This window comes from Pseudomonas sp. BN505 (genome assembly GCF_029873175.1).
Classification (GTDB): Bacteria; Pseudomonadota; Gammaproteobacteria; order Pseudomonadales; family Pseudomonadaceae; genus Aquipseudomonas; species Aquipseudomonas putida.
The window spans coordinates 171,920-228,166 of record NZ_SSOI01000027.1 but is presented as its reverse complement, the minus strand read 5'-3'; the positions used below and the strand labels follow the sequence as shown (position 1 = coordinate 228,166).

The 56,247-nt window shown below is 61.0% G+C and carries 55 protein-coding genes and 1 pseudogene (2 of these 56 only partly in view); 17 read left to right on the top strand and 39 right to left on the bottom strand.

Translation table 11 applies throughout. The features are described 5' to 3' along the window. The 3 genes from E8E78_RS06985 to E8E78_RS06975 all read right to left on the bottom strand — a co-directional run. Positions 1-242, bottom strand: the 5' portion of a protein-coding gene (locus E8E78_RS06985) for a hypothetical protein (protein ID WP_016500653.1). 76 nt of this gene lie to the left of the window's left edge; 242 of the gene's 318 nt are visible here — the first part of the coding sequence; its start codon is at positions 240-242; its stop codon lies beyond the left edge, outside the window. Between the two features lie 203 nt (positions 243-445). Continuing rightward, entirely contained in the window at positions 446-1,411 is a 966-nt protein-coding gene (gene speB / locus E8E78_RS06980) for an agmatinase (RefSeq protein ID WP_049273566.1), read from the bottom strand. A 25-nt stretch (positions 1,412-1,436) separates the two neighbouring features. Further along, positions 1,437-2,516, bottom strand: coding sequence for a polyamine ABC transporter substrate-binding protein (locus E8E78_RS06975; protein WP_016500655.1), 1,080 nt, complete (start codon positions 2,514-2,516; stop codon positions 1,437-1,439). 102 nt (positions 2,517-2,618) lie between these two features. Here E8E78_RS06975 and E8E78_RS06970 point away from each other — a divergent pair, with 102 nt between their 5' ends. Beyond that, on the top strand, positions 2,619-3,509 hold the full coding sequence (locus E8E78_RS06970; protein WP_059396110.1) for a LysR family transcriptional regulator: 891 nt from the start codon (positions 2,619-2,621) through the stop codon (positions 3,507-3,509). Positions 3,510-3,547: 38 nt separating this feature from the next. Here E8E78_RS06970 and E8E78_RS06965 read toward each other — a convergent pair whose 3' ends face one another. Continuing rightward, positions 3,548-5,974: a TonB-dependent receptor gene (locus E8E78_RS06965; RefSeq protein ID WP_114942167.1), complete on the bottom strand. Its 2,427-nt coding sequence runs from the start codon at positions 5,972-5,974 to the stop codon at positions 3,548-3,550. A gap of 176 nt (positions 5,975-6,150) precedes the next feature. After that, complete coding sequence (locus E8E78_RS06960; protein WP_114942168.1) at positions 6,151-7,275, bottom strand: sigma-70 family RNA polymerase sigma factor; 1,125 nt, start codon at positions 7,273-7,275, stop codon at positions 6,151-6,153. 135 nt (positions 7,276-7,410) lie between these two features. On the opposite strand from E8E78_RS06960, the gene E8E78_RS06955 reads away from it, so the two are divergent. After that, positions 7,411-7,893, top strand: a complete 483-nt coding sequence (locus E8E78_RS06955) for an LEA type 2 family protein (protein ID WP_016500659.1) — start codon at positions 7,411-7,413, stop codon at positions 7,891-7,893. Positions 7,894-7,910: 17 nt separating this feature from the next. On the opposite strand, the gene E8E78_RS06950 is transcribed toward E8E78_RS06955, so the two are convergent. Next, a complete protein-coding gene (locus tag E8E78_RS06950) occupies positions 7,911-8,174 on the bottom strand; it encodes a hypothetical protein (RefSeq protein ID WP_016500660.1) in 264 nt (87 codons plus the stop codon). Between the two features lie 129 nt (positions 8,175-8,303). Here E8E78_RS06950 and E8E78_RS06945 point away from each other — a divergent pair, with 129 nt between their 5' ends. Then, positions 8,304-8,624, top strand: coding sequence for a DUF883 family protein (locus tag E8E78_RS06945; RefSeq protein ID WP_280312815.1), 321 nt, complete (start codon positions 8,304-8,306; stop codon positions 8,622-8,624). Between the two features lie 22 nt (positions 8,625-8,646). On the opposite strand, the gene miaE is transcribed toward E8E78_RS06945, so the two are convergent. Then, positions 8,647-9,264, bottom strand: a complete 618-nt coding sequence (gene miaE / locus E8E78_RS06940; protein ID WP_016500662.1) for a tRNA isopentenyl-2-thiomethyl-A-37 hydroxylase MiaE — start codon at positions 9,262-9,264, stop codon at positions 8,647-8,649. Positions 9,265-9,421: 157 nt separating this feature from the next. Between miaE and E8E78_RS06935 the strand changes: the two genes are divergently transcribed. After that, complete coding sequence (locus tag E8E78_RS06935) at positions 9,422-10,285, top strand: universal stress protein (RefSeq protein ID WP_280312817.1); 864 nt, start codon at positions 9,422-9,424, stop codon at positions 10,283-10,285. 47 nt (positions 10,286-10,332) lie between these two features. On the opposite strand, the gene E8E78_RS06930 is transcribed toward E8E78_RS06935, so the two are convergent. The 6 genes from E8E78_RS06930 to E8E78_RS06905 form a co-directional block, all read right to left on the bottom strand. After that, positions 10,333-10,536 (bottom strand): formate dehydrogenase subunit delta, encoded by a 204-nt coding sequence (locus tag E8E78_RS06930; protein ID WP_049273551.1) that lies wholly within the window; start codon positions 10,534-10,536, stop codon positions 10,333-10,335. Further along, positions 10,533-13,415, bottom strand: coding sequence for a formate dehydrogenase subunit alpha (fdhF, locus tag E8E78_RS06925; protein ID WP_059396107.1), 2,883 nt, complete (start codon positions 13,413-13,415; stop codon positions 10,533-10,535). Before fdhF ends, E8E78_RS06930 begins: the two co-directional genes overlap by 4 nt. Then, positions 13,412-14,971 carry a formate dehydrogenase beta subunit gene (locus E8E78_RS06920; RefSeq protein WP_059396106.1) on the bottom strand — a complete coding sequence of 520 codons (1,560 nt, stop codon included), beginning with the start codon at positions 14,969-14,971 and terminating at the stop codon, positions 13,412-13,414. Before E8E78_RS06920 ends, fdhF begins: the two co-directional genes overlap by 4 nt. After that, complete coding sequence (locus E8E78_RS06915) at positions 14,965-15,447, bottom strand: formate dehydrogenase subunit gamma (RefSeq protein WP_016500667.1); 483 nt, start codon at positions 15,445-15,447, stop codon at positions 14,965-14,967. The genes E8E78_RS06920 and E8E78_RS06915 overlap by 7 nt, the downstream gene beginning before the upstream one ends. A gap of 378 nt (positions 15,448-15,825) precedes the next feature. After that, positions 15,826-16,920, bottom strand: a complete 1,095-nt coding sequence (gene sfnG / locus E8E78_RS06910) for a dimethylsulfone monooxygenase SfnG (RefSeq protein WP_049273546.1) — start codon at positions 16,918-16,920, stop codon at positions 15,826-15,828. Between the two features lie 138 nt (positions 16,921-17,058). Further along, positions 17,059-17,292, bottom strand: coding sequence for a hypothetical protein (locus E8E78_RS06905; RefSeq protein ID WP_131812287.1), 234 nt, complete (start codon positions 17,290-17,292; stop codon positions 17,059-17,061). Positions 17,293-17,473: 181 nt separating this feature from the next. Here E8E78_RS06905 and E8E78_RS06900 point away from each other — a divergent pair, with 181 nt between their 5' ends. After that, complete coding sequence (locus tag E8E78_RS06900; protein ID WP_230676159.1) at positions 17,474-19,534, top strand: TonB-dependent siderophore receptor; 2,061 nt, start codon at positions 17,474-17,476, stop codon at positions 19,532-19,534. A 102-nt stretch (positions 19,535-19,636) separates the two neighbouring features. Next, positions 19,637-20,197 carry a nucleotidyltransferase family protein gene (locus E8E78_RS06895; protein WP_049273544.1) on the top strand — a complete coding sequence of 187 codons (561 nt, stop codon included), beginning with the start codon at positions 19,637-19,639 and terminating at the stop codon, positions 20,195-20,197. Positions 20,198-20,211: 14 nt separating this feature from the next. On the opposite strand, the gene E8E78_RS06890 is transcribed toward E8E78_RS06895, so the two are convergent. The 6 genes from E8E78_RS06890 to E8E78_RS06865 form a co-directional block, all read right to left on the bottom strand. Further along, a complete protein-coding gene (locus tag E8E78_RS06890) occupies positions 20,212-20,769 on the bottom strand; it encodes a GNAT family N-acetyltransferase (RefSeq protein ID WP_049273542.1) in 558 nt (185 codons plus the stop codon). 107 nt (positions 20,770-20,876) lie between these two features. Beyond that, positions 20,877-21,431, bottom strand: coding sequence for an XRE family transcriptional regulator (locus tag E8E78_RS06885; RefSeq protein ID WP_016485777.1), 555 nt, complete (start codon positions 21,429-21,431; stop codon positions 20,877-20,879). A gap of 313 nt (positions 21,432-21,744) precedes the next feature. Further along, the gene (locus E8E78_RS06880) at positions 21,745-23,103 is read right to left on the bottom strand and encodes an aspartate aminotransferase family protein (protein WP_016500675.1); all 1,359 of its coding nucleotides are present in this window, start codon (positions 23,101-23,103) and stop codon (positions 21,745-21,747) included. A 69-nt stretch (positions 23,104-23,172) separates the two neighbouring features. Beyond that, positions 23,173-23,946, bottom strand: a complete 774-nt coding sequence (locus E8E78_RS06875; RefSeq protein WP_049273541.1) for a gamma-glutamyl-gamma-aminobutyrate hydrolase family protein — start codon at positions 23,944-23,946, stop codon at positions 23,173-23,175. A 75-nt stretch (positions 23,947-24,021) separates the two neighbouring features. Next, the gene (locus E8E78_RS06870) at positions 24,022-25,368 is read right to left on the bottom strand and encodes a glutamine synthetase family protein (protein ID WP_059396103.1); all 1,347 of its coding nucleotides are present in this window, start codon (positions 25,366-25,368) and stop codon (positions 24,022-24,024) included. A 27-nt stretch (positions 25,369-25,395) separates the two neighbouring features. Then, positions 25,396-25,950 (bottom strand): XRE family transcriptional regulator, encoded by a 555-nt coding sequence (locus E8E78_RS06865; RefSeq protein WP_280312826.1) that lies wholly within the window; start codon positions 25,948-25,950, stop codon positions 25,396-25,398. A gap of 213 nt (positions 25,951-26,163) precedes the next feature. Between E8E78_RS06865 and E8E78_RS06860 the strand changes: the two genes are divergently transcribed. Together E8E78_RS06860 and E8E78_RS06855 are read left to right on the top strand one after the other, a co-directional pair. Then, positions 26,164-27,057 carry a LysR substrate-binding domain-containing protein gene (locus E8E78_RS06860; protein ID WP_041167801.1) on the top strand — a complete coding sequence of 298 codons (894 nt, stop codon included), beginning with the start codon at positions 26,164-26,166 and terminating at the stop codon, positions 27,055-27,057. Positions 27,058-27,154: 97 nt separating this feature from the next. Beyond that, positions 27,155-27,859: an SDR family oxidoreductase gene (locus tag E8E78_RS06855; protein WP_059396102.1), complete on the top strand. Its 705-nt coding sequence runs from the start codon at positions 27,155-27,157 to the stop codon at positions 27,857-27,859. A gap of 59 nt (positions 27,860-27,918) precedes the next feature. On the opposite strand, the gene E8E78_RS06850 is transcribed toward E8E78_RS06855, so the two are convergent. The 6 genes from E8E78_RS06850 to E8E78_RS06825 form a co-directional block, all read right to left on the bottom strand. Continuing rightward, positions 27,919-28,233, bottom strand: coding sequence for a DUF2388 domain-containing protein (locus E8E78_RS06850; RefSeq protein WP_059396101.1), 315 nt, complete (start codon positions 28,231-28,233; stop codon positions 27,919-27,921). Between the two features lie 323 nt (positions 28,234-28,556). Next, positions 28,557-29,108, bottom strand: a complete 552-nt coding sequence (locus tag E8E78_RS06845) for a DUF1090 family protein (RefSeq protein WP_162465312.1) — start codon at positions 29,106-29,108, stop codon at positions 28,557-28,559. Positions 29,109-29,306: 198 nt separating this feature from the next. Next, positions 29,307-29,606: a hypothetical protein gene (locus tag E8E78_RS06840; protein WP_229609247.1), complete on the bottom strand. Its 300-nt coding sequence runs from the start codon at positions 29,604-29,606 to the stop codon at positions 29,307-29,309. Between the two features lie 158 nt (positions 29,607-29,764). After that, positions 29,765-30,595, bottom strand: a complete 831-nt coding sequence (locus E8E78_RS06835; protein WP_280312830.1) for a DNA-binding protein — start codon at positions 30,593-30,595, stop codon at positions 29,765-29,767. Positions 30,596-30,786: 191 nt separating this feature from the next. Continuing rightward, positions 30,787-31,503: a murein L,D-transpeptidase catalytic domain family protein gene (locus E8E78_RS06830; protein ID WP_049273531.1), complete on the bottom strand. Its 717-nt coding sequence runs from the start codon at positions 31,501-31,503 to the stop codon at positions 30,787-30,789. A gap of 85 nt (positions 31,504-31,588) precedes the next feature. After that, positions 31,589-32,623: a L,D-transpeptidase gene (locus E8E78_RS06825; RefSeq protein ID WP_059396097.1), complete on the bottom strand. Its 1,035-nt coding sequence runs from the start codon at positions 32,621-32,623 to the stop codon at positions 31,589-31,591. A gap of 296 nt (positions 32,624-32,919) precedes the next feature. Between E8E78_RS06825 and E8E78_RS06820 the strand changes: the two genes are divergently transcribed. Beyond that, positions 32,920-34,440, top strand: coding sequence for an NCS1 family nucleobase:cation symporter-1 (locus E8E78_RS06820; protein ID WP_059396096.1), 1,521 nt, complete (start codon positions 32,920-32,922; stop codon positions 34,438-34,440). Between the two features lie 692 nt (positions 34,441-35,132). On the opposite strand, the pseudogene E8E78_RS06815 reads toward E8E78_RS06820, so the two are convergent. From E8E78_RS06815 to cynR, 8 genes and pseudogenes are all read right to left on the bottom strand, one after another. Beyond that, positions 35,133-36,263: pseudogene (locus E8E78_RS06815) on the bottom strand (PepSY domain-containing protein); the annotation flags it as partial. A gap of 76 nt (positions 36,264-36,339) precedes the next feature. Further along, positions 36,340-38,817 carry a TonB-dependent siderophore receptor gene (locus tag E8E78_RS06810; protein ID WP_280312833.1) on the bottom strand — a complete coding sequence of 826 codons (2,478 nt, stop codon included), beginning with the start codon at positions 38,815-38,817 and terminating at the stop codon, positions 36,340-36,342. Positions 38,818-38,901: 84 nt separating this feature from the next. Continuing rightward, the gene (locus tag E8E78_RS06805) at positions 38,902-39,843 is read right to left on the bottom strand and encodes a FecR domain-containing protein (protein ID WP_059396094.1); all 942 of its coding nucleotides are present in this window, start codon (positions 39,841-39,843) and stop codon (positions 38,902-38,904) included. Continuing rightward, positions 39,840-40,367: a sigma-70 family RNA polymerase sigma factor gene (locus E8E78_RS06800; RefSeq protein ID WP_049273524.1), complete on the bottom strand. Its 528-nt coding sequence runs from the start codon at positions 40,365-40,367 to the stop codon at positions 39,840-39,842. The genes E8E78_RS06805 and E8E78_RS06800 overlap by 4 nt, the downstream gene beginning before the upstream one ends. A 277-nt stretch (positions 40,368-40,644) precedes the next feature. After that, entirely contained in the window at positions 40,645-43,071 is a 2,427-nt protein-coding gene (locus E8E78_RS06795) for a TonB-dependent siderophore receptor (protein ID WP_053092273.1), read from the bottom strand. 146 nt (positions 43,072-43,217) lie between these two features. Beyond that, a complete protein-coding gene (locus E8E78_RS06790; RefSeq protein ID WP_232861351.1) occupies positions 43,218-44,243 on the bottom strand; it encodes a FecR family protein in 1,026 nt (341 codons plus the stop codon). Then, a complete protein-coding gene (locus E8E78_RS06785) occupies positions 44,240-44,758 on the bottom strand; it encodes a sigma-70 family RNA polymerase sigma factor (RefSeq protein WP_049273522.1) in 519 nt (172 codons plus the stop codon). Before E8E78_RS06785 ends, E8E78_RS06790 begins: the two co-directional genes overlap by 4 nt. A 221-nt stretch (positions 44,759-44,979) precedes the next feature. Beyond that, positions 44,980-45,891 carry a transcriptional regulator CynR gene (cynR, locus tag E8E78_RS06780; RefSeq protein WP_049273520.1) on the bottom strand — a complete coding sequence of 304 codons (912 nt, stop codon included), beginning with the start codon at positions 45,889-45,891 and terminating at the stop codon, positions 44,980-44,982. Between the two features lie 112 nt (positions 45,892-46,003). On the opposite strand from cynR, the gene E8E78_RS06775 reads away from it, so the two are divergent. The 4 genes from E8E78_RS06775 (at position 46,004) to E8E78_RS06760 (ending at position 48,755) form a co-directional block, all read left to right on the top strand. Next, on the top strand, positions 46,004-46,663 hold the full coding sequence (locus tag E8E78_RS06775) for a carbonic anhydrase (RefSeq protein ID WP_016500698.1): 660 nt from the start codon (positions 46,004-46,006) through the stop codon (positions 46,661-46,663). A 26-nt stretch (positions 46,664-46,689) separates the two neighbouring features. Further along, a complete protein-coding gene (cynS, locus tag E8E78_RS06770) occupies positions 46,690-47,160 on the top strand; it encodes a cyanase (RefSeq protein ID WP_049273519.1) in 471 nt (156 codons plus the stop codon). 66 nt (positions 47,161-47,226) lie between these two features. Beyond that, on the top strand, positions 47,227-47,484 hold the full coding sequence (locus E8E78_RS06765) for a DUF2790 domain-containing protein (RefSeq protein WP_049273517.1): 258 nt from the start codon (positions 47,227-47,229) through the stop codon (positions 47,482-47,484). Between the two features lie 47 nt (positions 47,485-47,531). Further along, positions 47,532-48,755, top strand: a complete 1,224-nt coding sequence (locus E8E78_RS06760; protein ID WP_049273515.1) for an amidohydrolase family protein — start codon at positions 47,532-47,534, stop codon at positions 48,753-48,755. A gap of 28 nt (positions 48,756-48,783) precedes the next feature. On the opposite strand, the gene E8E78_RS06755 is transcribed toward E8E78_RS06760, so the two are convergent. From E8E78_RS06755 to E8E78_RS06735, 5 genes are all read right to left on the bottom strand, one after another. Continuing rightward, positions 48,784-50,037 (bottom strand): NADH:flavin oxidoreductase/NADH oxidase family protein, encoded by a 1,254-nt coding sequence (locus E8E78_RS06755; protein ID WP_049273514.1) that lies wholly within the window; start codon positions 50,035-50,037, stop codon positions 48,784-48,786. A gap of 155 nt (positions 50,038-50,192) precedes the next feature. Further along, positions 50,193-50,654: a MerR family transcriptional regulator gene (locus E8E78_RS06750; RefSeq protein ID WP_049273512.1), complete on the bottom strand. Its 462-nt coding sequence runs from the start codon at positions 50,652-50,654 to the stop codon at positions 50,193-50,195. Positions 50,655-50,749: 95 nt separating this feature from the next. After that, entirely contained in the window at positions 50,750-51,457 is a 708-nt protein-coding gene (locus E8E78_RS06745; protein ID WP_049273510.1) for an anti-sigma factor, read from the bottom strand. Then, positions 51,454-52,002: a sigma-70 family RNA polymerase sigma factor gene (locus tag E8E78_RS06740; RefSeq protein WP_080889229.1), complete on the bottom strand. Its 549-nt coding sequence runs from the start codon at positions 52,000-52,002 to the stop codon at positions 51,454-51,456. Before E8E78_RS06740 ends, E8E78_RS06745 begins: the two co-directional genes overlap by 4 nt. Before the next feature lie 108 nt (positions 52,003-52,110). Next, positions 52,111-52,638, bottom strand: coding sequence for a DUF3455 domain-containing protein (locus E8E78_RS06735; RefSeq protein ID WP_049273506.1), 528 nt, complete (start codon positions 52,636-52,638; stop codon positions 52,111-52,113). Between the two features lie 216 nt (positions 52,639-52,854). Here E8E78_RS06735 and E8E78_RS06730 point away from each other — a divergent pair, with 216 nt between their 5' ends. Beyond that, positions 52,855-53,271 carry a GFA family protein gene (locus tag E8E78_RS06730; protein WP_080889228.1) on the top strand — a complete coding sequence of 139 codons (417 nt, stop codon included), beginning with the start codon at positions 52,855-52,857 and terminating at the stop codon, positions 53,269-53,271. Between the two features lie 129 nt (positions 53,272-53,400). Beyond that, on the top strand, positions 53,401-54,270 hold the full coding sequence (locus E8E78_RS06725) for an AraC family transcriptional regulator (RefSeq protein ID WP_061203824.1): 870 nt from the start codon (positions 53,401-53,403) through the stop codon (positions 54,268-54,270). On the opposite strand, the gene E8E78_RS06720 is transcribed toward E8E78_RS06725, so the two are convergent. Then, entirely contained in the window at positions 54,252-55,208 is a 957-nt protein-coding gene (locus E8E78_RS06720) for a LysR substrate-binding domain-containing protein (protein ID WP_049273502.1), read from the bottom strand. The two genes, E8E78_RS06725 and E8E78_RS06720, sit on opposite strands and share 19 nt — an antisense overlap. Before the next feature lie 48 nt (positions 55,209-55,256). Here E8E78_RS06720 and E8E78_RS06715 point away from each other — a divergent pair, with 48 nt between their 5' ends. Together E8E78_RS06715 and E8E78_RS06710 are read left to right on the top strand one after the other, a co-directional pair. Next, positions 55,257-56,063 (top strand): NAD(P)H-dependent oxidoreductase, encoded by an 807-nt coding sequence (locus E8E78_RS06715; protein WP_049273499.1) that lies wholly within the window; start codon positions 55,257-55,259, stop codon positions 56,061-56,063. Beyond that, positions 56,060-56,247, top strand: partial view of a DUF1330 domain-containing protein gene (locus E8E78_RS06710; protein ID WP_049273498.1) — the 5' portion only. Its footprint extends 103 nt past the window's final position; the window shows 188 of its 291 coding nt (coding positions 1-188); its start codon is at positions 56,060-56,062; its stop codon lies off the right edge, out of view. The genes E8E78_RS06715 and E8E78_RS06710 overlap by 4 nt, the downstream gene beginning before the upstream one ends.

The following is a 56,247-nucleotide window of genomic DNA, read 5'->3' as shown; positions in this document are numbered from 1 at the left end:
TCGCCGTTGCCAATGCCTCGGTTGTCCAGGCTGGGCGTGCGCTGGTACGGGTCGGTGGACGGGCCGCGCACGGGAGGTGTGGCCGGCATACTGCCCTGGCGGCTGTTGGGGTTGGCGCGCTGGATCGGGCTGTTGTAGGGGTTGTTGTTGCCGGCCGCAAGCTGCAAAGGCTGCTGCGGGGCCGCGTGCGCGGGCAGGCACAAAGCCAGGCCGAGGGCCAGGATAGGCAATGTCGGGGTCATGCTTCACCTCCTGTACGAAAATGCCGCGCCTGGTGGATTTGATAGCCTAAGGCGCGAGGGGTTCGAGACAAAAGTGTGAATTTGGGCGGAGATGATTCCTGATGTTTCAGTATGTGCTCGCGGGGCTGCTTTGCTGTCCATTGCGACGCAAGGCCCTGCAGGAGCAGCCTTGTGCTGCGAATGGGCCGCAAAGCGGCCCCGGATCACTGGCCCTTGTCTACCTTGTGCCGCGCCGCATACAGGCACAACATCTCCATCGCCAAAGTCGCCCCCGCCAGCGCAGTGATATCGGCGTGGTCATAAGCCGGCGCCACCTCCACCAGGTCCATGCCCACCAGGTTGATACCGCGCAGCCCGCCCAGAATCTCCAGCGCCTGCACCGTGCTCAACCCACCACACACCGGCGTACCGGTGCCAGGCGCATAGGCCGGGTCGAGGCAGTCGATGTCGAAGGTCAGGTACACCGGCCGGTCACCTACACGCTGGCGAATTGCCGCAATCACCGCCTCGGTGCCCTGACGGTGCACCAGGCGGGCGTCGAGGATGGCGAAGCCCTGGCTGTCGTCATTGGTGGTGCGCAGGCCGATCTGCACCGAACAGGCAGGGTCAACCAGGCCCTCACGGGCGGCATGCCAGAACATGGTGCCATGGTCGATACGCTTGCCCTCCTCGTCCGGCCAGGTGTCGCTGTGGGCATCGAAGTGGATCAGCGCCAGCGGGCCATGGCGGCGGGCGTGGGCCTTGAGTAGCGGGTAGCTGATGAAGTGGTCGCCACCGAGGGTAAGCATGGCGCAGCCCGCTTCCAGAATATGGGTGGCATGGGCCTCGATGCTGTCCGGCACCGACTGCGGTGTGCCACTGTCGAAGGCGCAGTCGCCATAGTCGATCACGGCCAGGTGGTCGAACGGGTCGAACGCCCACGGCCAGTGCCGGGCCCAGGCCTGCTGCACCGAGGCGGCGCGGATCGCCCGCGGACCGAAACGCGCACCTGGGCGGTTGCTGGTGGCAGTGTCGAACGGCACTCCGCTGACCACCACATCCACACCACGCAAATCGCGGCTGTAGCGTCGGCGGGAGAAACTGGTAATGCCGGCGTAGGTACTTTCTGCGGCAGTGCCATACAGGCTGTCGCGGGTCATCGCCTGGTCGTTGCTTGCGGCTTGCTCCACGGTCGGGCTCCTTGGTTGTTATCAGTCACTGGCGGCTGCGGAAGGCCGTCCATAGGCGGTTGCGCTGGCGCAGGTCGGCCAGGGCCATGCTGCGGTCGGCGAACAGGCGCTGGCGCACTTCGGCAGGCGGGTAGATGTCCGGGTCATTGCGCACCGCCTCGTCCACCAACGGCGTGGCAGCCTGGTTGGCGTTGGCAAAGAACAGTGTGTTGGTCAGCGCAGCGACCGACTCGGGCTTGAGCATGAATGCGATAAACGCCCGCGCGGCCTCGGGGTGCGGCGCGTCCTTGGGGATGACCAGGTTGTCCTGCCACACCAGCGTGCCTTCACGCGGAATGCGGTAGATCAGCTCGAACGGCTTGCCGGCGCGGCGGGCCTGGTCGGCCGCCATCGCGGCATCGCCGTTGTAGGTCAGCGCCAGGCACACGCTACCGTTGGCCAGGTCGCTGATCTGCCGGCCATTGGCGACGTAGCTGATCGAGGGTTGCAGCTGGCTCAGCAGCTGCTGCGCGGCGGCCAAGTCATCCTTGTCCTGGCTGTAAGGGTCCTTGCCGAGGTAGTTCAGGGCCACGCCAATCACTTCCTGCGGCGAATCGGGCATGGCGATGCCACAGTCCTTCAACCGGCTGGCGTATTCGGGCTTGAACAGCAGGTCGAGGCTGTCCAGCGGCACGTCGCCCAGGCGCTGGCGCACCGCCTCCACATTCACCCCAAGGCCCAGCGTACCCCAGGTGTACGGCACGGCATGGCGGTTGCCGGGGTCGGCCTCGGCGAGCTTGGCCAGCAGGTCCTTGTCGAGGTTGCTGTAGCCGGGCATGGCCTGGGGGTCGAGCGCTTGCAGGGCATTGGCCTTCAGCGCCCGGGCCAGCACGGTCGAGGATGGCACCACCACATCGTAACCACTGCCACCGGTGAGTAACTTGGTCTCCAGCACTTCGGTGGTGTCAAAGGTGTCATACCGCACCTTGTAGCCGGTTTCCTGTTCGAAACGCTGGAGGGTTTGCGGGGCGACGTAGTCGGCCCAGCTGTAGAGGTTGACGACCTTTTCTTCGGCCTGCAGCGGCAGGGCCAGAACCAGGGACAAAAGGCACAACGATCGACGCATGACGGACACCTCGGCAAATGGGTGGATGCCGCGAGCATGCCAGCCGGGTTACATTGCAGGAATGGCAAGTTTGCAAAGCTGACATTCATCAGGAGCAATGTAATGCTCGGACAAGTGCACGATCCCGACCTGCACCTGCTGCGGCTGTTCGTCACTGTAGTCGAGGCCGGGGGCTTCAGCGCCGCGCAAGGCGTGCTGGGCCTGAGCCAGCCCACCATCAGCCAGCGCATGGCGCAGCTGGAAACACGCCTTGGCTACCGCCTGTGCAGCCGAGGCAAGGGTGGCTTTCATCTGACGGAGAAAGGCGCGTTGCTGTTGGATGCAGCGCGCGGGCTGTTGCTGAACATCGAGCAGTTTCGCCAGCAGGCCACCGGCGTTGCCGGGCGGTTGCTGGGGACCGTGCGCATCGGCATGGCAGAAAACCAGGACAAAACCGTGAGCCTGAAACTGGCGGCGGCCATCGCCGCATTCCGCACACGAGAGGAATCAGTGCAGCTGGAGCTGATCAGTGCACCGCCGGCGGAGCTGGAGCGGTTGTTGCTGGAGCAGCGGCTGGATTACGCCATCAGCTACTTCTCCGGCAACCAGGCGGCCTTTGATTACCAGCCATTGTTTGAGGAACCGCAACGGCTGTATTGCGGCAAGGGGCATGTGCTGTTCGGCGAATCGGGTGTTGAGCTTGAGCGGTTGCTGGAGATGGACCAGGTGCGCCATCCATACCGGTTTCTCAAAGGCGGTGAGCCGTTCCAGAGCAGGCACAGCATGGCTGTGGCGGAGCAGATCGAGAGCGTGCTGACGTTCATTCTGTCAGGGCGGCATATTGGCTACCTGCCCTGCCATTGCGCCCACGCCTGGGAGGCGGAGGGGTTGTTGTGGGCGCTGAACCCAGGGCTGGATTTTGTGGTGCCTTTTACCCTGGCCAGGCATCGGGCGCAGGTGACGGGTGAAGCGCAACAGGCGTTTGCCGAGGATTTGCTCGCAGCGTTCGCCTGATGCGCTCCTACAAGGGCCGGGCACGCCTTGGAGAAGGGTTAGTAAGCCATGCTCCAGGTCAGGGTGTAGGTACGCCCGCGCCCTTGGTAGTCATACAGGTACGCCGGGCCGTAGGTCGGCGAATAGAACAGCGTCGCGCGTTGGCCCCAGACCGTGCTGTACTGCTTGTCCAGCAGGTTCTGGATGCCGGCACTGAAGGTGCCGAAGCCGGTGTCCTGGCTACCCAGCAGGTCGAAGGTGGTGTAACCGTCGATCTCGTGGTCGGCATCGTCCTTCAGGCTGAACGCATGGTTGGCTTGCAGCCGCGCACTGCGGCCATCGCCCTTCCAGCCAACAAATGCCGTGGCCTTGGACAAGGATGCATAGCGGGCATCACGCTTGTTCCAGCCGCCGTCGGCAGCCTCTTCCTCGGAGCGGGTCAGGTGCAGGGTACCGCCCGCTTCCCAGCCCGTCTGGAAGTGCCGGGTCAGCGCACCTTCAAAGCCGAAATCGCGGCTCTTCTGCTCTTCCACGTTGATCGTCAGCGTTTGCGAATCGACGTTGATGATCTTGTCCGACCAGATGTAGTACAGCGCCGCCTGGGCATCCCAGTCCAGGTCGGCATAGCGCCAGCCCAGTTCCACCTGGCGGCTCTTGATGCCGGCCAGCGGGTTGTCGGCCACGCTCAGGCCCGGCTTGCCGTAATACTTGGCAGGGTCTGGCAGGTCGAAACCTTCGCCATAGTTGCTCCATACCTGGTGGCCGTTCTTGAAGTCGTAGATGGCGCCTACGTTGAACAGGTTGACCTGGTAATCGTTGCTGCCACCCGGCACGCCCTTGAAGTCGCTGACGTCGACGTCCATCTGCTGGCGACGGGCACCGCCGGAGAACGTCAGGTTGTCGGTGGCATGCCAGTCCAGCTGGGCGTACACCGACACACCATCGACCCGGTAGCTGGGGTAGCGCGCGGCATCGCTGTCCTTTTCCATCTCCAGGCCGCCCGACTCGGACGAGGTCAGGGCGTTGAAGGTGGTCTGCTCGGCATTGAAGCGCTCGCGATCCAGGTCGAGGCCATAGGTGAGCTTCAACGTGTCCCACTGTTTGGCGAACAGGCCCTTGAGGCTGGTGACCTCGAAGTTCTGCTGCGAGGCAGCAAAGTACACCCCGCGCGAGCCGGTGGGCGTGGCGCGGTTGTAGTACGGGAACGGGTAGAAGTTGTCGTCTTCCTTGCGGTACGAGGCCTGCAGGTAGAAATCCTGGCCCAGCACATCGCTGTGGTGGTAATTGGCGTTCAGCAACAAGCGCCGGGTACGCGGCTCCAGGTCGGACGAATAGCCGCTGCGCAGCTCAGCGTCTTCCAGGTCGGATGGCGCATTGTAGTTGAGGTTGGGAAAGTAGATCCCCGTGCTGCCGTGGTTGCCCGAATCGTAGTACTGGGCCAGCAGGTCGAGGCTCTGCTGGTCGTTCAACTGCAAGCCCAGGGTGCCGAGCACGTCGATTGTGCGGTTGTATTGCAGGTCGGTCTGGGTGTTGTCGATGAAGATCTGGTCACCGGCACCGTCGTAGAAGGCTTCGTTCTGCTCGCCGGAAATACCCAGCCGGGCATTGACCCGCTCGTTGCCGCCGCTGATCGACTGGGCGAAGCGGGTGGCCAGGTCATCGCTGTTGTTGAACCCGCTGCTGGCGCCAAGCTGGGTCTCGAAGCGCGCCGGGCCGGGTTCGCCCTTCTTGGTGACGATGTTGATGATGCCGCCAGTAGCACCACCGCCGTAGATGGCGCTGGCGCCAGACAGCACTTCGACACGCTCGACGTTGAACGGTGAAATGCTGTCGAACTGGCGCGACAGGCCGCGCGAGCTGTTCTGGCTGACCCCGTCGATCATCACCAGCACGTTGCGCCCGCGCATGTTCTGGCCATAGTTGGTACGCCCTTCCGGCGCCAGGTCGAGGCCGGGTACCAGCTTGCCGATGGCTTCTTTCAGGCTGACGCCGCTGTCGATCTGCTCGCGCAGCTGCTGCTGGTCAACTACCCACACAGTGCCGGGGATTTCGCTGATTGCGGTGCTGGTACGCGAGGCCACGCTGACTTCGATCGGCTTGAGGTTGACCGCCTGTGGCGCTGCCTGGGCCTTGCGCAGGGTCACGGTGCGCGCGTCACTGAAGTGCCAGCTCATGCCGCTGCCGGCCAGCAACTGCTGCAGGGCCTGCTCGACGCTGTAGCTGCCGTGCATGGCCGGGCTGGCAAAGCCTGCTGCATCCCCTGTGGTGTACAGCAAGTGCAGGCCGGCCTGGTCGGCAAAGGTGGTCAGGGCCTGGTCCAGCGGCTGCGCTGGCAGGTCGATCTGAACCTGGCGAGCCTGCATCTGGGTTTGTTCGGCAGTGGTTGCGGCCGTGGCATGCAACGGGCCGACCAGCATGGCCAGGGCGCCACAAGACATCAGGGCATGGTGAAGAGGACCGCGACTGCGGTGAAAGGGCTTGAGCATCAGAGGCACGAATGAGCTTCCTGACAAGTCGTAAATAAGAATAGGTTGCTGATCAGTCCCACTACGACGATCTGGCTTGCAGGAACTTGCAGTGCCAAATGGAAAATATTTTTATTTCTGTGCCGGCCTCTTCGCAGCACAAGGCTGCTCCTACAGGAATCGCACATGCCTGCTGATCAATGAACCACAGCCAACCACGGCAGGTAGGTAACCTTCAGCCCATACCGCTGCTCAAGCGTGCGCAGCAGTGCTTCAGGCTCGTCCAGGTCAAACACCCCGCTCACCTCCATCGCCGCCAGCTTGCTGTCGGACAGCACGATGCGCCCATGCCGGTAACGCTCAAGCTCCATCAGCACCTGGCCCAGCGGCTTGCCGTTGAAGATCAGCTTGCCGCGCTGCCAGGCCATCTGCGCACCGGCATCGGCCGCCACCGCCAGTTCATGTTCGCCGACCTTGGCTTCACCGCGTGCCAACACCACGCGGCCATCGCGACGCACGCTGAAGGTGGCGGCACCACCCTGCACCCGCTCGCCTGCCGTATCGACCACAAACGGCCGCGGATCATCCGTGGCCTCGAACAAGGCCTCACCGGCAGCCAGCACCACACGGCGTTCGTGCTCACTGAACACCACACTCAGCGCACTGGCGCTGTTCAGCGTCACCCGCGTGCCGTCCGCCAGGGTAATCACCTGCCGTTCACCCACAGCGGTGTGGTAGTCCGCCAACAACACCGGTGCCTGCTGCCAGCCCGCCACAGCGGCAACCAGCAACACCACGGAGGCCGCCACACCGGCCTGCTTGAGCCAGTCGCGACAATGACGCAGGGCCTGGCCGATATATTTGGCCACCATGCTCTCGGAAACCCCCAGCCGCTGTGCAATCTGCGCCTGGGTCAGGCCTTCGACGCGGTTCAGCAACAACGCCTGGCGGGCATTGTCGGGCAGCTTCAGCAGCGCATCGTCAAGGATTTGCAGGCGCTCACGGGCCAGCAACGTCGCCTCGGGCGCTGGCGCCGGGCAGGTCAGTTCACCGGTCCCGTCACAGTCGTCATGGCTGGCAGCCAGGCGCTGCTCACGGCGCAAGGCATCAATTGCCAGGTTACCGGCCACGCGGAAGATGAAGCTGCGGGCGTGCAGCACCGGCACCGCCTGTTCATCGACTTTCACCAGCTTCAGGTAGGTTTCCTGCGCCACGTCGGCTGCGCGCTGGCGGTCGCTCATGCGCCGCGTCAGGAACTGCAACAGGTCGTCGTAGTGCTCCTGGAAAGTCGCCAGCAGGCCCGACACGGGTGACGTCAGCATGGGTTTGGGCACTGCCAGCAGGATGAGTTATCGGGCGTTAATGAGAAACAGTATCTTTCATCTGCAAGGAGACTTTCAACGCCGACGCGCATTTGCCACACTGGCGGTTCGCTCACTCTGGCAAGGTCGCCCGCAATGACTGCCCGCCTGCACCGCTGTAGCCGTCTGTTTCTCGTCCTGCTGATGGCGTATGGCCTGGGTGCCTGCGCACTGTTCCAGCCACGCGACCCGGTCAACATCAGCGTGATCGGCATCGAGCCGCTGCCCGGCCAAGAACTGGAACTGCGCATGGCGGTGAAAATGCGCGTGCAAAACCCTAACGAGTCGCCGATCGACTACAACGGCATTGCCCTGAACCTGGAAGTGAACGGCCAGCCGCTGGCCGCCGGGGTCAGCGACCAGCAGGGGCACATTGGCCGCTATGACGAAGCGGTGATCGTGGTGCCGGTGAGCATCACGGCGTTTTCCTTCCTGCGCCAAGCCTATGGGCTGGGCACGGTGGACTCACTGAAGGGTTTGCCCTACAAGCTGCGCGGCAAGCTGGCGGGCGGATTGCTGGGGACCGTGCGCTTTACTGACGAGGGCAAGCTGGACCTGCCAAAAGGCGCGACCTGGTAAGCACCCGCCAGGGGTATTCAGCGGCTGGCGCTGGCGGCGGCCATCAGCTTGTTGACTTCGCTGCGCACCATGCTGGCGTATTCGGGCGGCGACATGCTCTCCAGTTCGGCGCGCACCCACTCGGCCCATTTACCCTTGCGCCGGGGCTTTTCGGCGATCAGCCGGGCCGCATCGCCCTTGGCCTTGCCCAGGCTGCTCTGCCACATCTCGAACAGCCGCGCCTTCTCTGCCTCGATCTGCGCCCGTTCCTCGAAGCTCATGTTGGCCAGATTGAAACTCATGAAGGTACCTGCAAGTTTGAAAATGGCCGCTATCTTACACCCAGGCAACGCAACATCGGAAAGCCACCGCAACTTTCCCGACGCAGCGGCATCCATTGTTCACACCACCCCATCAACGAGGACGAGTTCATGGCCCGTAAAAACGCCACACTGGCGGACAGCGATCAGATCAAGGACCAGGTATTCAGCGAACTGCAATCGCTGATCGAAGAATCGGAAAAGCTGCTGAACGACAGCGCCGCCCTGGTCGGCGAAGAAGCAGAAACCCTGCGAGCGCAGGTCAGCCTGAAACTGAAACAGGCACGCCAGGCCGCTGGCACTATGCGCGACAAAGCGCAACCGGTGGTGGACGCCACCCAGGACTACATCGGCGGCCACCATTGGCAGACCGTCGCCATTTCCGCCGGCCTGGGGCTGGTGGTGGGCCTGCTGCTGGGGCGGCGCAACTGAAGCCTGGGCCGCCTGGTGCGAATCAGGCGGCCAGCGCTTGCGGGATACCGCTGTGGAAGCGCAGTTCCTGGTCCGGAGACTGGATCAGCTCCATTTCCGCAGCGCGTACCAGTTCAATCCGGCGGGCGATGTCCGCCTCATCACCGTAGTTGTGCGCCAGTTTCAGGTAGCCCTGGTAATGGCGCGCTTCGCTTTTCAGCAGGCCGTGATAGAAGCGGCCCAATTCTTCGTCCAGGTGCGGCACGAGCGCGGCAAAGCGCTCGCAACTGCGTGCCTCGATGAACGCCCCCACCACCAGCGTGTCCACCAGCTTGACCGGCTCGTGGGCGCGCACCAGGCGGCGCAGCCCCGAGGCATAGCGGCCCGCCGACACCGGCCGCAGTGGCACGCCACGGCGCTTCATCAGGCGCAGCACCTGTTCGTGGTGCACCAGCTCCTCGCGGGCAAGGCGCGACATCATGTTGATCAGGTCGAGGTGGGTGTTGTACTTGGCCATCAGGCTCAAGGCAGTGCTCGCGGCCTTGAATTCGCAGTTCTTGTGGTCGATGAGCAGGGTTTCCTGGTCGGCGAGCGCCGCTTCGATCCAGGCGTCTGGCGTCGGGCAGCCAAGAAAGGCATCGATTTCGGGGATCAGGGACATAAGCGTGCAACCACACAGAACAGGCAGGGCCGCCGATTATACCGGCGGCGACGGGCGGCGCCAGTGACTATGCTTGTTGATGTACATCAAGCGCCAGCGGGGGGCGCGCCGTCTATAGTCAGGCATTGGTCGCCACCTTTGAAGGGAGCTAACGCCCATGCAAGCCGTCCGCAGCATCCTCGTCGTCCTCGACCCCGAGCACGCCCACAGCCGGGCGCTGACCCGGGCCAAGCTGATTGCCGGCGTCACTGGCGCACGCCTGCACCTGCTGATGTGCGACAAAAATCATGACCACACTGCACTGCTTAGCCTGCTGAGTAGCCAGTTGCACGATGACGGGTACGACAACGTCACCCACGAGGAGGCCTGGCGCGACAACCTGCACGACACCATCATCTATGTGCAGCAGGCCGAGGGCTGCGAGCTGGTGATCAAGGAACACCGCCCGGACAACCCGCTGAAAAAAGCCTTGCTCACCCCCAGTGACTGGAAGCTGCTGCGCCAGTGCCCGTGCGCCGTGCTGATGGTCAAGAGCGAACGGCCGTGGACTGGTGGCAAGATTCTGGCCGCGGTGGACGTGGGCAACCAGGACGAAGACCATCGCCGCCTGCATGCCAGCATCATCGACCATGGCTTCGAGATTGCCAAACTGGCCAAGGGCGAACTGCATGTCATCAGCGCCCACCCGTCGCCAATGCTGTCGGCCTCCGACCCGACCTACCAGCTGAGCGAGACCATCGAACAGCGCTACCGCGAAGCGTGCAAGGCGTTCCAGGCCGAGTACGGCATCAGCGAAGAATGCCTGCATGTGGCCGAAGGGCCGGCGGATGTGCTGATTCCGCATACCGAGAAGAAGCTCGAGGCGGTGGTGACGGTGATTGGTACGGTGTGCCGCACGGGGATTTCCGGGGCGTTGATTGGCAATACTTCGGAGGTGGTACTGGATGCGCTTGAGGGGGATGTGCTGGTGCTCAAGAGCGAAGAAGCCATAGCCCACCAGGCCGAACTAGCCCGCGGCTGACGCAAGTTCCACAATTGGCGCGGTCCCTGCAGGACCGCGCCAATCCGCTACGTCATTGCCTCCAGCACCTTCGGGTCCAGCCCCTCTCCTGCATTGGCCTCGATCCATTCTGCCAGCTGCCGGCGCATGGCCGGCGTCCAGAAGCTTTGCAAATGCTGGCGCACCCCTTGCACCGCCAGCGCCCGGTTTGGCTCGCTGTCGAAGTAATGGGCAATCTGGTTGGCCATCTTGACCAGGTTATCGCTGCTCATCGGCGCACCTCGGCTTTCTCCGATGTACGGCGTTCCTTCAGCAGGCGGCGCTGTTCGTCACTGAAGTCCTGATAGCGCTTTTGCCACTCCGATGGCTGGAACACTTTCACCACTTCCACTGCCGTCACCTTGTATTCGGGGCAGTTGGTGGCCCAGTCGGAGTTGTCCGTGGTGATCACGTTAGCCCCCGACTCGGGGAAGTGGAACGTGGTGTACACCACCCCCGGCGCTACCCGTGCACTGACCTTGGCACGCAGCACGGTCTGCCCCGCGCGGCTGCCGATGCCCACCCAGTCACCGTCCTGGATGCCGCGACTTTCGGCGTCGGTCGGGTGGATTTCCAGGCGGTCGGCGTCATGCCAGGCGACGTTGCCGGTACGCCGGGTCTGGGCGCCGACATTGTACTGGCTGAGGATGCGCCCGGTGGTGAGCAGCAACGGGTAGCGGTTGTTGACCTTTTCGTCGGTGGGCACATAGCCGGTGAGCATGAAGCGGCCCTTGCCACGCACGAACTGGTCGATATGCATGGTCGGCGTGCCATCCGGCGCCGCGTCGTTGCACGGCCACTGCAGGCTGCCATGGCGGTCGATTTCCGCGTAGCTGACGCGGCGGAAGGTCGGCGTCAGGCGGGCAATCTCGTCCATGATCTCGGACGGGTGGCGGTAGTTCATCGGGTAGCCCAAGGCGTTGGCCAAGGCTACGGTCCCTTCCCAGTCAGCCTTGCCGGCCAGCGGCTCCATCACCTTGCGCACCCGCGAAATGCGCCGCTCGGCGTTGGTGAAGGTGCCGTCCTTTTCCAGGAACGAGCTGCCCGGCAGGAACACATGGGCGAATTTGGCCGTTTCGTTGAGGAAGATGTCCTGCACCACCACACATTCCATGGCGCGCAAGGCCGCCGTGACGTGCTGGGTGTTGGGGTCGCTCTGGGCGATATCCTCGCCCTGGCAGTAAAGGGCCTTGAAGCTGCCGTCCAGCGCTGCCTCGAACATGTTGGGGATGCGCAGGCCCGGGTCGGGCTGCAAGGTCACGCCCCAGGCGCGCTCGAACTCGGCGCGCACGCCCTCGTTGGAAATATGCCGATAGCCGGGCAGCTCGTGGGGGAACGAGCCCATGTCGCACGAACCCTGCACGTTGTTCTGACCACGCAGCGGGTTCACCCCTACCCCTTCACGGCCGATATTGCCGGTGGCCATGGCCAGGTTGGCGATACCCATCACCGCAGTGCTGCCCTGGCTGTGCTCGGTCACGCCCAGACCGTAGTAGATGGCCGCGTTGCCACCGGTGGCATACAGGCGCGCCGCGGCGCGGATCTGCTCGGCGGGCACGCCACAGACCGGGCCCAGCACCTCGGGGGCGTTGTCTGCCTGGCTGACGAAGTCGCGCCAGCGGGCAAAGTCTTCGGTTTCGCAGCGGGCATCGATGAAACGCTGGGCCAGCAGGCCCTCGGTGACGATCACGTGGGCCAGGGCGTTGAGCATGGCCACGTTGGTGCCAGGGCGCAGTTGCAGGTGCAGCTCGGCGCGGGCGTGCGGCGAGTCGACCAGGTCGATGCGCCGTGGGTCTATCACGATCAGCCGCGCGCCCTGACGCAGGCGGCGCTTGAGCTGCGAGCCGAACACCGGGTGAGCGTCGGTGGGGTTGGCGCCAATCACCAGCACCACGTCTGCCTGCATCACCGAATCGAAGCTTTGCGTGCCGGCCGACTCACCCAGGGTCTGCTTGAGGCCATAGCCGGTGGGCGAGTGGCACACCCGCGCGCAGGTATCGACGTTGTTGTTGCCAAACGCCGTACGCACCAGTTTTTGCACCAGATAGGCTTCTTCGTTGGTGCAGCGGCTGGAGGTAATGCCACCGATGGAATCGCGCCCGTACTTGAGCTGGATGCGGCGGAACTCGCTAGCAGCGTAGGTTACCGCTTCGTCCCAGCTCACTTCCTGCCACGGGTCTTCCAGGCGCTTGCGGATCATCGGCTTGGTGATGCGATCCGGGTGGGTGGCATAGCCCCAGGCAAAGCGGCCCTTGACGCAGGCGTGGCCGTGGTTGGCGCCACCGTTCTTGTCCGGGACCATACGCACCAGCTGGTCGCCTTTCATTTCGGCGCGGAACGAACAACCGACCCCGCAGTAGGCGCAGGTGGTGATAACCGAACGCTCAGGCTGACCAAGCTGCACCAGGCTCTTTTCCGTCAGCGTCGCGGTTGGGCAGGCCTGTACGCAGGCGCCGCACGACACGCATTCGGAGGCGAGGAAGTTATCGCCACCCGCTGCCGCCACCCGCGACTCGAAACCGCGGCCGGTGATGGTCAGGGCGAAGGTGCCCTGGATGTCTTCGCAGGCGCGCACGCAGCGGCTGCAGACGATGCACTTGCTGGGCTCGTAATCGAAATACGGGTTGGATACGTCCTTTTTCTCGGCCAGGTGGTTGGCGCCGTCGTAGCCGTAGCGCACCTCGCGCAGGCCCACCTGGCCGGCCACGGTCTGTAGCTCGCAGTTGCCGTTGGCCGAGCACGTCAGGCAGTCCAGCGGGTGATCGGAAATGTACAACTCCATCACGTTGCGGCGCAGGCCGGCCAAGCGTGGCGTTTCGGTACGCACCACCATGCCTTCGCTGACCGGCGTGGTACAGGACGCCGGGTAGCCGCGCATGCCTTCGATCTCCACCATGCACATGCGGCATGAGCCGAAGGCTTCGAGGCTGTCGGTGGCACACAGTTTGGGGATGCTGGTGCCGAGCATGGCCGCAGCGCGCATTACCGAGGTGCCGGCAGGTACGCTGATCGCGCGGCCATCGATGCTCAGGCTGACCTGCACTTCGCTGTCACGGGCCGGTGTGCCGAAGTCGCTACTTTTATCAGAAGCGGGGTCGAAGAAATTGATCACTGCGCGGCCTCCGTGGTGGTCAGCCCAAAATCGGCGGGGAAGTACTTGAGGGCGCTGGCCACCGGGTAGGCAGTCATGCCGCCCATGGCGCACAGCGAGCCGTACTGCATGGTGTCGCAGAGGTCGCGCAGCAACAGGGCCTGGTCGTGGCGCTCGGCGAAGTCAGTTGTTGCGATCAACCGGTCGACCACCTCCATGCCACGGGTGGAGCCGATGCGGCATGGGGTGCACTTGCCGCAGGATTCTTCGGCGCAGAACTGCAGGGCGAAGCGCGCCATGCTGGCCATGTTCAGGGTGTCGTCGGCCACCACCACACCGCCGTGGCCGAGCATCGCGCCCATGGCGGCGAAGGCTTCATAGTCCAGCGGGGTGTCGAAGTGGCTGGGGGGTACCCAGGCGCCGAGCGGGCCGCCGACCTGCGCAGCCTTCAGCGGCCGGCCACTGGCCGTACCGCTGCCGTAGCCCTCCACCAGCTCGCGCAGGGTCAGGCCGAACGCACGCTCCACCAGGCCGCCCTGGCGGATATTGCCGGCCAGCTGGAAAGGCATGGTGCCCAGCGACCGGCCCATGCCGAAATCGCGATAGAACGCTGCCCCCTTGGCGAGGATGATGGGCACTGAAGCCAGGGTGAGCACGTTGTGCACCAGTGTGGGCAGGCCGAACAGGCCTTGCAGCGCGGGCAGTGGCGGCTTGGCACGGACAATGCCACGCTTGCCCTCGATGGATTCGAGCAGCGCAGTTTCTTCGCCGCAGATGTAGGCGCCGGCACCCACCCGTACTTCCAGGTCGAACGCCTGGCCGCTGCCGGCTACGTCGGTGCCGAGGTAGCCGGCATCACGGGCGATTGCCAAGGCCTGGTCGAGCACGCGGATGGCATCCGGGTATTCCGAGCGCACATAGATGTAGCCCTTGTCGGCCCCCACTGCGAGGCCGGCAATGATCATGCCCTCGATCAGCAGGAAGGGGTCGCCTTCCATCAGCATACGGTCGGCAAAGGTGCCGGAGTCGCCCTCGTCGGCGTTGCACACCACGTACTTCTGCCCAGCCCCGGCGTCGCGCACGGTGCGCCACTTGATGCCGGCCGGGAACGCCGCACCGCCACGGCCACGCAGGCCGGAGTCGAGCACGGCCGCGACCACTTCGGCACCGTTCAGGGCCACGGCCGCTTCAAGGCCCGCGAAGCCACCATGGGCGCGATAGTCGTCCAGCGACAACGGGCGGGAAATGCCGGCGCGGGCGAACAGCAACCGCTGCTGGGTTTTCAGGTAAGGGATTTCTTCGACCAGCCCCAACGCCAGCGAGTGGCCACCTGGCTCACCGGCCAGGGCGTCGAGCAATGCCGGCACGTCTTGTGGGGTAACCGGGCCGAAGCCCAGGCGCCCTTGCGCACTGTCGCACTCGATCAGCGGCTCCAGCCAGTACAGCCCGCGAGAGCTGGTGCGCTGGATATCCAACGGCAACTGGCGGCGCTCGGCCTCGCGCTGCAAGGCATCGGCAACCTGGTCGGCCCCCACGGCACAGGCCACCGAATCGCACGGGATGTAGAGCTTCAGCATGCGGCGTCCTCCCGGCAAGCGTTTACCAATGCACGCAGGCGCTCAGGGGTAAGCCGCGCATGCACCTGGCCGTCCAGTTCCAGGGCCGGCGAGCAGGCGCAGGCACCCAGGCAGTACACCGGGCGCAGGCTGATGGCACCGTCGGCGCTGGTGCCATGGTCGTCCAGTGCCAGCTGATCGCGCAGTTGCGCGGCCAGGGCCTCGGCGCCACGACTCTGGCACGACTCGGCGCGGCACAGGCGCAAGGTGTGGCGCGCCGGTGGCGATGTACGAAAGTCGTGGTAGAAGCTGATCACCCCGCGCACTTCAGCCAGGCTGAGGTTCAGGGCATGGGCAATTTCGGGTACAGCAGCATCGGGGATGAAACCGATGTCGTGCTGGATGGCATGCAGGATAGGCAACAAGGCACCAGGGGCGTCCTTGTCGCGAGCCAGAATGCGCTGGATCACGGGCAGGTGGAGCAATTCATCAGGCATACAGCGGACCTCGGCATCACGGACCCCGCCTGAATTGTTGTGGGGGCAGGTATCCGGCGTGTTCTGCTGCGGCGCGTCGGCCACGTCACGGTTGCGCGGCGCTGACGGCCTCCTTGCCCACGGCCGCGCATCTGCGCACGCTGGTCCGAAGGCATCCTGCAAGCATGGCACTTGTGGCGCCAGGGGGTTGCGTGCGAACGACCAGGCGCATCCTGAAACCGACGCCAAGTGTTACGACCCCTGCACGGTATGCGGGATTTTAGAGCAGTACAGGTGCTTCGATGACTACCCCAGGCTAATGCCCGGCGAGAGCAGCCTTGCCTAGGCGCAACCGGCCGGGAAGGAGCGCAAAGCGCCCCCGGTAATTCAACACAGGCCTCAGGCCACTGCCTTGTCTACGCTGCGCTTGGCTTCCAGCTCACGCACCAGCGGCAACACGTGCTCACCAAAGTACGCCACCTCCTCCTGGAAATGCAGGAAGCCGGACAGGATCAAATCCACCCCGACCGCCTTCAGCGCAACGATGCGCTCGGCAATTTGCTTAGGCGTGCCGATCAGGTTGGTCTTGAAGCCATCGTTGTACTGCACCAGGTCCTCGAAGCTGGATTTGGCCCAGTTGCCCTCGCCCTCCGGGCTGGCTGCCCCGGCATGCTTTACCTCGTGGCCGAACGCCCGCACCGCCTCGGGGTTGGCCTTGGCGATGATTTCCTGCAACACCGCCCGCGCCTCTTCCTCGGTGTTGCGGGCAATGATGAAGGCGTTTACCCCAACCTTGACCGAGTGGCCGTTGGCTGCGGCCTTGGCGCGGATGTCATCGACCTGGGCCTTGATCCCTTCCACGCTGTTGCCGTTGGTGAAGTACCAGTCCGACACCCGCGCGGCCATGTCCCGCGCCGCACGCGAACTGCCGCCCTGGAAGATCTCGGGGTGCGGCTGCTGCAGCGGCTTGGGTTTGAGGTTGTAGTTACGGAAGCGATAAAAGTCGCCGTTGAAGGTGAAATTGTCTTGCGTCCAGATGCCCTTGAGCGCGCGGATGAACTCCTCGGAACGGCGATAGCGTTCGTCGTGGTCCAGCCACGGCTCACCAATGGCGTGGAACTCGCCCTTGAACCAGCCCGAGACCACGTTGATGGCGATGCGGCCATTGGTGAACTGGTCGATGCTGGCCAACTGCTTGGCCGCCAGCGCCGGGTTCCACGGCCCTGGCAGGATGGCGGCGATGACCTTGAGCTTTTCCGTGGCAGCCAGCAGCGCGTGGCTGATGGTGACCGACTCATGCTGGTTGTCGGCACCATAGCCGGCGGTGAAGCGGATTTGCGACAGGGCGTAGTCGAAGCCGGCTTTTTCAGCGATTTGCGCAAGCTTGCGGTTGTAGTCGATGTCCCAGCTGGTGCGTTGCTCGATGGTGCTGACCACCAGGCCACCGCTGACGTTGGGGACCCAGTAGGCGAACTTGAGTGGGGCGTGGCTCATGGGGAAGCTCCTTGAGAATCCTTGGGGTTCAAAGAGGCATGAGCAGCAAGCGTGCCAACCGCTGGATTGCTCTACTTTCAACGGGTTAGTGGAATTCGCCGACGATGTTCACTGCATGTGGTCAAACACGCTGTCGGATCACTGTTGCCTGCGCAACATCGCCGCTTGCGACCAGCTCAGCGTTTTTTTGCGCATGCCGATGTGAGCGTCATCCATCAGGGCCTTGATCGCAATCAAACCCTGGCGGCTGCCCATATACGGGTATGCGTTAGGCAACCCGATGTGATACACCGCGTCGCATTCTTCGCGGGTGAACCCGCTCCCACAGTTACGGCGCAAAGTTCGGCGCCGCCACTTCCATGTGGCATCCATTGAGGCCCAACCGCGCGAGAGTGAAGAAGCATGAAACATTTTTTATCAATAAATGCTCTCATTTGATGTAGATTCTCATTCGCACGAAATCCGTAACCCTTTTACCAGCCCCCCGCCTCAGGAATTCCCCGTGAAACGTCATCTCCCTGCCCGCCTCTTGCTGGTCGGCGCATGCAGCGCCATGCCTGTCGTTCATGCCGCCGACAACCTCACCCTGCCCGCGACCCAGATCGACAGCACGAGCGAAATGGTGGATGGCGTGAGCCAGGGCTACGAAGGCAGGGCTTCATCCAGCACCACCAAACTGGGCCTGACCGACAAGCAGACCCCGCAGGGCGTGACAACCATCACCCGCCAGGCGCTGGACGATTTCAAGATCACCGGTATCAAGGACGCACTGCGCGCAGCACCGTCGGTAACCGTCGAGCAAACCGAAACCGACCGTACCGAATTCACTTCGCGCGGTTTCGACATCAATACCTTCGAATACGACGGTACGGGCATGCCCTTCGTAAGCAGCACGCTGGTAGGTGATCAGGACCTGGCCGAGTACGAGCAGATCGACGTGTTGCACGGCGCCAATGGCTTGATGAGCGGTGCCGGCAACCCGTCGGCCACGGTCAACTTCGTGCGTAAACGCCCGACAGATACCTTCCAGGCGCAGGTCGACACCAGCGTCGGCTCGTGGGACAGCCGCCGTATCGACGTGGATGTTGCAGGCCCGCTGACCGACAGCGGCAATGTGCGCGGCCGCTTCATCTACTCCCACGACAAGGGCAACTCATGGATGGACCGCTACAGCCACGAGCGCAACGTTGCTGCCGGCCTGCTGGCGTTCGATGTGTCCGACGCCGACACCGTGACTGTGGGCTTCTCCCAGCACAACAGTGATTCCAACGGCAGCACCTGGGGCAACCTGCCACTGGTGGACAACGACGGCAATGCCATCCACTACAGCGGGCGCAGCAACAGCATCGGCCAGCCGTGGACCTACTGGAATCTGCACACCCAGCGGGCCTTCGTCGAGCTTAAGCATGATTTCGGCAATGACTGGAACGCCACGCTCACGGCCACCGGGCAGCAGGAAAAGCAGAACACCAACATGCTTTATGTCGGTGGCGTCTCCGGTGATGTTGCCGACGCGTATGCCAACCACACCCGCAGCGAGGCCCACCAGTTGCTGGGCGAGGCCAAGGTGCAAGGCCCGTTCAGCCTGTTCGGTCGCGAGCACCAGCTGACCTTCGGTGCCGCGTACGGGCGCACGCATCAAAAAGGCCAGGAGTATGACGAAGACCTGGAGCATGGCAGTTTCTTCAACACTTCGTTCTCGGGCATCCTGGCGGGAAATACGCCGATGCCCTCGTTTGGCGTCACCAGTGACGACCTGGCGCAGAACTTCCAGGATACGCAAAAAAGCGTATTCGCCGGTGCGCGCTTCAGCCTGGCCGATAACCTGCACTGGATAGCCGGTGCACGCATGCTCAGCGCCGACGGCAAGGGCGAGAGCTACGGTTCAGAACACTCCACGCGCGCCCACGGCAAAGTCACGCCCTACACCGGCCTGGTCTACGACCTGAACGAGGCATGGAGCATCTACGGCAGCTGGACCAAGATCTACAACCCGCAATACAACGTGGTCGGTACCGACGGCAAGCTGCTCGACCCACTGGAAGGCAAGAGCATGGAAGTGGGGGTAAAAGGCAGCGTGATGGACCAGCGCCTGCACCTGACCGCTGCGCTGTTCAAGACCGAGCAGCGCAACGTGGCCGTGGATGCCGGATTCGACGGGGTTCAGGAGGTTTACACTCCGGGCGACTTCAAGAGCCACGGCGTAGAGCTGCAGGCGTCCGGCGAAGTGACGCCAGGGCTCGACCTGCTCGCCGGCTACACCTATGTACGTATTGACGATGACAACGGCGAGCGTGCGCGCAAATATGTGCCGGCCCACAGCTTGCGCGGCATGGTCACTTACCGCTTGCCGACCCTGCCACAGATGAAGGTTGGCGCCCGTGTCAGCTGGCAGACCGGCGTCGAGAACGACACCAACAGCGCCATCCACCAGAACGCCTACGGTCTGGTTGACCTGATGACCAGCTACGACATTGACAGCAACTGGAGCACGTCGCTGAACCTGAACAACGTCACCGACCGCAAATACCTCCTGTCGCTGTACAACAACGCGACAACCGCCAGCTACGGTGCGCCACGCAACCTTACGGCTTCGGTGACCTGGAAGTATTGACCCCGCCCGTGTGTAGCGGCGCACTGTACGGCACCCAGTGATGGCCCTGACGCCATTCAGGTAAGCTCAGCCCCTGCAATGCAACCATCAAGGACGGTGCCCATGCATTCACTGACTGACGAGCAGGTACTGGCGATCATCCGCGAGAACCCGGTAAACCGGGCACTTCTGGCGCTGCTGGCAACGCTGGAGATCCCCCACTGCATGCTGGTGGCAGGCGCCCTGTTCCAGACCTTCTGGAACCACCGCGCAGGGCTGCCTGCCGGCTGGGGTATCAAGGACTATGACATCGCCTATTTCGACGCCGACGTGTCCTGGGAGGCAGAGGACCGGGTTATCACCAGGGTGCAGCAGGCCTGCGCGCACTTGGGCGTCAACGTGGAAGTGCGCAACCAGGCCCGCGTCCACCTGTGGTACCAGGGGAAATTCGGCGGTGCTTACTCGCCATTGCTCAAGGTCACGGATGGCATCGACCGCTACCTGATCCGCTCGACCTGTCTTGGGGTTGATGTGTGCACGGGCACGTTGTACAGCACCCATGGCCTGCATGACCTGCAGCACGATCTGCTGAACATGAACGAGCTGAACCCACGGCCAGGCTTGTTCAGGGAGAAAGCCGCCAGCTACCGGGAGCGTTGGCCATGGCTTGTCTTGGTCGAGTGACCAGGATGCTCATGCTAGTGCCCGGTTTTCGACCCGCCGAACCAGTCACTGCGTGTCATCTCCCATACCTCGACCTGCATTGGCCCAGAAACAAAACATCCATCACGGGTACTCACCCTACGCATGCCTTCATGCTCTGAAACCTTGCGCGAGGCATGGTTGGCAACGGCTTTGGGAACCTGCATGAGCGGGCGTGACAACGCCTCGAACCAATAGGCGTTGATGACCCTGCAGGCTTCGCGCATGTAGCCCATGCCCCACCACTGCGGCGCAAGCCAGAAGCCTCTGTTGTTTCCAGGCTGCTCATGCAAACTGATGCTGCCAATGGTGCAGTCAGCCTCGTTGCGCAGGCGGATCATCCAGTGCCATTCACGGCCCGCAGCCATGGCAGGCAGGGCGATATCCCGCACATAGACCAGCGCACCGTCTTCCGGATATGGCCATGGGACGCGACGATCGAGGTAGCGGACAACTTCCCATTGCGGGAACAATTTCTGGATTACAGGTGCATCCTCCAGCCGCAGGGGCGTGAGTACAAGGCGATCGGTATACAGCGTCGGCAGGCAATCCATGGCATTCGTTCCTGGGCATCCTTGTGGAAGCGTCTGATAGTCTGCGATGGGTCGTTTCTTGTCGAGCGGGCCAACAGCTACCTATGTGAACTGCATCCAAACGCCTCTCAGCTGAACACCCAGAGTACGCGGGTGGGCTTGTCGGTGAGGTTGGCGTAGCGAAAACTGGCGTGGGGTTGCAGCTGAAAACTGTCACTGGCCCTCAGCGTGACCGGCTCACCGCCACCCAGCCACACAGTCAGCTCCCCTTCGAGCACGAAGCAGCCCTGCTCCGAGCTGTCGTCCAGGTACTCCTCGCCACTGCTCGCCCCTGGCTCCAGGTGGCTATCGAGCATGGAGAACGCGCCCGTTATCGTAGGGGATGCCAGCACATCGGTGATGCCACCGGCCAGGTGAAGCGTGCGCCGCTCGTGAGGGCGGGTGACCCAGTCGAGCTCGCGGGGCTTGTCCAGTTTGTAAAAGTAGGCGGTCGAGACGCCGAGCTCTTCGCTGATGGCTGTGAGGTCGGCCACGGTCGGGCGCGACACGCCCCGTTCGACCTGAGACAGAAAGCCCACCGAACGGCCAATACGCTGAGCCAGCTCGCCCAGCGTCAGGCCTTTGAACTTGCGCAGGTCGCGAATCAGTACTGCCAGGCCTTCGATTTCTTCGTGCACTTTCATAGTTGAATCGCGACTTTCAGACGGGAAAATAATGCCTTGAAAAGTACAGGATTCATCTCACAAAGCAAATTGTGGCTGTGAGGCAAGCAATCCGGGGCCGTCTTGCGGCCCATCGCCGGCAAGCCGGGCTCCCACAAGTACGGTGCCAACCTCAAGCATTGCGCTGGCCCTGTGGGAGCGGGTTCACCCGCGAAGAGTCCAACCCGGTGTTCACGGCTAAAGCCCACACAGGTACAGCGCATGTCTCAAGAACAGCGCGGCCCCTGTGGGAGCTGGCTTGCCGGCGATGGGCTGCGCAGCAGCCCCGGTGTCTTCAGCGGACAGCCTCGTAGGTCAGGTCCAGGCACTTGCGGGCTTTTTCAACCAGTTCGTCGATCTCCTCGATACTGATCACCAGCGGCGGCGCGATGATCATGGTGTCGCCCACGGCGCGCATGATCAGGCCGTTGTCGAAGCAGTGCTGGCGGCAGATCATGCCGACACCTTTGCCTTCGTACCGGGCGCGGGTGGCCTTGTCTTTCACCAGCTCGATTGCGCCGAGCATGCCCAGGCCGCGCACTTCGCCTACCAGCGGGTGGTCAGCCAGTTCGCGCAGGCGTTGTTGCAGATAAGGCGCGGTTTTATCGTGCACCTGCTGGATGATCTGCTCATCACGCAGGATGCGCAGGTTCTCCAGGCCCACCGCAGCCGCCACCGGGTGGCCAGAATAGGTGAAGCCGTGGTTGAAGTCGCCGCCTTCGCTGATGACCTTGGCCACTTCGTCACGCACGATCACCCCGCCCATGGGGATGTAACCAGAGGTCAGGCCCTTGGCAATGGTCATCAGGTCGGGCTTGAGGTCGTAGTAGTCGGTACCGAACCACTCACCGGTGCGGCCAAAACCGCAAATCACTTCGTCGGCAACGAACAGGATGTCGTACCTGGCCAGGATTTCCTTCACCTTCGGCCAGTAGGTTTGCGGTGGAATGATCACACCGCCGGCGCCCTGGATCGGCTCGGCGATGAAGGCGGCAACGTTGTCCACGCCAACTTCGAGGATTTTCTTCTCCAACTGCTCGGCCGCCCACACGCCGAAGTCGGCCTCGGTCATGTCGCCGCCTTCGCCGAACCAATATGGCTGCGGGATGTGCACGATATCCGGAATCACCCCGCCCTGCTGGTGCATGCCGCTCATGCCACCCAATGCTGCCCCCGCCACAGTCGAGCCGTGGTAGCCGTTGATGCGGCCAATGATGACGTTCTTGTTCTTCTTGCCCTTCAGCGCCCAGTAATGGCGCACCATGCGCAGCACGGTGTCGTTGCCTTCGGAACCGGAGCCGGTGAAGAACACATGGTTCATGCCTTGCGGCGCCACATCGGCGATTGCCTTGGCCAGCTCCAGCGCAGGCGGGTGCGCGGTCTGGAAGAACAGGTTGTAGTAAGGCAGCTGCTTCATCTGCTGGCTGGCAACCTCGGCCAGCTCATCGCGACCGTAGCCCACCGCCACGCACCACAGGCCCGCCATGCCATCAAGAATCTTGTTGCCCTCGCTGTCCCACAGGTACACGCCCTTGGCCGAGGTGATGATGCGCGGGCCTTTCTCGGCCAGTTGTTTGACATCGCTGAACGGGGCCAGGTGGTGGTCGCGGCTCATCGATTGCCAGGCAAGGGTCTGCGAATTCTTTTCACTCATTGACTTCTACTCCATCAAGTTGCGCAGCCAGGCTGCGCGGGTACTTTGATAATTGGGAACGGTGGGTGTTCAGGCCGACAGCAACAGCCTCTGGCGCAATACCGAGCGATGCCGGCAGGCCTTGCCAAACGACTGGAAGATGGTCAGGTAATGCGGGTTGTCCATGACCTGGAACTCGGGGTGCCATTGCACGGCCAGGGCAAACCCCTTGCCGTTCTCGACCGAAATCGCTTCCACCAGGCCATCGGGTGCCAGCGCTTCCACCCGTAGCCCCGGTGCCAGTACATCGATGCCCTGGCCATGGATGGAGTTGACATCGAAGACCGCCGGCAAGCCCATGCGGTCGAGCAGGCCGCCGGGCTCTACATGCATGGGGTGGCGCGGCCCATACTGCTTGTCGATGGGCTCACCCTTGCCTTCGCGGTGGTCCATGAACACACCGGTCTCGTGGACCTTCTGGTGCAGGGTGCCGCCAAGTGCCACGTTCATTTCCTGGAAGCCACGGCAAATGCCGAGCACCGGCACGCCGGCGGCGATGGCCGCACGCATCAGCGGCAACGTGGTGGCATCACGCAACGGGTCGTGATGAGTGCCCGCTGCACTGGCCGCGCCGTTGTAGTGGAACGGCTCGATGTTGGACGGCGAACCGGTGAAGATCAGCCCATCCACCACGTCGAGAATATCGGCGCTGTCCATCAGTTCACCGAGGCTGGGAATCACGATGGGCAGCCCACACGCTGCCTTGGCTGCCGCGCGTGCGTACTTCTCGCTGATGGTCTGGGTTGCATGCAGCTCGATCATGCTGGTGCATGCGGTAATGCCGATAACGGGCACACGTGGCATATCTTCCTCCGGCAAATCCATATTGCGCGTTGTGTTGAAAGGGAGGGTGCAGCGTCGCTGTTCGACCTTCGGCACCTACAGGAACCAGCGGTATTCGCGGGCATCGATATGGCGCATGAAGTCCAGTTGCTCCTGGTATTTGTTTTCGCAATAGACCATCACGAACTCACTGCCCAGGCCTTCGTTGACGACCGGGTGGTGACGCATGGCGGCCAGGGCGCTGAGGGCATCCTTGGGGAAATCGATGCCGCTCTGACGGTTTTCGTTCAGCGGGGCGATGGGCTCGACGCCGCGGTCCAGGCCATGCTCCATGCCGGTCAGGATGGCCGCCAACACCAGGTACGGGTTGGCATCGGCACCGGCGATGCGGTGTTCGATGCGCAGGTTGCGCGGGTCGGACTCGGGGATGCGAATGCACGCATCACGGTCTTCGAAGCCCCAGCTGGCCTTGCTCGCCGCGTTCACCATGGCGCCGTAGCGGCGGTAAGCATTGTGGTTGGGGGCGAAGATCGGCATGCAGTGCGGCAGCAGCTCAAGGCACCCCGCCACCGCATGGCGCAGCTTGCGCTGTTCAGCGCCGGCCAGGATGTTGTTGCCGGCAGCGTCATACAGGCTGACGTGCACATGCATGCCGCTGCCCGGCGCGTCCAGGTACGGCTTGCTCATGAAGCTGGCACGGTAGCCGTGCTTCATGGCGATACCGCGGGTACTGCGGCAGAACAGCGCCGACCAGTCCGCCGCGCTCAGGGCATCGTCGCTGTGGGAGAAGTTGATCTCGAACTGGCCAGGGCCCAGCTCTGCGGTGATGACGTTTGCCGGCACGCCCTGCTCACTGGCGCCATCGACCATCTCGTGCAGCACCGACGAGAAGCGTGAAAGCCGCTCGATGTGCATGTTCGGCTGGTCGTCTTCGTCCCCGGTCGCCGTGTCCCGCGGGTACTGTGGCAGGCCGTTGTCGAGCTTGCGGTCGAACAGGTAGAACTCCAGCTCGAAAGCCACCACCGGGCGTATGCCGCGTTTGGCCAGGCGCTGAATCACGCGGGCCAGCACTTCACGGGGCTCGAACTCGATAGGCTTGGCGGTGCCGTCGGAGGTGATGAGCATCTGGGCAATCACTTCCTTTTCCCAGCGCACCGGCTTCAGGGTACCCGGCACCAGGCGCCGGGCAGCATCCGGGTCGCCGTCGGCAAAGCAGTAATCGCCAATCGGGTAAAGGCCACCCTGGGTACCCAACAACACGCAGTTCTGCGGCAGCTTCAGCGGCGCGCCGGCTGCGACTTTCTCCAGCATGTCCATGGGGTAGCGCTTGCCGTAGAAGTGCCCGGGGATATCCAGCGCAATCAGGTCGACATAACGAATTTCTGGGTGCTCCGCTCGGAACGAGCGCACTTCAGCCAGCAGATCCGCAAAGATGACACTCATCTTCTTATCCTTGTGAGGTGAACGAATTCAATTGAAGACCCAGAGCACGCGGGTGGGTTTTGCCGTCAGGTTGGCGTAACGGAACTGCGCGTGGGGTTGCACCTGGAAGCAGTAGTTGGCCTGCAGGGTCACGGCCTCGCCGTCGTCCAGCCATACCGTGAGTTCGCCCTCAAGCACGAAACAACCCTGCTCGGAACGGTCACTCAGGTACGCCTCGCCACTGGTGGCGCCTGGTTCCAGATGGCTGTCGAGCATGGCGAAGGCACCGGCGATGGTGGGCGAAGCCAGCACATCGGTAATGCCCGACTCCAGGTACAGCGTGCGCCGCTCGTGGGGGCGCGTGACCCAACCAATGCTGCGGGGCTTGCTCAGGTTGTAGAAGTACGCGGTGGATACGCCGAGCGCTTCGCTGATGGCGGTGAGGTCCGCCACGGTAGGGCGCGAAACACCGCGTTCGACCTGAGAAAGGAAGCCGACCGAGCGATTGATGCGCTCGGCCAGCTCGCCCAGGGTCAGGTTCTTGAATTTGCGCAGGTCGTGAATAAGGATCGCGAGGGCTTCAACCTCTTCGTGCATCTTCATCGAGTGGGCTGCCGTGAAATTTTTAGAGTTATTTTTCATGAAAAATTACATGAAAATTTTCACGAGTCAAGCCGGACCCTGAATTTGTGCAGCAGCGAACAGAGGGTTTGGGGTGCAAGGACCCGGATTGGCAACGGTGCCGTGGGTTTCTTTAAAGGTGCTCAGGGAGTAGCCTCGGCGGTGAATCTTCCTAGCCCGGCCATTGCCCTCGTCATGCCAAACGGTTTCCCAGAATTGCCCCCGCTTAACGCGTTACGCGTGTTTGAAGTGGTTGCCCGCCACCTGAACTTTCGCCTGGCTGCCGAGGAACTGGGTGTGACCCAGGCGGCAGTCGCGCAACAGATACGCGGGCTGGAGGCGAACCTGAACCTTCGCCTGTTCGAGCGCCTGCCCCGGGGCCTGGCGCTGACCGATGCGGGCCTGGGTTACAGCACCAGCATTCGCAGCGCCTTGGCGATGATCGATGAGGCAACCCGCCTGCTACGACCGCAGACGTCGCACCTGACGGTCAGCGTTACCCCTACCTTTGCCTCTAAATGGCTTATTCCGAGGCTGGGCAGCTTTGCGCAAAGCTACCCAGACATCGATCTGCGTGTGCTGGCCACAGATCGGCTGTCGCACTTCAGCACCGATGGCGTGGATATCGCAGTGCGCTATGGCAAGCCTGAAATCGGCGCGGGTTTGAACAGCGAACTGCTGATGGAGCAGCGCATCGTTGCCGTGGCCAGCCCAAAGCTGTTTGAAGGCACTCATGCACCCGCCAGCTTTGCGCAGCTTCAAGAATTCATCATGCTGCACGATGCCCATAATTTCTGGCCTCAGTACCTTGCGGCAGTGTTCCCGCAACACACCCAACCGACTGCGAAAAACCTGCGGTTCAATCAGACTTCATTGGCCATCGACGCGGCCATCAGTGGTCAAGGCATTGCTTTGGCCAGCCTGGCGTTCGTCAGCGATGAAATCGTTGCGGGCAGGCTGGTGCAGGTCTTCGGTCAGCAGCTGAGGCTCGATAAGTCGTTCTATCTGGTGTGGCCACGCAAGCTGCAGCAGCCTGAGTCGCTAGGCGTTGTGCAGCGCTGGCTCAAGCAACAGGCTGACAATAGTTAATCTACTGCCACGGTAAAGTTTGGCTGCCTCCCTCACCGCTGGGGCTGCTGCTAAGGTGGTTGCACCTAAGCAATCAGCCGTTCACGTTGGAGGCAGCATGTCAGTAGAAAAAGTAGCGATTATCACGGCCGGTGGTAGTGGTATGGGCGCGGCAGCAGCACGGCGCCTGGCCGCTGACGGCTTCAAGGTTGGCATCCTTTCCTCTTCGGGCAAGGGCGAAGCACTGGCTGCCGAGCTTGGCGGCATTGGCGTAACCGGCAGCAACCAGTCAGTTGATGACCTGAAACGCCTGGTCGACGCCGTGGTGGAAAAGTGGGGCCGCGTCGACGTGTTGGTCAACAGCGCCGGCCATGGTCCGCGCGCACCGATCCTGGAGATCAGCGACGAGGACTGGCACAAGGGCATGGACACATACCTGTTGAATGTCATTCGCCCTACTCGCCTGGTAACGCCTTACATGCAACGCCAGAAGGGTGGCGTGATCATCAACATTTCCACCGCCTGGGCGTTCGAGCCGAATGAGCTGTTCCCGACATCCGCTGTATTCCGCTCGGGCCTGGCCGCATTCACCAAGATCTTCGCCGACACTTTTGCCGGGGATAACGTGCGCATCAATAACGTGCTCCCCGGCTGGATCGACAGCCTGCCGGCCACCGAACAACGCCGCGACAGCGTGCCGCTCAAACGCTATGGCACCAGCGAGGAAATCGCCGCCACCATCGCGTTTCTGGCCAGCGAAGGCGCTGCCTACATCACCGGGCAGAACATCAAGGTAGACGGCGGCCTGACGCGCAGCGTGTAATTGCCTGTGGCCGCAGTGTGCGCTGCTGCGGCCTTCGGTTCATGCAACATGGGTGTTCTTCAAGGGTAATCCTGCTCGTAGGCCAGTATGAATTGAGCCAAGGCCATGTCACTGACAGCTATGTCCGGATGGGATTGTCGAAATTTATCCATCGCAGCTTCAAGGTAAACCCCCTTGATATTGCCATCGCTCGCAACAAAGCTGCTGGCATCATCTCGAGTTGCTGCTATCAGCTTTTTATCTCGCGAGGTCAAGTAGGTGGTTGCAGTGCTCGTGCTGGAGATGAGGGTTTCGGCCCAAAAATCATTCATCGCCATCGCAGGACTGGAAAAAACCAAAAAACAACAGATGGACAAGGAAAATATATAGCGCATTACTAAACCTGAATGGAAAATACCCGAGGTAGTGTTAGCGTCGTCAACCCTTCGCTTCACTACACTCACCCGCGAGCCATTTAATTACATTACTCAACAACGTTTCCCCCCTTCATACGCATCGCAGCATTATTAGCACGCTTCAAGCGCTCAGCACGCTGGGATTTACTATAATCGTCACGCCCTTGCATGACACCGCCCGCCACCTCAATCCAATCACTCGCGGTACAACCGGAAACAAGAAAGGAAAATAAAAGCGGGCACATACTCATCAATGACTTCATCAAACGCCCCAGTGGTCATCGCTCACTAAAAAAATGCAACTACTTTTCTTCCCCTGAAACGCTACGCAGTCGCTCCTGCGCTTGCTCCAGTTTTCTTTTGTATCTTTGAATCATTCTGGCAGATCCGGACTCTATCGCAGCTTCCAACTGGTCCTCCCTGCGGTGAACATCTTTCAGTGCACGAGACAACTGTTCTTCTTTTGGGCTTGGCTCATCATCACGGCAGTAAAGCTGAACCCGGGACAACGCAGCTTCCAACCCTCTCTGCTGGTATATATTCCCATACCGTATTGCCTGTTCCCTTTCGTGAGCAATCTCGTCCCTGCGCTGTTCACAGCTCTTTCTATCTTCGGCCAAAGACAGGTCGCACACTGCAAACACAGCGAATACACCCAATAAAAAAGGCGCTACCCCCACGCTACGAATACCCAGCGCGTGTTTCCTGTACGGATACCCTTCTAAATGCTTGCCAACAACACTTCGCCCATGCATACCTGAAAGCCTTGTAAACCTGAAATTTGCCACATCGCACAGCAACGCCAACAAGACCTGCGCTGCCATGAGCACTTGAACGTACAGACCATCGAGCACCATGCTCAACCTGAGCAGCACAGTACCTCGCGATGACGCGACCGGCTTTACTTCAACCTTACTTGGCCTTACTTATCCATCTCAACAGGCGCCTGGCCCTTACTTTTTCTTACCAAACGCCTGTACACCGACTACCCTGCCCTGATAACCGTAGCCCTCGAGCATCGGCCGAGACCTGCCCGAGCAGCGCGACATTTGCTACCGCGGCACGTGGCACACCCCCACCACCAGGTTATTCACATTAAAGTAGTATTCAAAATCCGAGAACGCATTGAAGGTCATGATGCCCCCTTGAAAACCACGGGCCATGAATGGAATATTACTTCCCGCCGTATCGCCATCGAATGTTGAAACAGAACGTGTCTTGAAGAGATACCGCGAGGTATCCAGGTGCGTCATCGACAACTCGAAGCGTCTGTCGTACAAATATTTCACACCGTGCGGGGTTATCACATGGTAATAGACATAAATCGCACCTTCATTGGGGTCGATCGTCATATCTCCAACGCCACGCCAAAGCCCCTCCCCCTCTTCCACGTGGACAAAGTCAATGGAGGCACTGCACGGGGCCCGAGGAATATCTCTGTATACCGATACCGCATACCTGCTTATCAACCCTGCAAAGATCAATACCGAGAGAAGTGACGTAAGGCCAATCACTTTTTGCCAACGCGCAGATAATTTACGCACAACGCCTCCCCGTGGCTTGCAGGCTTTACACAGCTTATGAGTAATTGACTGAGGGGCTTGCGGACATAATAATTGCTGTCTTTCAATACCAACGCCGGCTCGAACCCGGCCATCGCTGTTAATACATCATCCTTGGACATACTTTCACTCTGCTCGACGTACAGCGCTGCACCTTGCCCTTCCCATACACGCTTCCAGGCCTCCAGGTCCGGCGGCTTGTGAAACATGAGGTAAGCATAGATAACAGGGAGCAACCCACCTAGAAAGGCGAGAGCCGGCAAAAACAAGTGGCTATTTCTTCTTGTCCATCCGTCACGCAATGGAAGCGGGGCAATAACAGAGGTCTGCCTTTCTTCAGCGAGCTCCGCCTTGCCAGGTGCAGCCTCACTTGAGCCGGTTTGCTTGCTGTCATTGCCAAAGGGTTGCTCACTGGCGCCTGTTGATGCTGGAGGCCTGACTTGCTCGAGGTGCAATGGCATGACCCGTTCAACTGCAGCGCCCGCGGAAACCATGGTGATTTCACACAGAAGTATCAAACCGCGCTTAGGCAATGTTTTCAAACTGTCTCGAGGCACACCAACATCAACAAGCTTCGAACGAAGCGCATGCACTGTCTTGTAATAACTGCTGTCAGAGACAACCAAGCCCCGGCCACCCCATACCTGGGAAATTATCGCCTCTTTATCAGTAATGCCTGCTATCAGGGCAAGCAACATATCGCTTTCGTTACTGCCTAAAGTTGTTGATAACTGAGCACAACTCAGCGTCATCCGTTCCGCGTCGTAACAGACCTCCATCAATACCCTCCACGGCCAATGACTTGCGCCAGCACAATGACAACCTTCCGGCTAGCCAGCCGCCACTGTCCCGCTGCGCGACGCATAATATCATCACTGACTTCACAACCAGCCAATATGGCTAGCGACGGCTTGATGGCCAGCAGGTCAAAAGCGCGACCTGACCTGACCCGAGGCACGCAGCAAAGGCCCTATTTACTGGCGACCGACTGATTGGCCAGCGGGCAGCTCTGGGCGTTAAGAAAACGCGATGTTTTCAGCCAGTTTTGCTGCGGGTAATAGGCAAACACGTAGCTGCCGCGTTGCAGCGTTTCGATCAACTTGCCGGCAATTGCTGGTCGCACGGCTGGGCAGCCCTGGCTGCGCCCCAGGCGACCGAGGCCGGGCACCACCTTGGGGTCGGCATACGCAGCGGCATGCATCACGATCGCCCGCGACATGCTGTTATCGTTAAACCCCGGCTCAAGCCCCTGCAGGCGCAGCGAGCGGCCATGCTTGCCGCTGTAGGTCTGCCCCGTCTCGTACAGGCCGATGGAGGACTGGTAGCTGTTCGGCGCATTGGAAAACGTGGTCGGCACATCAGCGCCGCTGTTCTTGCCATGGGCGACCCACTCCTCGAACAACAGCTTCCTGGCGCGCAGGTCGAACACCCACAGGCGTTTGTCACGCGAAGCCTTGGAGTAATCGATCACCGTCAGCAACTTGTCCGCGTCGCTGTGACTGGCGCACGCGTAGGCGGTGAGTGCCAGGGCCAGGGTCGAAAGGCTGGCGTTAGGCGCCAACTGCTGCAGCTCGGCAGCGCTAGGCAGGGGTTGCGCGTAGGCAGCATGCCAGGCGCTGAGTAAAAACAGGCCAATACTGGCCGCTGAGAACCGGAAGGCTCCCCGCAATGGTTCGAACATCGACATTGAATACCCTGTTGAAAACCTGTCTTTTCTTGCCTTGTTTGCAGCCAAAAGCGGCTACTTTGCTTGATTACCTCAGGAAAGCCGATCACTTCTTGACCAATGGTTTAGATTCTTCACTGCCTTCGGTGCTGATCACCGTGAATTTTCCTTCGGTGCGGGTTTCCCGGGTCGACGCCCAGTCGGTGATCACCAGCATCGTGCCGACGTCCATCGCCGTGCGTAAATGACGGCGAAACTCCGGGTTGATGTTCAGTTGGCCCAGTTGTTCATAGGGGGTATTCCCGTACTCCGGGTTGCTCAGGCCCACCACCGACCACCGTAAGGGTAGCGCGCCATCGAGTGCCAGGGCGGATGGTTTTTGCAGCAGGGAATACACGGCCATGCCACTGCGATGCTGGCTGCCTTCGGGCGAAAGTGCTGGCGCCGAGCCGACCAACTGGCCACCGCGATACACGTAGGCACGCAAGTCGGCGCGGCTGATCAGGATAGACAGGGGCCCTGCCGTGGGGTCTGGGTCGTTCCAGAATTGCTGGTTGCTCAGCATCAGCGGGCCTTGAGCCTTGCCATCGCTGACCGTGGGCGCCAGCACGCCGGGGTGGTAGACCTCCACCGGGGCACTGCTGGTATCGGAAACGATAACGGTGGTCGAACTGAAACCGGTGACTTCGTACAGCTTCTTGGCAAAGTCCATCGGCAGGCGCACGCAACCATGCGAGGCGGGGTACCCCGGTAGATGGCCTGCGTGCAGGGCAATGCCGTCCCACGTCAGGCGCTCCATGTAGGGCATCGGTGCGCTGTTGTAGAGGCTGGACTTATGCTCGACCTTCTTCTGCAGAATGCTGAATACCCCGGTGGGGGTTTCCCGCCCTGCCTTGCCGCTGCTCACGGTGCTGACACCAATGGCAATGCCATTGCGATAAACGTAAACACGTTGCTCGGTAAGGCTGACCACTACGGTCACCGGCCCCACCGGCGAGACCTGCGGGTACCAGAGAAACTGGCCAGGCTTTAGGCTTTCAAGCTGGCTCCTGAGTGCGGCCGGGGTGGGCACCTGCAGTGGGGCCGCTTCGACCAAGGCAGCGCTGAGTAACAGACCCAGTCCGAGCGTTACATGCAACATCCTATTGCCCCCCAAAGAACCCTGCCGCCAGCTTAGTCGGAACATGACCCGCAAAGCCACACGTTCAATGCACCGGCCCAGGCTGTCGGAATTCCACGAGGTCAGACCGGGCGCTGAGGGTAACAACTGTGCACCGTAGCTGTGCACAAAATTCCCACTTAAAAGCGCAGCGCACGCCATGGAACTTGCCAGATGAAGGCGCTGGAACCCTAGATCTGGCCATACGCATGGGTTGGTATGATTCTTGTTTGTATACAAATCCAAAAATAAAAGTACACAACAATCACGGAGTCCCGATGGCGTCGATTTCACGTTCCGATGTTGACCAGCTCGATGCTCTCCCCGCCGATACGGCTGGGCGCAGCCCGCTGGCGTTGAGCCCGCGCCTGTATAGTGCCGACCTTGCACCGACCCGCGCGGCAAATCGCACCTGGGGGCGCTACAGCCTGTTTGCCCTGTGGACCAACGATGTGCATAACATCGCCAACTATTCGTTCGCCATCGGCCTCTTCGCCCTGGGCCTGAGCGGCGCGCAGATCCTCTGCGCCTTCGCGCTCGGCGCACTGGTGATCTACGGCCTGATGAACCTGTCCGGTTACATGGGCCAGAAGACCGGCCTGCCCTACCCTGTCCTGTGCCGGATCAGCTTCGGTATTCATGGGGCGCAGATCCCGGCACTGATCCGCGCGGTGATCGCCATCGCCTGGTTCGGCATCCAGACCTACCTCGCCTCGGTTGTCTTGCGCGTGCTGCTGACCGCCATCGCTCCAGACCTCAAGGCCTACGACCAGAACTCGATCCTCGGCCTGTCGACCCTGGGCTGGCTCACCTTCCTCGGCATCTGGTGCGTGCAGGTGGCGATCTTCGCCTACGGCATGGAGATGGTGCGCCGCTTCGAGTCCATCACCGGGCCGATCATCCTGGTGGCTTTCGCCTGCCTGGCGGGCTGGATGTACTGGCGCAGCGGCCTGTCGATTGCCTGGTCAAGCGGCAACGCGCCAACCGGCTCCACAATGTGGCTGAAAGTGCTCGGCGCCGCCGCGTTATGGGTCTCGCTGTACGGCACCATGATTCTCAATTTCTGCGACTTTACCCGTAACTGCCCGGACCGGCGCACCATCAGCGTGGGCAACTTCTGGGGCCTGCCGGTGAACATGCTCGGCTTCGCGCTGATCGCCGTGGTGCTGGCCGGTGCGCAGTTCAGCATCGACGGCAAGCTGGTGCAGGGCCCGACCGAAATCGTCGCCGCCATCCCCAACACCGCCGGCCTGGTACTGGCCTGCCTGGCCTTCCTGATCGTCACCGTGGCAGTGAACATCATGGCCAACTTCGTCGCCCCGGCCTACGTGCTCGCCAACCTGGCGCCGAACCTGCTGAACTTCCGCCGCGCAGGCTTGCTCAGCGCCGCGATCGCGGTGGTAATCCTGCCCTGGCACTTGTACAACAGCCCGTCCGTGATCGTGTATTTCCTCGGCGGCCTGGGCGCCCTGCTCGGCCCTCTGTACGGCATCATCGTCACCGATTACTACCTGATACGGCGCAGCCGGGTGAATCTACCGCAGCTGTATAGCGAAAGCCCGGAGGCCGCCTACCACTACAGCGGCGGGGTCAACCTGCGCGCCGTCGCGGCGTTTATCCCCGCTGCGCTGATCGCCATCGTGCTGGCGCTGGTGCCGGCGTTCGAGACGCTGTCGCAGTTCTCCTGGTTCTTCGGGGCTGGTTTGGGCGGGTTGATTCATTACGCCATTGCCAATCGCAGCGCCAGATACCAGGAAGTGTCCGGCGAAAGCATTGCCGTAGATAGCGCGCAGCACTGACCGGGATTGGAAGCAGCCACGTGTGGCTGCTTTCGACCATTACGGACACTCAGGGCCCCTGCATGACCTAAGATTTCGATAGCTGCTCCATACTCGAAACACGCCCCAAAGATTTTTGCTGTTCTGGCCGGCTCGCTGACCAATGCTCATTGCGAATGTTCGCTATCTCTGGTGTGCTGCAACCAGATTAACGTCGCAGGCGATGCCTGTTTGAGCGAAACAGAGCCTTGATGCAACGAGCCATCCCACCCCTCCATGGTCACCCATAACGATGCCTCCTCGGGCGTATTCACTGATACTGGAATTGAAACGCCCATGCTGTGGGCCGATCCAAAGAAGATGCCTCCGGCGGTTCGCAGATTACGGGGCTTGCCTAAACGCAGGTAAGTAGCTTTCACCTCGCTAATGCAGGTTTCACATAGCGCAGCGCTAAAACTCTTGATGTAACCTGCCGCCCCCTCGTATCGGGGTGGTTGAGCACGGAATTCGGCCAGGCGAACATGCCATGGTCCCACCGGCACTACACCGATTTCCCGCTCTCCAAGCCCACTTACTCCTTTGAACAAGGCCTGATCCGCGAAGTATCTGGGGAGGAAAAGCACGGGCACCACAACCAATAGTACGTTCAGATGGAACCGCCATTTCAGCCAGACCTGGCGTCGTGGTGATACCTGCGCGGGTGTGGTCTTGCCACGTTTGATCGCTGCCGATGTCGCTTGCAGCGTCCGCTTGCTCCACATCAGCAGGCCACTGAGCACCAACATGCTCAGTATCAGTCCAAAGCCGAACCACACCAGCTTCAATCCCAAGCCACCAAAATCACCCGTGTGCAACGGTCGCATGGACTCGGTTACAAACTCCAACGGTTTACGATCCGACAATTTGTGTGAAGCGATGATGCGGCCACTGTAGGGGTCCAGACTGGCGCTCTCATTCATGAGGGGGTAGGCGCCACGCCCGCGTACAGTAAGCGTGTCATACGCGTTACCCGGCATTCGAACGAACGATGCTTCAAACCCTGGAACCTGCTGTGAGAATCGGGAAATAGCCTCCTCCAGACTGACCGTGCCGGGGCGCTCTGCAACTTGCATCAACGGGACGTCTTCGCGCGCCAGGACGGTTACCGGGCTTCGGCTGGAAATGGAAATCTGATTGTCCGCCAACACCGCCTGGACCAGGAACCATAGCCCAGTAATGGAGATAATCGCGATGAACCAGATCGACCAGATGCCACTCAGGCGGTGGAAGTCGCCCCAGAAAATCCGTGCCCCCTGGTGAAAACGCAATGTCGGCTTGAAAAACGCTTTCCAGAAACGCTTGTACACCACGAGGCCGGTGACCAGCGAAGCAAGCATGGGCATGGCCAGCAGCGAAACCAGATACCAGCCCCACGGGTAGCCATTGGTGAATGGCACTAGCCACCATCCGTGCAACGCCCGAGTGAAACCGCGAAAATCGAAGCCTGGCGCAGTACCCTGGATCTTGCCTGTAAAGGGATTCACATATAGGTTCTGCGTGGTGTGATCCGGCTGCACTACCTGGACCTGCAGTGCAAAGTGCGCCTCGTCAGGCCGCAGTATGTACTGCACATCCAGTTTCGGGTTCTGGCTCGCGATTGCCGTGATCACTTCGTCGTAGCCGAGCCGATGGGCATCGTTCGCAGGCTTGTTGGCACGAATGTCGGGGTTCGCCAGCCATACCAGCTCCTGGCTGATGACCGCCACTGTGCCTGTGATGCAAACGGCCAGGGCAAAGAACCAGATCGGCAAAGCCAACCAGCTGTGCACCAGGAACCATAGCTTCGAGCGGGATTTCTTGAACATGGAGTCAGGCTTCGTCTTGGAAGATAAACGCGCGTGCCCATGGCATGTGGCTGCATGCCATGGGCACTGTGGTTTGTCAGAATTGAGGCGTGTACTTCATAGTGAACATGACGTTGCGAGGGTCACCGTAATAGTTGTTTGCGCTGACTGCCGCGTACGACGGTACGTAGTAGACCTTGTCGAAGATATTGTTGAAGTTCACCGCCACAGCGATCTCATCGCTCACCTTGTAGCCGATACGCGCATTCCAGATGGTGAAGCCCGAGTTGTCGAACTTGCGGTCGTAGGCCACGGTGCTGCTCTGGCTGTTGAAGCCTGCGCCAACGCTGAAACGATTGAAATCGCCTGGCAGCGTGTAGTCGGTCCACACGCGCACCGCATGCTTGGGTGTCCAGGTGGAGAAGATCTTGTCTTCGTAGGTATTGTCCTTGATGAACTTGGTCGTGTTGTAGACATAGCTGGCAGACGCTTGCAGGCCTGACAGCACTTCACCGCTGATTTCTGCCTCAAGACCCTGGCTACGCACCTTGCCGGAAGCCTCCGAGCAGTTCGATCCACCGCACAGCGATTCAGTGTTGAGGATGGGGACTGCACGATTTTCGTGATCGTAACGGAACAGCGCCAGCGAGGTGTTGAGCCGACCGTCATTGAGCCCGCCTTTGACACCGACCTCGTAGTTACTGCCTGTGATTGGCTCGATCGTCGACCCGCCAACACCGATCGAGCTCTGAGGAATGAACACATCGGCATAGCTGGCATAGGCCGACCACTCGGGAGTCAGTGCGTAGATTAGGCCAGCATAGGGTGTGACCACGCCATTGTTGGCCTTGGGACTGCTGGAGTCGTAGCTGAATACATTGCTCTGGTAGACCTGGGCCTCGTAGTCGTATTTGTACCAGCTAGTGCGGCCGCCCACGATCAGGGTCAGAGGATCAGTCAGCTTGACGCGCCATGTGCCGTAGATTCCTTTCTGCTCGATCTTGTACTGGCTGTCGGTCCGTGTACCGCGGGTTGCAATACTGTCGTAGTCTTCATACGAAAGGTGATTGTCGAGGTCGAAAATGTTTGCCCCTGTGCTACGCACCACGGCCATGGTGTTGTCGCTGGTGTAGCGCGAGTAGTTGGCACCCAGCACAACTTCCTGATCGAATCCGAAGCCGTTGAAGTCACCATCTGCGAACATGTCCAGTCCACGGCTGTGCGAGTTGAAGTCTGTCGCATACCGCCAGTTCGCTACACCGCTGCCGTCTGCCGCTACGCCCGTGGGCGCGACGACATAGGCGTAGGTCATTTCGTTGCGTTCGTTGATGCCGACAGCCGCTGTCTTGAACTTCCAGTGGTCGTTGAACCGGTGTTCCAGGTCGATATACACGGCAAGCTGTTCCGTCATGCCGCGGTTCCAGTCAGAGCCGGTATAGGTCGAGCGGGACAGGCCGATGTCACGACCATCGCTGTAGCGAGGCAGGCCGGCTACCATGGGAGTGAAGCGCGTTTTGCGGTCGCTGATACCTACCCCAAGGGTGGTGTCATCTGACAGGTCGAAGTCCAGGGCACCGTAAACTTTCTGCTCCCAGCCGCCCACTTCGTCGATGAATGAGTTGCGGGTGTCGTAGTCAGCCACGAATCGACCGCGCACCGTGCCGGCATCGTTCAGCGGGCCACCGAAGTCTGCCTGTGTCGCGTAATGGTCCCAGGAGCCGGCCTGCGCAGTCAGCGTCACCGTCGGCTTGGCGTGACCGCGCTTGCGCACCAAATTGACCGCACCGCCCGGGCTGTTGGCGCCTTGCAACAGCGCTGCGCCGCCACGCAGCAGCTCCACTCGGTCATAGAACGCGGTGGATTCGGTGAGGTAGCTGCCCAACGCGTATATGCCGCGGGTCATGGGGGCACCGTCGTACTGCAGCGACTCGATCTCGAAGCCTCGTGAGGTGATAAAGCCCCCGGTGCCGGGGCTTTTGGCAAAGGTCATGCCGGTGGCATTGGCGAACAGGTCGGGCAGGTCCTTGATGTTCTGGTCATCCATGCGCTTGCGGGTCATTACCGTAACGCTTTGGGGGATATCCTTGAGCTTGTGCTCGCCTTTGCCAATGGTCACGGCACCGGTTGTGTAGGATCCGGTGCCTTCGGTGGTCGTGCCCAAGCCTTGTCCGTTAATGCTGGTCGCGCCTAGCTGCATCGCTGAATCGGACTCGACACGGGTGGTCAGCACATAACGGTTTTCAATGCGCAGTACTTGTAGCGAATGGTCAGCCAGGAGTCGCGTAAACCCTTGCTCGACGCTGAGTCGCCCTCTCAACCCATCTGTTTCGAGCCCTTGCGTCAGTGCCGCGTTGAACGACAGCATTACGCCGGCTTCCTTGGCGAACCTGTTGAGTGCAGGCCCGAGCGGCCCGGAGGGAATATTGTAGTCGCGCACAGCCTGTTCGGCATGAGCCGACGCAGCAGGTGAAAACAAGGGGTACAGCAACCCCGCGTGGATTGACATTGCCCCGCCCAGCAGCAGGGGAGTAATGAGTGTGCGACGTGCTTTGGTGCGGTGTACGATGCGCGGCATGACGGCTCCTTTCAATGCCGGGAAGGGCGTTTTGTAAAAGAGCTCGTACGAGAGAAGCCAAACCGACAACGGTCGGCAGATTTTTTATCCGAGCGATGTGAATGTTACCCAGTAGCGCGTGCGGGTCTCGATTTTCAGCTTCAATGCCTGAGCGATGGCGGCCAGGACGCTATCGCTATCGTCCAGCGGATAAACCCCGGAGAGGCGCAAGCCTGCAATATCGTCGCTGCACCGCAGCAAGCCGGGGCGATAACGTTGAAGCTCGGCGAGTGCCCGGTCGAGGCGCCAATCATCGAAAACCAGACGGCCCATATTCCACTCAGTCATCCCGAGCTCGGCGATGCTGGGCTCGGGCAGGACACCGTTATCGAAGGCTAGGCTCATCCCCTCATTCACCTTGACCGCTTGACGGGTCGCAGCGTTGCGCACTTCGACGGCGTGCTCGACTACCACCAACTTGGTGTGGTCTGGAAACAGTCGTACATCGAAGCGGGTACCCAGCGGACGCATGGCACCATGGGGGCTGCGGACCCACATTGGACGTGGATCGGGTGCCGTCTCGACAAAGATCTCCCCCTGCCGCAGCGTAATCAGTCGCTGCTCGGTGTTGTACTGGATGTCTACCGCAGAGCGTGTATTGAGTGACAAGCGCGTGCCATCGTCCAAGGTAATCCGACGGCGCTCGCCCGTTTCGGTCCGCGTACCGGCGAGCCATATGGGGGCATTGCGACAGCCTGTCCAGGCAACCCCGGTGGCGCCGAGCGCGAGCATAAGCCCCTTGAGCACGGTGCGCCGCGCAGGTTCGATCGCACCTGCTGCAAGCGCATGCCGTGCCAAGGGGCCGGATACACCATGAAAGCTTGCCTGAAGCTGCTCCAGCTGTATCCAGGCCCAGCCATTCAGGATATCCGCGTCACACCATGCTTGCCATTGTGCCTGGGTAACTGCGCAACATGGGTTGCCGCAAAGCCTTGCGTGCCATTGGGCTGCCTCTTTCAGGGCCTGGCGTTGATTGGCTGGGTTCACAACTGCGCGTCAAAAGCGAACAGCAGGCAATGCTCGGTGGCCTTTGCCATGTATTTCGTGACGGAGCTCACCGAGATGCCAAGTTGCTCGGCCACTTGCGGATAGGTCAAGCCATCGAGTTGCACGTATAAAAAGGCCTGGCGCGCCTTGTTGCCGAGCCCGTCGAGCATGGCATCCAGTTGCATGAGTGTTTCCAGCATGAGCAGGCGTTCTTCGGGGGAACACTCCTCCAGTGCCGGTTGGCGAGCCAGGAAATCCAGGTAAGCCTGTTCCAGGTTTCGCCTACGCAGTTGGTCGATCATCACACGTCTGGCCACAGTAGCGAGGTAGCTACGTGGTTCACGTGGTGCCTGCCTGATTGCACTGCTGATCAGGCGCACGAACGTGTCCTGCGTAACATCAGCGGCCCGATCATTGTCGCCAAGGCGTCTGCGGATCCAGCTGTGTAACCACTGTGCATGATCCCGGTAGAGGTCATGGACCGCTTCGCGATGGAAGGTGGTGGGAGGGTGCGCGTAGGACACCGAGTGCTTCCTGCTCTAGATATGAATGGGAATTAATCGCGATTATAAGAAAAGCCTCGGGCTTTGCAATCCGAACTGTTCGCTTCAGGAGAATTTCTAGACACAGATGAAACTAAAACGGTGAATGACAGCTAAGGGCCGAAAGCGGTCTTCCCAGACCGGCCGGTATCGACCCAAAGCGGCCGTTGGTTCAGATCGGCTAAAAGCCAAGAGTCGCCCTTTAGGCAGTATCTGCCGAAGGGGCGATTCAAAGTGTTCCGAAATGGGCGACTGGAGACTAGTTCTCGTAGCGCAGCGTAACGGCAAAGTTGCGGGGTTCGCCGTAGTAGTTGCCAGTATCCTGGCTGAAAATCGCGGTGTAGTACTTCTCGTCAAAAACGTTGTTGAGGTTCAGTTGCACGCTGAGGTTCTGGTCAATCCGGAAGTTGGCGTTCAAGTCCACCAGATTGTAGGCGCTCTGGGTAATATCATTCAGGTACAGCTTGCTCTGATGGTAGAGGTTGGCGCCCACTCGCCATTGGTCGAACCCACCGGGCAGTTGATAGGTGGTGGCGGCCTTGAACAGTCGCTGTGGCGAGTTCTCGGTGCCATAGGTGTCGCCCTTGCTGGCGCCGGCCACGTATTTCGGATGGCTGTAGGTGTAGCCCATCGACGCGTTCCAACCGGGCATCAATTCACCTGAAACCTCTGCATCGAACCCGCGGTTGCGCACCTTGGCACCCTCGGTGTAGCACCGCGCATCGCGCGTCGGCCCGCACACGCGCCCGGCCTCGGGCACTACCTGTGGAAGGCCGGTCTGATCCACCTGGAACACTGCGACGGCGGTATTCAAACGTCCATCGAACAGCTCGCTCTTCACGCCAGCCTCGTAGTTGCTGCCGGTAGTGGGCTCCAGCAACTTGTTGTCGACACTGTAGGTGCTTTGCATCTTGTAGATCTCGGTGTAGCTGGCGTAGACCGAGGTGTTGTCCGTGAGGTCGTAGACGATGCCGCCGTAGGGAATGACCTTGCGATCTTCCTTGAACCGGTCGGTTTCCCACGGGCCTTGGGTGTCATAGTCGACCCAGCTCAAGCGGCTGCCAAGAATGACGTGCAGATCATCCAACGGATTGAGGCGCGTGGCGACATAGACCCCCTTGTCCTTGCGCACATGCCGGCTGGGCGTCAGGCTGCCGACTATCTGCGGCTTGGGGAACGTGGAGGTGTCGAAGTCGAGGATGTCGACGGTGGGGTTCTCACTGGCCGAGCCGGTGACGTACTGCAGCCTGTCGCGCCGCATGTTGGTCCCTATCACCACTTCATGCTTGCGCCCCAGCAGGGTGAATGCGCCGTTGAGCGCCGCGTCGAGGTTGACCTGCTCGTCATCGTAACGGGCACTGTTCGGCCAATACTGCATCGTCGAATCCGTCTCGTAGGTGTGATAGCCAACCTGGGCAAGAAAGTCGGCGTTGGACCAGATCAGGTTGGTGGCGACGGTGAGGTTCCAGTCCTCGTTGAAGCGGTGCTTGATATCGGCGAAGACGTTGCGGTTGATCTTGTCCAGATAGGCCCACTTGCCGGCGAGCGACTTCGAGCGCGAGAAGTTGTACGAGCTGCCGTCCAGGTGGGTGGGCAAACCACCCCAGTCGTAGCCGTTGTTGTTGTCCTGCTGGAAGGACGCCCCCAGCGCGACCGTGGTCGCGTCACTCAGGTCGGCTTCGCCGATGGCGTAGAACAGCTGGTTGTCCTTGCCTGCGTAGTCCTGGTAGCTGTTTTTCGTGTTGTACATCAGCACCGTGCGGCCGCGCAGGGTGCCCTCTGCGTTCAGCGGGCCGCCGACATCGAGCTGGGTGCGGTAGTTGTCCCACGAGCCGGCGCTGATTTCCGCCTTGAGCTGGTATTCACGCGTGGGTCGCTTGCGCACCATGTTGATCGCCGCAGACGGGTTACCTGCGCCTTGCATTAGACCGTTGGCGCCGCGGACAATCTCCACCCGGTCGTACATGGCCATGTTGTTCACCGACATGACGTCCATCGAGAAACTTTCGGTGACACTGCTCGGCAGGCCATCGAACTGCAGGTCGTCGACCTGGAACCCGCGTGAGTAGTACAGCGGGCGCTCTGTGCCAAACCCTTTGACCGTGCTGATGCCCGTCGCGGCCTTGGCAACGTCTTCCAGCGACTGCATGTTCTGGTCGTCCATCTGCTGGCGCGTGACGACACTGATGGACTGAGGCGTCTCTCGCGGCGAGAGCCCCAACCGGGTTGCGGTACTGGTGAGGCCAGTGGTGTAGGAGCCAGTCCCTTCGGTAGTCGCCCCCAGCCCAAGTGCATTCACATCGGTAGCGCCCAGCTCCAGCGCTGATGAATCCGCCGCTATCTTGCGCAAGGTCAGCGTCTTGTCATTTACGTACTCGTAGCCGTAACCACTGCCTCTGAGCAGTTGCTCGAGCGCCTCGTTGATCGTGTAGGCCCCACGCAGCCCAGCGCTGCGCATTCCGCTTATCTCGTCAGAATTGAAAATGATGCGCAGGCCGGCCTGGTCGGCCAGACGGGTTAGTGCGCTGTCCAGTGGCTGGGCAACGATGGTGAAGACCTGGGTGACAGCTGAGCTTTCTGAAGCCCTGGCCTGGGCCTCGACCGGTGCCAGGAGGCCGAACAAGGCGGCGAATGCCACCGCTTGGCGCAACGACTGTGCGCGGGTACGTACGCAGATATGCAGCATGACAGCAACCTTTCCCTAGAGTTGGCTGCGCGACTTTTATGTGAATGATTCGCGCTTCGTCTTTACGACGAAGCGACCTACAGGACCTTGCCAAAGAATTTTCATTTTTTTTGCAAGGCGCTGCGCGGAAGAGAGAGGGTGCGGCGTCAGTCTTTCGGCCGCACCAGGGTGATCAACGGCAACCGGGTGATACGCAGGGGCTGCGTCTGCTCCAGCACGGCCAGGGCAGCCTGTGGATCATCCACCTCGAATATGCCGCTGATGCGCCGGGCCGCCAGCGTCTTATCGGTGAGGTACACAATGCCGGGGATGTACCGGTCGAGCTCGGCGAGCACGTCACCCAGCGGGCGCGCGTTGAAGATCAATTTGCCGCGTTGCCAGGTGGCGACGTTCTGCACATCGACCGCCTTGCCCGGCTGCGGCGCCACACCGCGCCGATAGGCCGAGGATTGCCCGGCCGGCAGGCGCAAGCTCTGCCCGCCCGAACTGAGCTGCACGATGCCTTCGCTCACCTGCACGGTCACCTCGTCACCGCGCTGGTTTACATCAAATCGGGTGCCGACGGCCTGCACATCTCCTTGCGCCGCGTGCACGATGAAAGGCCGCGATGGGTCCTTGGCTACCTCGAATAGCGCCTCCCCTTGATACAGCGTGATACCGCGTCGATTTTGGCTGTAGCCCACCGACAACACGGTGTCTGCGTTCATCCAGACAACGCTGCCGTCCTGCAGGCGCACTTCCCGCCGCTCGCCAGCATCGGTCACCTGATCGGCATACAGGGCCGACCAAGGCCGTAGCAGCCCTGCACTGATCATAACCAGCGCCAGGCACGCGGCCAGGCCCACCGCCCACAAGGCGCGTGCGGGTCTGCGCCGCTTGCGCGGGCTTAGGGCGACGAACTGTTGGGCTTTCGGCGTGTGCGCAAATGCCCCCCACAACGCCTCGGACTTTCTGGCGGCCAGGGCATGGGCCTCGGAGCGCTGGCACCAGCGCTCATAGGCCAAGTGGTCGGCTGCAGTAGCCCGGCCGGACTGAAGATGCACCAGCATCTCGATGGCCTGGTCTTCCAGCTCGAAAGGATCAACGGTATCGGTCATGGTTTCTGCAAGCTGAGCAGCATGAGGAGGCGTCGGAGTCTGGGGGGTGGTGTCCGAATAAGGCAAGCGGTTCATATCCACTCCTTCTTGCTCAAGGAGTCGCGACAATGACGTACCGCTTGCACGATGTACTTGCCTACAGTGCTCTCGGACACGCCGAGCCTGGTGGCGATTTGGGCATGCGTCAGCCCCTCGAGACGATTGAGCAGCAGCGCCAGGCGTGCGTTGGTGGGCAACTGGTCCATCGCGACATCGAGCTGCGCCAAGGCCTCATCGGTCATCAGCGCCGACTCGGGTGAAGGGCGTGGGTCGCAGACCTCCAGGGCTTGCGACTCGTCGGCATGCAGGGCATTGAACCGCCCCTCGCGCCGCATACGGTCGATGGCCAGGTTGCCGGCGATGCGGAACAGGAACGCGCGCGGCTCCTGGATCGGTTCGCCGGCAGGAAGGTTGACCAACCGCAGGTAGGTGTCTTGCGCTACATCGGCAGCCTGCTCGACGTTGCCCAGCCGCCGAGCCAGGAACGCCATCAGTTCCGCGTAGTGCTCATGGAAGTTGGTCAGCAACTCAGAGGTGCCAATGCGCGACATGCTCAGCCCTACGTCGGTAAACCGGCTCCGCCGGAGAGCGGCGAATACTACACTAACTGAGAAGCATTATTAAATGGGCTTCGAGTGGACTTGACAATGTCGAGCATATCGCTTGGCGATGGTGACAGGCTGCTGATCAGGTGATGATCGGACCCGCTGCTGGACCCTGATCGCCATCAATGAAGGGCAGCTTTGGGTCGATAACAGCCAATCGCGCCCTTCTACATCAACCGGGCGGAGCAGCCGGGCGCCTCAAGTTGCTTGGCCACTTTCATCGCCAGTTCGACAAAGGCTCTCGCTGCAGCCGTTTGATAAACCCCTTTTCGTTGCATCAGAACAGCAGTGCGCTGCAAGCGCTGCTGGTCAAGCTCGATAGCGACCAACTGCTCGTGAGCCTGGGCGATGGTGGCCGGCAACAAGGTCGAGAGCTTGGTCCTGCTGACCACTTCGATAAGCGCACTGATGGTATTGGCTTCCACTTGTACGTGAGGCCGAATGTTGTGCTGGCGGCAATAGCTGTCGATCTGCTCACGCGTGGCAAATTCGGCGCTCAAGAGTATCAGCGATTCTGAGTTCAACGCCTCCAGGCCAATACTGGCCGTCGTGGCGAGGGGATGCTGCTTGCCTACCACCAGCGCGAGGGTTTCGACCAGGAGCGCTTGGGCCTCCAGGTCCAGATGATGGCCGCTGTCGAACGCTATGCCCACATCAACCTCGTCGGCCAACAACAATTCTTCCATCGCCTCTTGGGCGATCTCTCGCACCACCAGCGTGATGTTCGGGTAGCGGCCATGGAACGCTTCAACCAGCGGGCCAACGAGATAGCTGGTGAATGTCGGCGTTACCCCCACCCTAAGTGACCCGCGGCTCAGATCGCCGAGGTCATCAATGGCTCGTTTTGCCTCCTGCAGTTCCTGCGCGGCCCGCTTGGCATAGCGCAGATACACCTCGCCGGCATCCGTCAGCCGCGTGGTACGGCCGGAGCGATCGAACAACGTTGTGCCGAGGCTCTCTTCCAGCTGCCGGACCTGCTGCGACAAGGCCGGTTGAGACACATGCAGCGCCGCTGCGGCGCGGGTGAAACTGAGATGGTTTGCCACTGCGATGAAGTACTGGATGTGTCGGGCAAGCATGGACGCACCTATAAGATTATCTGATCTACTAGATCATAAATCAGACTTTTACCTTATTGAAAGGGCTGCGTAACCTTTGCTTCAACACATCGCGTCATTCAAGGAGTCAACCATGAAAGACATCATCGACGGGTTTCTGAAGTTCCAGAAAGAGGCCTACCCCGAGCGCGTCAAACTGTTCAAGGACCTGGCCAGCCAGCAGAGCCCACGTGCCCTGTTCATCTCATGCTCCGACAGCCGCCTGGTGCCGGAGCTGGTCACCCAGCGTGAACCCGGAGACCTGTTCGTCATCCGCAATGCAGGCAACATCGTGCCGTCCTACGGCCCCGAGCCTGGAGGCGTATCGGCCTCGGTGGAATACGCTGTGGCGGCCCTGCAGGTTTCCGACATCGTCATCTGCGGCCATTCCGATTGCGGTGCCATGACGGCCATCGCCACCTGCAAATGCCTGGACCACATGCCCGCAGTGGCCGGCTGGCTGCGCTACGCCGATTCCGCACGAGTGGTAAACGAAGCCCGCAACCATTTCGGCCCGCAGGCCAAGGTCGAGGCCATGGTGCGCGAAAACGTGATCGCCCAGCTTGCCAACATCCAGACCCACCCCTCGGTGCGCCTGGCCCTGGAAGAAGGCCGCGTGACATTGCATGGCTGGATCTACGACATCGAAAGCGGGCTGATCGAGGCCTTCGATGGCGGTACAGGCACGTTCGTATCCCTCGCCCACAACCCCGAAGTACACGCCGTTTCCCATCAACCCAAGCGTGTTGCCTAAGTATTTTTCAACCAAGGAGAAACACCATGATCCAATCGCAAATCAGCCAGAACGCCCGCCTTGCCCTGAGCGAAGTCATCCTTCTGGCCAAAGCCCGCAAAGACCTGTCGTTCTCCCAGATCACCGAAGGCACCGGCTTGTCCGAAGCGTTCGTCACCGCAGCACTGCTGGGCCAGCACCCGTTGCCGGCGAGCGCCGCCCAGGTGGTAGGTGACAAGCTCGGCCTCGACGCGGACGGCATCGCAATGCTGCAGACCGTGCCACTGCGCGGCAGCATTCAAAATGGCGTCCCGACCGACCCGACCATCTACCGCTTTTACGAGATGTTGCAGGTGTACGGCACCACCTTGAAGGCGCTGGTTCATGAAAAGTTCGGCGACGGCATCATCAGTGCCATCAATTTCAAGCTGGACATCCAGAAAGTCGAAGACCCCGAGGGTGGCTCGCGCGCGGTGATCACCCTGGATGGCAAATACCTGCCCACCAAACCGTTCTGATCTGGCTGCAACACATGGGCTCGGCCGCAATGTTGCGGCCGAGCCACAACCTGAAGGTGATCAAAATTGAAAGCGTTGTTCGCATTGATACTAGGCGGGCTGTGCAACGTGGCGATGGCGACCGACGTCGAGCAACAGGTCGAGCAGGCACCGGTTGAACAATACAGCTACTCCCGGCACCTCGATATCGCTCGCGTCATTTCCATGAGCCAGGTACCTGATGTCTGCGAGGTGGTACCCGCTCGCATGACGTACGAAGACTCCCAAGGCAATGAGCATGTGCTTGAGTACCGCGTGATGGGCAATGGTTGCTCGAATAACTGAGCCCGGCCTTCGCAGCGCGGCAGCACTCTATATGAGGACTGAAGTTGATGGACCTTATCTTTCGCAATGTACGCATTGACGACACCCAGCCACTGGTAGATGTGGCCGTGCAAGCAGGCAGAATCGCCGAGATCGCGCAACACATCGCCACCACCGCAGCGCACGAAATCCAAGGCGACGGCAAAGTGCTTGTTGCCGGGTTTGTCGAAGGCCACCTGCACCTGGAAAAAGCCAACGTGATGCACCGCAAGGCCAACCGTTCCGGCACCTTGAAGGAAGCGATCGCCGTCACCGCCGAACTGAAGCCCACACTGACCCGTGAGGATATCCGCGAACGTTCGATCCAGGTGCTGCGTGCACTGGTTCAGGCCGGTACCACGCATGTACGTGCCCATGCCGAGTTCGACCCCGCCCAAGGCTTCACCGGGCTCGAAGTGGTGCTGGAGTTGCGCGAGCAGTTCCGAGAGGCGATCGACATCCAGGTCGTGGCCTTTCCGCAAGAAGGCATTCTCAAGCTGCCTGGCATGCAGGCCATGATGGCCCAGGCAATGGAGATGGGCGCCGATGTGGTGGGCGGCATTCCCTACAACGACGTGTCGCCGCTGGAGCACATTGATTTCGTCTTTGACTTGGCCAAGCGCTACGGCAAAGACATCGACTTGCACCAGGACTTCGCCGATGACGCCGAGCACATGACCATCGAGTACGTGGCACGTCGAACCATTGCCGAAGGCTACCAAGGACGGGTCTGCGTTGGGCATCTGACCAGCCTGGCCGCCGCCTCGCCAGCGCGACAGGCACAGGTGATTGCGTTGCTACGTGAGGCCGACATCAGCGTGATGTGCCTGCCCGCCACCGACCTGCACCTGGGGGCTCGGGGTGACAGTCACAATGTAAGACGCACCCTGACACCGGTGCGTGCACTGCGCGACGGCGGTGTCACGGTTTGCCTGGCCACCAACAACATCCGCAACGCATTCACACCGTATGGCACTGGCGACCTGCTGCACATTGCGCAACTGGCCATTCCCGCGTGCCACTTGGGCGGCGCGGATGATCAGGCCACCGTGTTGTCGATGCTCACGACCAACCCTGCCAAAGCCTTGGGCTTGAAACGCCACGGTTTGGCGGTGGGCAATGATGCCGACCTGGTGATGGTGGATTGCCGGGCCGTGGCCGATGTCATTCTCGACCTGCCGACACGGCTAATGGTACTCAAGCGCGGCAGGGTGGTGGCAACCGCTGAGCACCGCAGGTCAGTCGCATTCTGAGGTCATCGGGGAGTGTTCCAGGGCATGCTCACCCTGCGTCTCCCAGCCCATTATGCGAAGCCTTTTCTATCCACCTCCGATACTGGCGAGTACGAACGGCCATGGAGAGCTGTTGCAAGATCAGCGCGCGCACTGGTGAAACACTCGGGTCGGGCTTTTTAGCTCGGCTGAGTTTGCGCAATTGGTACTTCACTACTGCCATGTTCGCCAAGGCTGCCAGGGCTTTGTTTTTCCAGGTGATCGGCGGCAACTGCGGGGCATTGTCCCTGCCCTGCAGCCAGTCACGAGGCAAATGCGGATCGATGGCTAACGCGGTTCCGATGCCGACCATGTCCACACCACGCTGCACGACGCTTTCGGCCACCGGGCGGCGACGTATACCGCCGGTGACCATCACCGGCATCCTGGCGACGGTCTGGATCTCACGGGCGAACTCGACGAAATATGCTTCGCGAGCCAGGGTACGGCCATCGCGCGCTTCACCTTGCATGGCCGGTACTTCGTAGCTGCCTCCCGACAACTCCACCATATCCACGCCCAGGTCGTTGAGCCACCCAACTACCCTTTTCGCGTCATCGGCGCTGAAGCCTCCGCGCTGGAAGTCAGCCGAATTGAGCTTGACCGCCACTGCAAAATCCGCGGAAACCACAGCCCTGACCGCCTTGACGATTTCGAGCAACAGGCGTGCCCTGTTTTCCAGAGCCCCGCCCCACTCGTCCGTCCTCTGGTTGGTCAACGGCGACAGGAACTGGCTCAGTAAATAGCCATGGGCAGCGTGGATTTCCACGCCAGTGAACCCTGCGCGCTCGCCGAGGCGTGCGGTATTCGCAAAGCGCTGGATAACCTCTTCGATCACGCCAGGGGTCATTGCATACGGCGTGACAAAATGCTTGGACATCTTGCCAAGCTCCAGCGGCACGGCCGAAGGTGCCCAGGTTTTTTGCCCAAGGTTCGCCTGCATCTGCCGGCCTGGGTGATTGATCTGCAACCAGAACTGCGCGCCGCCGGATCGCCCCACACGCGCCCAGCGCTTGAATTTGTGCAGTTGCTGGTCGTCCTGCAACACCACGCCACCCGGCCCGGTCATCGCGCGGCCGTCGACCATCACGTTGCCGGTGATGATCAGGCCGGCACCACCGTCGGCCCATGCTTGATAGAGACGCATCAGTGCTTCGGAAGGCGCCTGATCGGCGTCCGCCATGTTCTCTTCCATGGCGGCTTTGGCGATTCGGTTCTTGATGGTTGAACCGTTGGGAAGCATCAGGGTGTCGAATACGTTCATGGGCAGTCCTCAACTGAAGATGAGGCCACCTTAAGATTAAAGTAAACTTTAAGGTCAACAGCTTTTTCAGGTTCATCGCACCAGCCCCTGGCAAGCTCGCTACCTGATCGACATGTATACCCTGATCCTGGCCGACAGCTGTCTTGCCAGCCCTTTCACGGCGCCCGCCGGGACGCGGATTTCACTGCACGCTTGCCTGAGGCTTGGCCAACCCCTTCTTCACGCAAACGATTGATCAGCATTTGCGCATTTTCCGCACACTCCATACCTTCGGGCTTACCCTCGATGCCTTGGATGACGAGAAGAAGCTGCGCTTTGTTCTGCGCTAGCCGGCGCTGCAGAACACCAATTTCCTCAACCTTTTGCTTGAGTCCACTGAGCAACTGGTCGTGCTGCCAGCCGCTGGCATTCGTCGGCATCAGCTGCCGTATTTCTTCCAATGAAAACCCCGCCGCCTGCGCTCCGGTGATGATCTCCAGCACCCATTGGGTCTCAGGCGCGTAGTCCCTGTAGCCATTCGCTTTGCGCTCGACAGATCTGATCAAGCCGCTTGCCTCGTAGAACCGGATGCGTGACGGTGCCAACCCGCTGATTTTCGCCAGTTCGCCAATTCTCATAACCCACCCTGAAAATGCTATCGACCCCGAGTTGACTTTAAAGCTGGAGTCATCGGTCAGCCAAGCGAATCAGTATTGCCTGGGGCCCGCCTACGTCATATTACTTTCACTGCGCGGCCGATGAACTTGACCGGGCCTGTTGGAGCACCCGTAGGAGAGCCCCCCGCTTTCTCAAGGGTCAGCTCGAACAACTGGTTCGGCTCAAGCGCAGGCAAGCGCCTCAGCGGCACGCGGTACTGTTCGCCCGGTTTGACCAACCCCAGCGAAACAGGTGCGCGCCACTGCTCGCCCTTGGTCCAGAACTGCAAGGTCATGCCTTCGGGCACATCGTCCACGCCAAGGGGGATCAGTTCGATCATGCTGGCATCGTTGGCTTGCACTACCCAACCCGGGGCCTGGCCCGACGGCGCCACGAGCACCACCATGTAGGTGGTCACAGGCGGCGCCTTGGTCAACAGCGCCAAGGCCAGAAGCAAGCTTGCTGCAAGCCCCGCAGCGCTCAAGCCCTGCCAGAGTCCAAGCCGCTGCCACCAGCCAGCGCGTGGATGCACTGGCGGGTAAGCCTCTTCAAGGCTGCGCTCGATCCGGCCCCACAAGCGGTGGCTTGGCGTGACGGGTTCAACTTGCGTGGTCAGTTCAAGCAGGCGGGCCTCCCAGGCATCAACTGCGGCTTTTACGGCCGGCTCCGTTTTCAACCGGTCCTGCATGGCAGCACGCTGCTCGCCACTCAAGGTACCCAGCACATACTCGGCTGCCAGGTCGTCCAGGTCCTCGGCGCTCTCATCACCCGGGGTACGCTTCATGTCATGCACTCCCGCAGGGCCTTCAGGCTTCGCTTGATCCATGCCTTCACGGTGCCCAACGGCGCACCCAGCAGGGTTGCGATTTCGGCATTGCTGCAACCGTCCACATACGCATGCAGGATGCAACGCTGGGGAGCGGGTTGCAGTTGCTCAAGGCAGCGATAGATTTTCGCCGAGCCTGACCACAGTTGCAGGTCGTCCAGTTCCGGGGGCAGGGTTACAGCCGCGATCATGCCAGGCTCGCCCAGGTCGGTTTCCCAGCGGCCGTCACGCACGAAGTTCAGCGCCAGGTGACGGGTGATGCTGTACACCCAGCCTCGGGCTGAACCGCGCGATGGGTCATAGCTGGCAGCACGTGTCCAGATACGCACAAAGGCATCGTGAACGATGTCCTCCGCGCTCGCCTGATCGCGCACGATGCGCCGTGCGACGCCCAGCAAACGTGCCCCCTCATGCTGATAGAGCGCCTGCAAGGCGTGGCGGTCTCCTTGGGCACAAGCGGCAAGACAGCCCTCGAAATCAAATGGAACAACGGGCGAATTCAAAATGGGGCGTTCCTTCATCATGAAACCTGGACGGTGCCCTGGCTTAGCGGCCTGGGGCACGTCCAGCAGCGTAGATGATCAATCGCTGGCGTGCCGCTCAAGCCCTCGTCACTTGGCGGACCAGAACACGTAGTCCGCCTGGTACTTGACCCTCTGCTGCGCGCCTTTGCTCTGCGCCGTACAGTCCACAGAAGGCGCTACGCCACCGCGAGTCGCCAGGCGCTGGATGTAGCTGACCCCTTGCATCGCGCCCTTGCCCTCGGCAGGGTTGGCCTTGACCAGTTGATACGGGATATCGCCTTTGGCCGCCGGGGCGACGGCAAGCTGGGTGCCGGTGACTTTCGAACCGTCCTTGGCCTGCCAGGTGGCCGGAGGACCAAAATAGTCACCTACAGGTTTGCCGCTGCGATCATTGAGCACCGCCTTGGGGCCGACGAAGGTCCACTCCGTCTGGCCTGGCGCATTGGCCTTGTCGCGGCATTCGTAGGTGATCTCACCGACACCGACGGTTTCCAGCATGATGGAGTGGCCATCGGGAACCTTGACCGCCTCCGGGACGCCCGACTGGGCATGGGCGGGGGCAGATGCCAGTACAAGGCAGGCGGCGAGCAGGGAGAGAGCGGGCTTGATGATCATGGGGCGAACTCCGTGGGGGTCATGGGTCAGGCAATCACCGACTGCCTGATAAGAACTACCCATCGGGTGCCGTTCTGGATGCACCGGCTCAACAATAATTTTGCATACTCGTTATCGATACCGTGCTGACAGCGAAGCAGGTGTGCAGGCGTGCCACGGTCGACTGATCACGCCGGGGCGGTTACGCTGGCGTTTTCCACCTGCACGGAAGCGCCAGTGAAAGAGTCATACCAAGGAAGCTGCTTGTGCGCAGCGATCAGTTACCTGCTGCTTACCACGCCAAAAGCTGTGAGCCACTGCCATTGCAGCCAGTGCCGCAAAGGGCACGGGGCAGCATTCGCTTCATACGGCAGCGTTCCGCGTAGCATGCTGCGCATCCTTCGTGGCGCCACCAGTATCAAGACCTATGCGTCTTCGCCGACGGTGGTGCGGGAATTTTGCGTAGAGTGCGGCTCGACCTTGTTCTGGTCACGCTCCGAAGGTGAGTTTGCCGACTGGGTTTCGATAGCACTGGGCACGCTTGATACACCGTTCCTGCCCAAGAAGCAGAAACATCTGCACGTCGACTCTGCTGCCCCTTGGTGCTTTCCGTTCATCCCGTCTGATTGCAAGAGCAGATCAGTTGACCGCTGAGTTCGATGCAACGGCGCTGCCATCCACGGTAGCGTCAGGATAATCCGCAACAGAGCAATCACGGCTAGGCACCTCGATGCCTTAACAACGGATGCTAGCGCTCACCGCACCTTCCGGAGACTTCGCTCGTTGACTGACTCACAGCACAGCCCCGCCTATGCAAAACGGTTCGAAGCCGTGCTTGCCTACATCGACAGCCACCTCGAAGGTGACCTGTCGGTGAATGCCTTGAGCCGCATCGCCAACTTTTCGGCGTTTCACTTTCACCGGCAGTTCACGGCATACATGGGCGTTCCGGTTTCACGGTATGTGCAACTGATGAGGCTTCGACGTGCGGCGCACCAACTGGTCGCCTTGCCCGCAACACCCGTTCTGGACGCCGCATTCGGCGCCGGCTTCGAAAGCCCCGAAGCCTTTTCCAGGGCGTTCAAGCGTGCGTTCGGCATGGCGCCGAGCGTGTTCGCCAAGGCGCCGAACTGGCAGGCCTGGAGTGCGGTATTCGTTGTTCCACGCCTTTGCAGGAGTATCACCATGCAGATCCGTATAGTGGAGTTCGCCGAAACCCGCGTGGCCGCGCTCGAACACCGAGGGCCGCCCAGCCTGGTCGGTGAAAGCGTTGCGCGTTTTCGCCAATGGCGCATAAACAGCGGCCAGTCGTCGGTGGCCAGCAGCCGCACCTTCGGCATCCCCTACGACAACCCCGACACCACCCCGCCCCACGCCTTTCGCTTCGCCGTTTGTGGGGAGATGAACGAGGCCGTGCAGCCCAATGAGTTCGGTGTGCATGAACGGGTTATACCGGCGGGCCGTTGTGCCGTGTTTCGGCATAGCGGCTCGCCTGACTACATTGGCGAAACCATCTACCCGCTGTACCGGGACTGGTTGCCGTCGAGCAATGAAGAACTGCGCGACCATCCGTTGTTCTTCCAATACCTGAGCGTGTATCCGGAAACGCCACTGGAGCAGTGGGAAACGGATATCTATGTACCGCTGAAGTAGGCCGGGCCAAGGGTGGCAGCAGCAGCCAGCCACTCAAACAACTGCCGAGCAGCCGCGCCCAAAGGCCGGTCGTTACTATGGACCAGGTAATAGTTTTTCCCAGTCAGCAGGACATGGGGGAACAGCTGTACCAAACTGCCCTGCGCCACGTCGTCCTCCACCAACCAAGGGCTGGTCAGCACAATGCCCTGGCTGCGCCGTGCAGCATCGATGGCCATTTCCGACTGATCGAAACGCAAGTCGCTCTTCAACCTGTCGAAGGACATTCCGACTTGCCCTAACCATCGCGACCAATTGGCGTGAGAGGTGGTATAGAGCACTGTCGCGCGTACCATGTCCTCGATGACGGACAGTTGCAGACGCTCGCGGTATTCAGGGCTGCAATAGACGCGAGCTTCATCACGCAGCAGCAACTTCACCTGGAGGTCGAGGGGTTGGCCGTCGAAATGGCGTACGGCCAGATCATAAGTGCCCGACTGAAAGTCGACAGGCGCCACGGATGCGCTCACGTGAAGCTTCAACTCTGGATACGAACGGGTCAGATCAGGCATCCGGCGGGCAAACCAAGTGTTCGCGAACGCGGGTGGCAGGCTCAGATGCACGTCGAATTCGCCGCTGCGCTGCAGCGCAAGATTGGCGTGTTCAAGCTGCTGAAGCGCTGGCTTGACTTGCGCCCAATAGCGCAGTGCTTGTTCGGTCGGCTGTAGTCTGCGCACGCTGCGCACGAACAGAGAGGTACCCAGCCAGTCTTCCAGCTTGCGAATCTGTTGTCCCACCGCCCCAGGCGTGACGAACAGTTGCTGAGCTGCCAGTACCGCACTGCCCGTGCGCATGACAGCGTCGAAACAGACAATGGCCTTCATCGGGGTATCGGCTCGCATAGCGTAGTTTTTCTCTTTCATACCGTCACGAGAGATGATTTGTACCGGGTTGGCCATCTCACCACAATCACCTCAGCAATCTTGCCGGCCCGAGGGGTACAACACGTGAACGTTCTGATTATCCATGCCCATCCCGAACCTTGCTCCTTCAATGGCGCCATGACCCGGACTGCGGTGCGTACGCTTACCCGGCTAAACCATGAAGTGCGGGTAAGTGACCTTTATGCCATGGGCTGGAACGCCGTACTGCAGGCAGAGGATTTCTCCGAGCGGGTCGATGGGCACTTTTTTGACCCCGCCAAGGAGCAGGCGCACGCTCAGGTTACTGCGACGGTATGTAGCGAGGTTAAGGCCGAGCAGGACAAGGTCGCATGGGCCGAGCTGGTGATTTTCCAGTTTCCGATGTGGTGGTTTTCCATGCCAGCCATGCTCAAGGGCTGGGTTGATCGTGTCTTGAGCCGCGGTTTCGCCTATTCCACCGGACGCAAGTACGATACCGGACACCTCAAGGGCAAATGCGCAATGCTCAGCCTCACCACAGGTACCGCAAGCACCCTGTACGCACCCAACGGCATTGACGGTGATCTGCACCACATTCTCTGGCCCATTCACAACGGCATACTGGCGTACACCGGTTTTACCGTGCTCCCCCCCTTTGCCGCGTGGATGCCCGCCCAGGTCAGCCAACAGCAACGGGCGGATTATCTGCTGCAGTATGCCGAGCGGCTATCACGGCTGGGCGATATGCAACCGCTGTTCTTTCATCCACGGCAGGATTACGACGAGCATCAACAGCTCAAGCCAGGCATACCTGCCCGTTCGGGCGTCCAGTGGAATCCCCGCGCTGGCCAGACCTTCGAAGCGTCTGCGAGCAAGAATTTTGATAGTGCTGCAAATGGAGAATCATCGTGAAGGGCTATTGGATCATTTTCGGTGCCGAGGTAAACGACGCCGATGCACAGCAGGAATATGGCCGACTGTGGGCACCCATCAGTGAGAAGTACAATGCCAAGGTCAAGGTTCTGAAGCCTGGGACATTGGTCGAGGCCCAATCCAGCCAGCGCGTGCTGGTGGTCGAGTTCCCTACCTACGCGCA

Excerpts from the sequence above, each read along its gene's own strand:
- E8E78_RS06975 (WP_016500655.1), bottom strand. The coding sequence starts at position 2,516 with ATGCGTCGATCGTTGTGCCTTTTGTCCCTGGTTCTGGCCCTGCCGCTG.
- E8E78_RS06970 (WP_059396110.1), top strand. The coding sequence starts at position 2,619 with ATGCTCGGACAAGTGCACGATCCCGACCTGCACCTGCTGCGGCTGTTC.
- E8E78_RS06965 (WP_114942167.1), bottom strand. The coding sequence starts at position 5,974 with ATGCTCAAGCCCTTTCACCGCAGTCGCGGTCCTCTTCACCATGCCCTG.
- E8E78_RS06960 (WP_114942168.1), bottom strand. The coding sequence starts at position 7,275 with ATGCTGACGTCACCCGTGTCGGGCCTGCTGGCGACTTTCCAGGAGCAC.
- E8E78_RS06955 (WP_016500659.1), top strand. The coding sequence starts at position 7,411 with ATGACTGCCCGCCTGCACCGCTGTAGCCGTCTGTTTCTCGTCCTGCTG.
- E8E78_RS06950 (WP_016500660.1), bottom strand. The coding sequence starts at position 8,174 with ATGAGTTTCAATCTGGCCAACATGAGCTTCGAGGAACGGGCGCAGATC.
- E8E78_RS06945 (WP_280312815.1), top strand. The coding sequence starts at position 8,304 with ATGGCCCGTAAAAACGCCACACTGGCGGACAGCGATCAGATCAAGGAC.
- miaE (WP_016500662.1), bottom strand. The coding sequence starts at position 9,264 with ATGTCCCTGATCCCCGAAATCGATGCCTTTCTTGGCTGCCCGACGCCA.
- E8E78_RS06935 (WP_280312817.1), top strand. The coding sequence starts at position 9,422 with ATGCAAGCCGTCCGCAGCATCCTCGTCGTCCTCGACCCCGAGCACGCC.
- E8E78_RS06930 (WP_049273551.1), bottom strand. The coding sequence starts at position 10,536 with ATGAGCAGCGATAACCTGGTCAAGATGGCCAACCAGATTGCCCATTAC.
- E8E78_RS06920 (WP_059396106.1), bottom strand. The coding sequence starts at position 14,971 with ATGCTGAAGCTCTACATCCCGTGCGATTCGGTGGCCTGTGCCGTGGGG.
- E8E78_RS06915 (WP_016500667.1), bottom strand. The coding sequence starts at position 15,447 with ATGCCTGATGAATTGCTCCACCTGCCCGTGATCCAGCGCATTCTGGCT.
- sfnG (WP_049273546.1), bottom strand. The coding sequence starts at position 16,920 with ATGAGCCACGCCCCACTCAAGTTCGCCTACTGGGTCCCCAACGTCAGC.
- E8E78_RS06905 (WP_131812287.1), bottom strand. The coding sequence starts at position 17,292 with ATGGATGCCACATGGAAGTGGCGGCGCCGAACTTTGCGCCGTAACTGT.
- E8E78_RS06900 (WP_230676159.1), top strand. The coding sequence starts at position 17,474 with ATGCCTGTCGTTCATGCCGCCGACAACCTCACCCTGCCCGCGACCCAG.
- E8E78_RS06895 (WP_049273544.1), top strand. The coding sequence starts at position 19,637 with ATGCATTCACTGACTGACGAGCAGGTACTGGCGATCATCCGCGAGAAC.
- E8E78_RS06890 (WP_049273542.1), bottom strand. The coding sequence starts at position 20,769 with ATGGATTGCCTGCCGACGCTGTATACCGATCGCCTTGTACTCACGCCC.
- E8E78_RS06885 (WP_016485777.1), bottom strand. The coding sequence starts at position 21,431 with ATGAAAGTGCACGAAGAAATCGAAGGCCTGGCAGTACTGATTCGCGAC.
- E8E78_RS06880 (WP_016500675.1), bottom strand. The coding sequence starts at position 23,103 with ATGAGTGAAAAGAATTCGCAGACCCTTGCCTGGCAATCGATGAGCCGC.
- E8E78_RS06875 (WP_049273541.1), bottom strand. The coding sequence starts at position 23,946 with ATGCCACGTGTGCCCGTTATCGGCATTACCGCATGCACCAGCATGATC.
- E8E78_RS06870 (WP_059396103.1), bottom strand. The coding sequence starts at position 25,368 with ATGAGTGTCATCTTTGCGGATCTGCTGGCTGAAGTGCGCTCGTTCCGA.
- E8E78_RS06865 (WP_280312826.1), bottom strand. The coding sequence starts at position 25,950 with ATGAAGATGCACGAAGAGGTTGAAGCCCTCGCGATCCTTATTCACGAC.
- E8E78_RS06860 (WP_041167801.1), top strand. The coding sequence starts at position 26,164 with ATGCCAAACGGTTTCCCAGAATTGCCCCCGCTTAACGCGTTACGCGTG.
- E8E78_RS06855 (WP_059396102.1), top strand. The coding sequence starts at position 27,155 with ATGTCAGTAGAAAAAGTAGCGATTATCACGGCCGGTGGTAGTGGTATG.
- E8E78_RS06850 (WP_059396101.1), bottom strand. The coding sequence starts at position 28,233 with ATGCGCTATATATTTTCCTTGTCCATCTGTTGTTTTTTGGTTTTTTCC.
- E8E78_RS06840 (WP_229609247.1), bottom strand. The coding sequence starts at position 29,606 with ATGACGATCGACCCCAATGAAGGTGCGATTTATGTCTATTACCATGTG.
- E8E78_RS06835 (WP_280312830.1), bottom strand. The coding sequence starts at position 30,595 with ATGGAGGTCTGTTACGACGCGGAACGGATGACGCTGAGTTGTGCTCAG.
- E8E78_RS06830 (WP_049273531.1), bottom strand. The coding sequence starts at position 31,503 with ATGTCGATGTTCGAACCATTGCGGGGAGCCTTCCGGTTCTCAGCGGCC.
- E8E78_RS06825 (WP_059396097.1), bottom strand. The coding sequence starts at position 32,623 with ATGTTGCATGTAACGCTCGGACTGGGTCTGTTACTCAGCGCTGCCTTG.
- E8E78_RS06820 (WP_059396096.1), top strand. The coding sequence starts at position 32,920 with ATGGCGTCGATTTCACGTTCCGATGTTGACCAGCTCGATGCTCTCCCC.
- E8E78_RS06810 (WP_280312833.1), bottom strand. The coding sequence starts at position 38,817 with ATGCCGCGCATCGTACACCGCACCAAAGCACGTCGCACACTCATTACT.
- E8E78_RS06795 (WP_053092273.1), bottom strand. The coding sequence starts at position 43,071 with ATGCTGCATATCTGCGTACGTACCCGCGCACAGTCGTTGCGCCAAGCG.
- E8E78_RS06790 (WP_232861351.1), bottom strand. The coding sequence starts at position 44,243 with ATGAACCGCTTGCCTTATTCGGACACCACCCCCCAGACTCCGACGCCT.
- E8E78_RS06785 (WP_049273522.1), bottom strand. The coding sequence starts at position 44,758 with ATGTCGCGCATTGGCACCTCTGAGTTGCTGACCAACTTCCATGAGCAC.
- cynR (WP_049273520.1), bottom strand. The coding sequence starts at position 45,891 with ATGCTTGCCCGACACATCCAGTACTTCATCGCAGTGGCAAACCATCTC.
- E8E78_RS06775 (WP_016500698.1), top strand. The coding sequence starts at position 46,004 with ATGAAAGACATCATCGACGGGTTTCTGAAGTTCCAGAAAGAGGCCTAC.
- cynS (WP_049273519.1), top strand. The coding sequence starts at position 46,690 with ATGATCCAATCGCAAATCAGCCAGAACGCCCGCCTTGCCCTGAGCGAA.
- E8E78_RS06760 (WP_049273515.1), top strand. The coding sequence starts at position 47,532 with ATGGACCTTATCTTTCGCAATGTACGCATTGACGACACCCAGCCACTG.
- E8E78_RS06755 (WP_049273514.1), bottom strand. The coding sequence starts at position 50,037 with ATGAACGTATTCGACACCCTGATGCTTCCCAACGGTTCAACCATCAAG.
- E8E78_RS06750 (WP_049273512.1), bottom strand. The coding sequence starts at position 50,654 with ATGAGAATTGGCGAACTGGCGAAAATCAGCGGGTTGGCACCGTCACGC.
- E8E78_RS06745 (WP_049273510.1), bottom strand. The coding sequence starts at position 51,457 with ATGAAGCGTACCCCGGGTGATGAGAGCGCCGAGGACCTGGACGACCTG.
- E8E78_RS06735 (WP_049273506.1), bottom strand. The coding sequence starts at position 52,638 with ATGATCATCAAGCCCGCTCTCTCCCTGCTCGCCGCCTGCCTTGTACTG.
- E8E78_RS06720 (WP_049273502.1), bottom strand. The coding sequence starts at position 55,208 with ATGGCCAACCCGGTACAAATCATCTCTCGTGACGGTATGAAAGAGAAA.